33 protein-coding genes (2 of these 33 only partly in view) are annotated in these 57,671 nt (G+C 42.6%); 8 read left to right on the top strand and 25 right to left on the bottom strand.

Translation table 11 applies throughout. From position 1 onward, the window contains the following. Positions 1 to 1,514, top strand: partial view of an ABC transporter permease gene (locus tag BLR84_RS12865; protein ID WP_090468505.1) — the end only. 2,158 nt of this gene lie to the left of the window's left edge; only the last 1,514 of its 3,672 coding nucleotides appear in the window; the start codon falls outside the window, past its left edge; it ends in the stop codon at positions 1,512 to 1,514. Between the two features lie 427 nt (positions 1,515 to 1,941). After that, positions 1,942 to 4,617 carry a DUF7133 domain-containing protein gene (locus BLR84_RS12870; RefSeq protein ID WP_090468507.1) on the top strand — a complete coding sequence of 892 codons (2,676 nt, stop codon included), beginning with the start codon at positions 1,942 to 1,944 and terminating at the stop codon, positions 4,615 to 4,617. Positions 4,618 to 4,920: 303 nt separating this feature from the next. Here the strand turns inward: BLR84_RS12870 and BLR84_RS12875 are convergent, their stop codons facing one another. The 5 genes from BLR84_RS12875 to BLR84_RS12895 form a co-directional block, all read right to left on the bottom strand. Next, positions 4,921 to 5,445, bottom strand: coding sequence for a C40 family peptidase (locus tag BLR84_RS12875; RefSeq protein WP_090468509.1), 525 nt, complete (start codon positions 5,443 to 5,445; stop codon positions 4,921 to 4,923). Positions 5,446 to 5,974: 529 nt separating this feature from the next. Next, on the bottom strand, positions 5,975 to 7,291 hold the full coding sequence (locus BLR84_RS12880; RefSeq protein ID WP_090468511.1) for an amidohydrolase family protein: 1,317 nt from the start codon (positions 7,289 to 7,291) through the stop codon (positions 5,975 to 5,977). A gap of 100 nt (positions 7,292 to 7,391) precedes the next feature. After that, complete coding sequence (locus BLR84_RS12885) at positions 7,392 to 10,481, bottom strand: amidohydrolase family protein (protein WP_090469283.1); 3,090 nt, start codon at positions 10,479 to 10,481, stop codon at positions 7,392 to 7,394. A gap of 259 nt (positions 10,482 to 10,740) precedes the next feature. Further along, positions 10,741 to 12,609: a RagB/SusD family nutrient uptake outer membrane protein gene (locus BLR84_RS12890; RefSeq protein WP_090468512.1), complete on the bottom strand. Its 1,869-nt coding sequence runs from the start codon at positions 12,607 to 12,609 to the stop codon at positions 10,741 to 10,743. Positions 12,610 to 12,620: 11 nt separating this feature from the next. Then, positions 12,621 to 15,890, bottom strand: coding sequence for a SusC/RagA family TonB-linked outer membrane protein (locus BLR84_RS12895; RefSeq protein ID WP_090468514.1), 3,270 nt, complete (start codon positions 15,888 to 15,890; stop codon positions 12,621 to 12,623). 612 nt (positions 15,891 to 16,502) lie between these two features. On the opposite strand from BLR84_RS12895, the gene BLR84_RS12900 reads away from it, so the two are divergent. Further along, on the top strand, positions 16,503 to 17,426 hold the full coding sequence (locus BLR84_RS12900; protein WP_090469285.1) for a S1C family serine protease: 924 nt from the start codon (positions 16,503 to 16,505) through the stop codon (positions 17,424 to 17,426). A gap of 72 nt (positions 17,427 to 17,498) precedes the next feature. Here BLR84_RS12900 and BLR84_RS12905 read toward each other — a convergent pair whose 3' ends face one another. The 13 genes from BLR84_RS12905 to BLR84_RS12965 form a co-directional block, all read right to left on the bottom strand. Next, positions 17,499 to 18,662, bottom strand: a complete 1,164-nt coding sequence (locus BLR84_RS12905; RefSeq protein WP_090468516.1) for an acyltransferase family protein — start codon at positions 18,660 to 18,662, stop codon at positions 17,499 to 17,501. 1 nt (position 18,663) lies between these two features. Then, positions 18,664 to 20,880, bottom strand: coding sequence for an alpha-N-acetylglucosaminidase (locus tag BLR84_RS12910; protein ID WP_255366931.1), 2,217 nt, complete (start codon positions 20,878 to 20,880; stop codon positions 18,664 to 18,666). Between the two features lie 46 nt (positions 20,881 to 20,926). Continuing rightward, positions 20,927 to 22,459, bottom strand: coding sequence for a glycoside hydrolase family 28 protein (locus tag BLR84_RS12915; RefSeq protein ID WP_090468518.1), 1,533 nt, complete (start codon positions 22,457 to 22,459; stop codon positions 20,927 to 20,929). Between the two features lie 138 nt (positions 22,460 to 22,597). Beyond that, entirely contained in the window at positions 22,598 to 24,193 is a 1,596-nt protein-coding gene (locus BLR84_RS12920) for a RagB/SusD family nutrient uptake outer membrane protein (protein ID WP_090468521.1), read from the bottom strand. A gap of 19 nt (positions 24,194 to 24,212) precedes the next feature. Further along, positions 24,213 to 27,548: a TonB-dependent receptor gene (locus BLR84_RS12925; RefSeq protein ID WP_090468523.1), complete on the bottom strand. Its 3,336-nt coding sequence runs from the start codon at positions 27,546 to 27,548 to the stop codon at positions 24,213 to 24,215. Positions 27,549 to 27,744: 196 nt separating this feature from the next. Then, on the bottom strand, positions 27,745 to 28,938 hold the full coding sequence (locus BLR84_RS12930; RefSeq protein WP_090468525.1) for a FecR family protein: 1,194 nt from the start codon (positions 28,936 to 28,938) through the stop codon (positions 27,745 to 27,747). Between the two features lie 68 nt (positions 28,939 to 29,006). After that, the gene (locus BLR84_RS12935; protein ID WP_090468527.1) at positions 29,007 to 29,606 is read right to left on the bottom strand and encodes an RNA polymerase sigma factor; all 600 of its coding nucleotides are present in this window, start codon (positions 29,604 to 29,606) and stop codon (positions 29,007 to 29,009) included. 180 nt (positions 29,607 to 29,786) lie between these two features. Then, positions 29,787 to 31,613 carry a DNA ligase D gene (gene ligD, locus BLR84_RS12940; RefSeq protein ID WP_090468529.1) on the bottom strand — a complete coding sequence of 609 codons (1,827 nt, stop codon included), beginning with the start codon at positions 31,611 to 31,613 and terminating at the stop codon, positions 29,787 to 29,789. Positions 31,614 to 31,633: 20 nt separating this feature from the next. Beyond that, the gene (locus BLR84_RS12945; RefSeq protein ID WP_090468531.1) at positions 31,634 to 32,272 is read right to left on the bottom strand and encodes a DNA polymerase ligase N-terminal domain-containing protein; all 639 of its coding nucleotides are present in this window, start codon (positions 32,270 to 32,272) and stop codon (positions 31,634 to 31,636) included. Between the two features lies 1 nt (position 32,273). Beyond that, a complete protein-coding gene (locus BLR84_RS12950; protein ID WP_090469291.1) occupies positions 32,274 to 33,044 on the bottom strand; it encodes a non-homologous end joining protein Ku in 771 nt (256 codons plus the stop codon). Between the two features lie 404 nt (positions 33,045 to 33,448). Continuing rightward, positions 33,449 to 35,044: a SusD/RagB family nutrient-binding outer membrane lipoprotein gene (locus BLR84_RS12955; RefSeq protein ID WP_090468534.1), complete on the bottom strand. Its 1,596-nt coding sequence runs from the start codon at positions 35,042 to 35,044 to the stop codon at positions 33,449 to 33,451. An 18-nt stretch (positions 35,045 to 35,062) separates the two neighbouring features. Beyond that, positions 35,063 to 38,374, bottom strand: a complete 3,312-nt coding sequence (locus tag BLR84_RS12960; protein ID WP_090468536.1) for a SusC/RagA family TonB-linked outer membrane protein — start codon at positions 38,372 to 38,374, stop codon at positions 35,063 to 35,065. Between the two features lie 46 nt (positions 38,375 to 38,420). Beyond that, positions 38,421 to 39,602, bottom strand: coding sequence for an ROK family protein (locus tag BLR84_RS12965; protein WP_090468537.1), 1,182 nt, complete (start codon positions 39,600 to 39,602; stop codon positions 38,421 to 38,423). 118 nt (positions 39,603 to 39,720) lie between these two features. Here BLR84_RS12965 and BLR84_RS12970 point away from each other — a divergent pair, with 118 nt between their 5' ends. Then, a complete protein-coding gene (locus tag BLR84_RS12970; protein ID WP_090468539.1) occupies positions 39,721 to 41,070 on the top strand; it encodes an alpha-L-fucosidase in 1,350 nt (449 codons plus the stop codon). 103 nt (positions 41,071 to 41,173) lie between these two features. On the opposite strand, the gene BLR84_RS12975 is transcribed toward BLR84_RS12970, so the two are convergent. Next, positions 41,174 to 42,292, bottom strand: coding sequence for a Gfo/Idh/MocA family protein (locus BLR84_RS12975; protein ID WP_090468541.1), 1,119 nt, complete (start codon positions 42,290 to 42,292; stop codon positions 41,174 to 41,176). A 535-nt stretch (positions 42,293 to 42,827) separates the two neighbouring features. Between BLR84_RS12975 and BLR84_RS12980 the strand changes: the two genes are divergently transcribed. Both BLR84_RS12980 and BLR84_RS12985 read left to right on the top strand, forming a co-directional pair. After that, complete coding sequence (locus tag BLR84_RS12980) at positions 42,828 to 43,847, top strand: class I fructose-bisphosphate aldolase (protein WP_090468543.1); 1,020 nt, start codon at positions 42,828 to 42,830, stop codon at positions 43,845 to 43,847. 275 nt (positions 43,848 to 44,122) lie between these two features. Next, positions 44,123 to 44,872, top strand: coding sequence for a hypothetical protein (locus tag BLR84_RS12985; protein WP_090468545.1), 750 nt, complete (start codon positions 44,123 to 44,125; stop codon positions 44,870 to 44,872). Positions 44,873 to 44,955: 83 nt separating this feature from the next. On the opposite strand, the gene BLR84_RS12990 is transcribed toward BLR84_RS12985, so the two are convergent. Both BLR84_RS12990 and BLR84_RS12995 read right to left on the bottom strand, forming a co-directional pair. Then, entirely contained in the window at positions 44,956 to 45,882 is a 927-nt protein-coding gene (locus BLR84_RS12990) for a collagen-like protein (RefSeq protein WP_090468547.1), read from the bottom strand. 240 nt (positions 45,883 to 46,122) lie between these two features. Beyond that, positions 46,123 to 46,506, bottom strand: coding sequence for a winged helix-turn-helix transcriptional regulator (locus BLR84_RS12995; protein WP_090468549.1), 384 nt, complete (start codon positions 46,504 to 46,506; stop codon positions 46,123 to 46,125). Positions 46,507 to 46,619: 113 nt separating this feature from the next. On the opposite strand from BLR84_RS12995, the gene BLR84_RS13000 reads away from it, so the two are divergent. Together BLR84_RS13000 and BLR84_RS13005 are read left to right on the top strand one after the other, a co-directional pair. Further along, positions 46,620 to 48,029 (top strand): MFS transporter, encoded by a 1,410-nt coding sequence (locus BLR84_RS13000; protein WP_090468551.1) that lies wholly within the window; start codon positions 46,620 to 46,622, stop codon positions 48,027 to 48,029. A gap of 647 nt (positions 48,030 to 48,676) precedes the next feature. After that, positions 48,677 to 50,152 carry a hypothetical protein gene (locus BLR84_RS13005; RefSeq protein WP_090468552.1) on the top strand — a complete coding sequence of 492 codons (1,476 nt, stop codon included), beginning with the start codon at positions 48,677 to 48,679 and terminating at the stop codon, positions 50,150 to 50,152. 244 nt (positions 50,153 to 50,396) lie between these two features. Here the strand turns inward: BLR84_RS13005 and BLR84_RS13010 are convergent, their stop codons facing one another. The 4 genes from BLR84_RS13010 to BLR84_RS13025 all read right to left on the bottom strand — a co-directional run. Beyond that, complete coding sequence (locus tag BLR84_RS13010; RefSeq protein WP_090468554.1) at positions 50,397 to 52,589, bottom strand: alpha-galactosidase; 2,193 nt, start codon at positions 52,587 to 52,589, stop codon at positions 50,397 to 50,399. 159 nt (positions 52,590 to 52,748) lie between these two features. Then, positions 52,749 to 54,842: an alpha-galactosidase gene (locus BLR84_RS13015; protein WP_090468556.1), complete on the bottom strand. Its 2,094-nt coding sequence runs from the start codon at positions 54,840 to 54,842 to the stop codon at positions 52,749 to 52,751. A gap of 16 nt (positions 54,843 to 54,858) precedes the next feature. Further along, the gene (locus tag BLR84_RS13020) at positions 54,859 to 57,186 is read right to left on the bottom strand and encodes a glycoside hydrolase family 95 protein (RefSeq protein WP_090468557.1); all 2,328 of its coding nucleotides are present in this window, start codon (positions 57,184 to 57,186) and stop codon (positions 54,859 to 54,861) included. A 13-nt stretch (positions 57,187 to 57,199) separates the two neighbouring features. Next, a protein-coding gene (locus tag BLR84_RS13025; protein WP_090468558.1) for an alpha-L-fucosidase crosses the window boundary here: on the bottom strand, positions 57,200 to 57,671 show its 3' portion. Its footprint extends 836 nt past the window's final position; only the last 472 of its 1,308 coding nucleotides appear in the window; its start codon lies beyond the right edge, outside the window; it ends in the stop codon at positions 57,200 to 57,202.

Consider the following 57,671-nt stretch of genomic DNA (forward strand, 5'->3'; position numbering starts at 1 on the left):
TGTTAATTGCTTGCGTAAACTTTATCAACCTCTCTACGGCACAAGCTGTTAACAGGGCAAAGGAGGTTGGCGTAAGAAAAGTTTTGGGGAGTAGTAAATCTCAATTACAGATCCAATTCATTGTTGAAACATTTTTGATAGTTACAAGTGCCGTAATATTGGCAGCGGGTATTACAATTTTGGCATTGCCTTATATAAACCGGCTTTTAGAGCTTACACTTTCATTCAACATATTCAGCAACCCTGCAATTATCCTGTTTCTGTTGATTGTAACTATTATGGTAACCGCATTCGCCGGTTTTTATCCTGCTATTGTTTTATCACGTTTCAATCCTGTTAATGCTTTGCAACGTAAGCTCACATCAAATAACTCTCAGGGAATTTCATTACGAAGAGGATTGGTAGTGTTTCAATTCATCATTGCACAGGCACTCATTATCGGAACACTCGTTATTGTAAGGCAAATGAATTATTTTATGGATCAACCCTTAGGGTTCGATAAAGAGGCCATCGTCAATGTTCCGTTCCGCGTAGATAGTCTTCGTCTTAGCAGACTGGATTATTTAAAAAAACAGTTATTGACGATTAATGGTGTGCAAACAGTAAGCTACAGTTCCAACACTCCGGTTGAAGATGCTAATGATATGTGGAGCACGCTCAAATTTAACCATGCCGCAAAAGAAACAGATTTTAAAGCTATTACCAAATTCGCCGACAACGAATATGTGCCTGCTTACAAATTGACTTTAATAGCCGGAAGAAATATACAACCCTCTGATACAACAAGGGAGTTTTTGGTGAATGAGTCGCTGATGAAAAGTTTAGGGATTAAAAATCCTAATGAAATATTGAATAAAGAAATAAGTATCTGGAACGGCCAAATAAAATGTTCGGTTGTTGGTGTATTGAAAGACTTTAATGATAGATCTTTTCGTAATGGGCTTGCACCATTGTTGATTACCACAGATAAAGCGATGTACAACCAGGTTGGAATAAAACTGACAACCACAAACCTTCCTTCGACAATAGAAGCTGTTAAAAACGTATTTGAGCAAACACTTCCCGACTTTGTTTATGAATACAAATTTTTGGATGATAAAATTGACGGCTTTTACAAACAGGAAAATCAGCTATCGGCTTTATATAAAATTTTTGCAGCTATCGCTATATTCCTTAGCTGTTTGGGTTTGTATGGTTTAGCCTCGTTTATGGCAGTGCAGCGAATAAAAGAAGTTGGTATCCGTAAAGTGCTTGGAGCTACTGCAGGCAGTATTGTTTATTTGTTTTCAAAAGAATTTATCATACTCATCGCGATCGCCTTCGCCATTGCCACACCTATTGCATGGTATTACATGCACCAATGGCTGCAGGATTATGCCTATCGCATCAACATCAGCTGGTGGTTATTTGCTATAGGCGGACTTGCTGCAACAATTATTGCACTGGCAACCATAAGTTTCCAGGCAGTAAAAGCAGCCAAAGCAAACCCGGTAAAAAGCCTGAGAAGTGAATGACATAAAACTGTTTTGCAGTAAAGAACTTAGGTCCATAAGGTGAGATCTGAGATTTAGTTGACACATTGATGTGGTGCGTTCCGGGGTGAGATACGGAATGCATTTTTCCTTTTCATAAACTAAAATAATTGATTAGTAACTCATTAAATTAATTTCTGAAAGTGCAAAAAGGGTTCTGCTCCTCCTCTCCAAAATCGAACTGCGCCCTTTCAACGTAAAGACATGTTTAGATAAATGAGTTGTAACTACCTTATATTGCGCTTCAATCCCCGCATCACTGTTTTTATGTTTTAGAGGTCTTTTGTCTGGATATGACTAAAAACGAATGGTAATAATAAATTATATAAAAAATGCATCTACCATTAAATGAAACACATAAATTTATCCGTTTAAATAACACTTATTATTTCCTAAAATTTTTAACCTTATGCTAAAACTTTCTTTCACCCTGTTTTTTGTCGTCGTTTTTTTCGGTACGCTTAGATATTTTACAGGTGCTTTTTTTCAAGAAGATCAACCTCAAATTAAGCGTGCTTCGCTAAATCGAAGCCATGTATCAATTATCGGGCAAAGAGATACCTCACGTGGGCCGGATGGGTTAACCATTACCAGGTTTGCAGGTCCCGACCTTACACCAAGTCCCGCCTGTATTGCAACAGCGCCAACAGGTGAGGTATTTGTGGGTGTTGATATGATAGGCTCCCTGGGTAAAACTCCCGGAAAAGGAAAAATCATCAGGCTTGTAGACAGCGACAATGACGGTAAGATAGACAAGCATACAGAATTTGCCGAAGTTGATGATCCCCGCGGAATCCTGGTTATGGGCAACCAGGTTTTTGTGATGCACACTGTATTTTCAAAAGAAACAGGTAAAGCTACCGGAATGAACCTGGAAGTTTTTACAGATAAAGACCAGGACGGCATTGCCGATGGCCCTCCAAAGCCACTTATTGAACATATAAGCAATGCCCATATGCTGGCCGAACGGGGTACAGATCACGCTACCAATGGCATACGCATGGGTATTGATGGCTGGATATATATTGCTGTGGGTGATTTTGGCTTTCATGATGCTATAGACCGCAGCGGTAAAAAACTAACCATGCTGGGCGGTGGCATAGTAAGGGTAAGGCCAGATGGAACCGAGATGGAGATTTACACCCACGGCACCCGGAATATTTATGACGTTGCCATTGATCCATACATGAATGTTTTCACCAGGGACAATACCAATGATGGCGGTGGATGGAACATCCGTTTTTCTCATCACATACAATCGGGCGAATATGGATATCCTGTATTATTCCAGCATTTTACGGACGAGATCTTGCCAGCCCTGGTTGATTTAGGAGGCGGATCGGGTACGGGCTCCTTATTTATGGACGAACCTACCTGGCCCGAAAAATACAACCGCGTACCTATGACAGCCGACTGGGGCAGAAGCGAATTGTATATTAACCGTTTAAAACCAGATGGCGCCAGCTTTCAGCAAAAAGAAGAAGAATTTATTCAATTACCGCAAATTACTGATCTGGATGTAGATGGATCCGGAAGGCTTTATCTCTCGGCATGGGATGGTGCGGGTTATTCCGGCGATGCTGCTAAAGGCTATGTTGTAAGAGCGGTACCTAAAGATTGGACTTATAAACCTTTTCCTGATCTTAAAGCTGCTTCAGCAAGCGATTTGGCAAACCTGCTTAAATCAGCAAGTGCTGTAGCCCGGTTAAGCGCATCCCAGGAACTCCTTACGCATCATGCCGACGAGGCCGGAAAACTGTCGCTTGCAATTGCAAATGATGCAAACCTGCCATTATATACCCGGGTAGCGGGTGTTTATACCTATGCGCAGGCAGCCCGTGAAAATGGGGTACCTGCATTAGTACAGCTTACAAAGGATAAAGACTTAAGAGAATTTGCCTTAAGAGCCCTGGCAGATAGAAAGGCCGGCATTCAAAATGTTCCCACTGAACCGTTTTTAGCCGGATTAAAAGACCCTTCTGAACGTGTTGAGGCAGCAGCAATTGTTGGTTTGAACCGTTTGGGCAGAATAGCTGCAGCACAGTCCTTATTAACAACACCCGTTCCAGCTACTTTTGTGGCACCAAACAAAAATGAAGAGGGCCCGCATGCCAAACCTAATGCAGCCATTATATTACCACACCTCGCGGTAAGAGCATTGGTGAGCATGAATGCTGTTGATGATTGCGTTAATGCTATTGGGACAGCGAATTCAACCCTCGCATTATGGGCTTTAAGGTATATGTATGATACCAAAGCTGTTGAAGGTTTAATTAAATCCTATACAAAAGTGAAGGATGATAAAACTAAAAAACAAATACTGGTAACGCTATCACGCCTTTATAAAAAAGAAGCCGATTATGATGCTTCCTGGTGGTGGGGTACCAGACCAGATTCGCACGGGCCAATTTACAAAGGTGTTACCTGGGCAGGTTCAGCACGGATAGAGCAGTTTTTAAAAGCCGAATGGACCAAATCAAGCCCTGCCGGGAAACAGTTTTTTGCCAATTTAAATGCACGTCATCAAATGGGTATTACAGCATTTGGTGGTGAAGAAAAAGGCCCTGCCACGAAAGAAGTTAAGATCGATCTGGCAAAAATCACGAACAAGAAAGGTCAGATCGGGAAATCCTCTATCGAAGACGTCATGCTGATGATCGCAAAAATAAAGGGAGATCCGCTAAAAGGAAAAGCTCTTTTTGCCCGCCAGGGCTGTATAGCTTGCCATAGCCTTACCAGGGGCGAGAAACTGAAAGGGCCGTTTATGGGTCAAATCGGTTCCATCATGACACGTCAGCAAATTGCCGAGTCGGTGCTTAAACCAAGCGCGTCAATTTCGCAGGGCTTTGCTACCGTTGTAATATCTGCAAAAGGAAACAAAAGCTATATGGGTTTCATCACCGAAGAGTCGGCCCAAAAAATAGTGATGCGGGATATAACAGGCAATGTTTTTACAGTAAAAGCTGCTGACATCATCAGTCGCAAGGAATTGAAAACATCCATGATGCCTGTAGGCCTTGCCAACGCGTTATCATACGAAGAATTCGCCTCGCTTATCACTTTCCTTTCACAGCAAAAAAACTAATTGTGGTTTGAAGGTCTGATCAAATGATTTCTATCAGCATAAAACATAAAAAAAGCTTCTGTAATATTACAGAAGCTTTTTTGTTTTAAGAGCCAGGTGTTTGGAAGAAATAAAAGGGTTGTCATTTCGAACGAGGAACGAGGAGAAATCTTCTTCGACATGCAACTGGGCTTTGTACACTACAGAAGATTTCTCTTTCGCACAACGCTCACCCCCTACCCATGCTCTATCGAAATGACAAATTTTTTAATAGAAATTATAATCTTCCGAACATATGTCATGTCAAGAGGACTTAGTAAAACACTAAATTAACAGGCGAATAATCTGAACAAAACGGCGTTTATACCTTTCGTCCATATTTGATATGGTGACCCCATGTTCTTTACCGGAGGTGGAGTGGATAAATTTAAACTCATCGCTTGAATTGCAGTATACGATGCCTACATGGCCAATTCTGCGGGTATGTTTTTTAGTGCCTGTAAACAGGATAATATCACCTGGGCGGGCATCCTCTAGTCGTACCTTTGTACCTACACCAATAAACTCGCAGGATGAGCGGGGCACATTAAAATTAAATTTCTTGAAAACATAGCTTACAAATCCCGAGCAATCGAAACCCGCTGATGGATCAGAACACCTGGAACGATACCGCGTACCCAAAAGAGATTGGGCGAAATGAAGGATCGTATCCGCCGAAACACTATCTGTTGATAGACTGACATTTGCATGTTTTATTTTATGAGTTAATTTAAATCTGCGTACATGCGTTTTAGAAAACAGCGACGTGGCAAAACCTATAAAAATAAAGAGGATTAAATATTTACTCATATTGCACTGGCAATTTATAAAATTAAGCTAATAAGCAAGTAAAATAATAAACAAGTTTTTTACACAGTTTCTTAACATAATTTTATGTCCTTGCAGGGTCTCCCGGAGAGGATAGTCGTTAAGTGGCTGCTATCCCAAAAGGTTGTCATGCTGCTCCGTCGATGCATGGTGGGCAGGCCTCTGCGCTCTACCCTTCGACGGAGCTCAGGGTGACAGCCATTTTTTTGAACATTTTCATCCTTTTTGTCATATGATGAGCTATTACCCTCCCAAGGGAGGGAATCGCACATATCCCATGCTTTTAAATTTAATCAGCCTAGCTCATGAGCCATTACTCCCTCAGGAAGATAATTTAACATCTTCTACATTTCCCTCAACGTCTCCCGCAGAGGCCCTCAAACATGGTTTACAGTGTAAACCCAAAAAACGGCATGAATAATTATTAATTATCTGATTATCAATTATATAAATTAATAAAAACTTTAAAAGTGTAAACCATGTAAACCCACTTTTTATACCCAAAAAGCAATTATAGCTTTAAACCATATTTATCACTAAACTTTTTATAAAGCTGCTTGTGCAGGTTATCCAGGTTGATATTGCGGCCTTGTATAAAAGCGGTCTCCACGTCAAGGCCTATCATATCCAGGGCATCGCCTTTAGATATAAAAAGGTTGGCGTCTTTCCCGGTTTCTAAGGTGCCTGTGGTTTTATCAATACCTAATATTTTAGCGTTGTTCATGGTGATCATGGATAAAGCCTGTTCTTTGGTTAGGCCATATCCTACTGCCTGCCCGGCTTCAAAAGGCAAATTGCGCTGACGCCAGAAGCCTGTGCCAGTCAAGCCGTAAAGTACGCCCCCATCCTGTAACAACTTGGGTAATTTATAAGGCAGGTAAACATCATCTTCATCCCGGTCGGGCAAAGCCTGGGTTTCACGGATAATTACCGGCACATTATTTTCCCGTAACAGGTCGGTCACCAGGTATGATTCTTTACCGCCAACAATGACCGCCGAAATACCAAAGCGTTTGGAAAATGTTACTGCCTGCCCTATTTCTTTGGCATTATCAGCAATGATAAACAGTTTTTTTGTTCCGTTAAACAAACCCTTCATGGCCTCAAAACGGATATTGGTTACTGACGGCTTAGTTATTTCCGCATATGATTTAGCTTGCTCAAACAAACTGGTGATCTCATCTACCTTTTTCTGGGCACGCTGGGCAGGCGTTTCCTGCACAACTCCGGGTACCGGCACTGCCCCTCTTCTTTCTCGACCACCTACGGCAGCCGTAGGCCAGTTTAAATGGATAGCGATATCTTTTTTATAAGCCGCATCCTCCCAGTTCCAGGCATCCAACTGTACTACTGAGGATTCCCCGGAGATCACGCCTCCATTTGGAGTGGGCTGAGCCAGTAGAATGCCATTGGAACGTACTGTAGGGATAACTTTGGAATCGGTATTGTAAGCCACCAACGAGCGTACATGCGGGTTGAGATCACCGGTTTCCGTATCATCAACAGTGCCACGGGCGCCTTCTTCCACCTCAACTAAGCCTAATGTGGTCATTGGGGCAATAAACCCGGGATAGACTTGTTTACCTGTAGCATCAATCACATCTGCATCGGCAACATTGGGTGCAGCGCCTTCACCAACACCTGTAATTTTACCTTTTACAAAGGTGATGTAACCATTATTAATTACCTGTCCGTTACCGACGTGTATGGTTGCACCCGTAATTACAACTGGCTTTGCTTGTGGTTTGGCAGGTGAAATATTAGCCTGCCCGTAAGAGAAGGAAATGCCAAGCAATAATCCTCCTAAACTTAATATAGTCTTCTTCATGTTGATTTTAAACTAAGAGCCAAGATATTAGAATCAAGAATTAAGACAGAAGGTTAATTTCTCTCTTGATTCCTGACTCTTGATTCTTGATTCATATAAATTATTGCTCGTTACGATCTCTTGCCTGGCGTGCTGCCTCTTTGGCCCGCTCCATTTCTGTATAGTCATCGGCCACTACAAAATTGTCTTCTTCAACGCTTTCACACTCGTAAAGACGACGGCGGGTGGCTGTAGGTCTTTGCGTAGCCGCACCTTTGCTTTTAGCTTCCAGCATCTTTTGTATGATACGACCTTCATCTGCTGCCAGGGCCTTTTGTTTTTCGGCGTCCTTTTCAATATCCCAGTACAACACCCCATCAACAAAGGTTTTTTCGGCAACGGCATAAACAGACAATGGATCGGCCGACCATAAAACAATATCAGCGTCTTTTCCTGGCTTAATACTACCTATCCGGTTATCTACGTGCATCATTTTTGCAGGGTTCAGGGTTACCAGCTTTAAGGCGTCTTCCTCGCTCATGTGCCCGTAGGTTACCGCTTTCCCGGCTTCCTGGTTCAGGCGACGGGCCATTTCGGCATCATCAGAGTTAAAGCCTGTCACCAAACCCACTTCATGCATCAGCTTACCATTATATGGAATAGCCTCGGCCACCTCACTTTTGTATGCCCACCAGTCCGAAAATGTTGAACCGGCAATATTATGCGCTTTCATTTTATCCGCCACTTTATAACCTTCCAGTATATGGGTAAAGGTATTAATGCGGAAACCCATGGAATCGGCTACATGCATCAGCATATTGATCTCCGATTGTACATAGGAGTGGCAAGTGATAAAGCGTTTGTTATCCAATATCTCTACCAGGGCATCCAGCTCCAGATCCCTGCGGGTGGTACTTCCTTTTACGGCCCGGGCCGCTTTGTATTCTTTGGCGCGTGTAAAGGCATCTATATACACCTCTTCAACCCCCATGCGTGTTTGAGGAAAGCGCAGGGCAGCGTTATTAGCAGGTGCGCCATTATTGCTTCCTTTTACGTTTTCGCCCAGGGCAAATTTGATAAAGCCATCGCTGCCCGCAAATTTGATCTCCTCAGGTAACATACCCCAGCGATGTTTAATTAATTGCGTTTGACCGCCAATGGCATTAGCCGAACCATGCAATATATGCGATGTGGTTACCCCGCCTGCCAATTGTCTGTACAGGTTGATATCCTCTGCATCAATAACATCAGCAATGCGAACTTCTGAAGTAACCGACTGCGTACCTTCGTTAATCCCTCCGGTTGCTGCAATGTGCGAGTGCTCATCAACAATACCGGCAGATATGTGCTTGCCTGTGGCATCAATTACTTTTGCTCCTGCCGATGACAGGTTTTTACCAACTGCCTTTATTTTACCGTTTTCAATTAATACGTCAGTGTTTTTTAATATACCATCTTTTTCATTTGTCCAAACGGTACCGTTTTTTAGTAATACAGTCTCCGATTTGGGGATCTCGGTATTACCAAACGCTGTAAAAGGATAAATGACCGGCCCCACGCTTGCATTAGGTTTGGGGCTATCCTGCGGAGATCTGGATGGCGGTGCAGCACCGGTGAATGTTGCTGTCCACTTGCTCAATGATCCATCCGGAAATACAGCATCACCTTTCAATGTTACCGGTGAAACAGAAGCGATATATCCTGATAAACGAATAATACCTTCCGGGTTTTTCTTATAATCAAAATAGATGCTTACTCTGTCGCCAGCCCTGGTGATAGTGCCGCGGGTACGGGTGCTATCTACCCCAGAACGTTTAATACTCACTTCGTATGCACCCGGCGTACCGTTGATAATTAAAGAAGTATTGGCAAAGCCTGTTCCGTTAATTAAGTAATTGCCACGCAGATCGGCAACGTTCATTTTACTTACCACATATTGGCGGCCTTCTGTCCAATTCTCATAAATAATGTTATCTGGTTTGAATAGATCGCCTGAAGTAATAATAAAGCTGGCCAGTTTACCTTTGGTCAAAGTGCCTACCTTGTCAGCTACACCAAGCATTTCTGCCGGAATGGTTGTCAATGAGTTCAGGGCTTGTTTTTCGCTAAGTCCGGAGGTGATGGCACTTCTGATATTTGTCCAAAAATCACGGGCATTAGTTAAGCCAAAGGAGGTTATGGCAAATTTCACACCTGCTTTTTCCAAAGCTCCTGGATTGGTTGGAGCCAGTTCCCAGTTTTTTAATTGCTCATATTTAATGCTCCGGGCATCCATTGGATCTTCCACATCATAAGGTTCCGGGAAATTTATGGGGATGATAAATTCACTGCCTGTAGCCTTTATGGCAGCAATGCGCTGATATTCCTGACCATCTGTTTTATAAATATAATGACGACCAAATTCTTTGGCTATTTTGTCTGCCCGTAAAATGCTTTGCGGATCAGTTACCTCAAAAATCTGGGGCAGGTTTTGTGTCCGGTTAAACTCATCAAGGGAAATATTGTATTCTCCTTTTTGTGTTTTATACCACTGCGCATCATAGTAGGTTTGACGCAGCAGGGCAATACTACCCATTAGTGATGATGGATAATTGGTAGCAGCCGTACCTTTATTGAAAGAATAATGTGCCGCTGCCTGATCATTCAGCATCACTAAATTGTCGCGCTCATCACCTAAGCTCACTACAACCGAAGTTCCGCGGGCAATTCCATCGTGTATGAGCGATTGCACTGTACTGAAGCCATTCTTCTTTAAATCTTCGCTCTTTACAGCATCTCCATGAAATACCGTTTTGGCATTCATTTCGGGTTTTATGGATTCATTCCAGCCATAAGCTCCCGGTTTTGTTGATACGGGCACAATGGTTCTCCCGCCAAAACCTCCGGCTCCAAAGGCTTGTCTCGGTTGTTCAGGCATGCCATAAGTGGAATAAGCATCAATTAGTCCGGGGTAAATAAATTTCCCTTGCAGGTTAACTACGGTATATCCTTTGGGAATAGGGATATCCTTACCAACGGCTTCAATTATCCTGTCTTTAACCAATAAGGTGCCCCCGTTTATTGTTTGATCGGCACTGCTTACTATGGTACCATTTGTAAAAGCGTATTGCCCCGGGCGGATATCCCACGCACCGTTAACCGGGAACGTTTCCTGCGCGTCGCAGATTTTAAGAGCAAAAAAGAGAAAGCAAAAAAGTATTGTTTTTTTCATATGTATCGACTTAATTCTAAATTTATTAATTAAGCTCATAAAAAAAATAAATATTTTAATTATCATAGGTTTGTTACATCCAAGCAGCCATATTAAACCTTATGAATACCATTTTTAATAAGTTTTGGGTGATAGTAACAAGGTATTATAACCGCTGAAGTTTAAGTGTTAGTCCATCAGATTAAAAGACGAAGGCTTTGCTGTTAATAACAGCAAAGCCTTCTGAGCAGATCACTTTTTTGAATAAGCTTACTGCTTTCTAATTATATCCCGGGTTTTGGATCAGCTTAAGGTTTTTATTTACCTCTGTTAAGCTAATAGGTAAAAAATACATTTTATCAAGCCATTGCCTGTTTTCGATCCCGTTATCAATTGCAGGCGTATAGGTATAATTATAAATAGTTTCGTCATGCTTGTAAGGTGACGGAGCTGTTTTACCGGGCTTTAAAGTACCGGTTACTGTTATAAAGATCAACTTTTGGCCCAGGGTAGCAGGCGCTATCATCCAGCGACGTGCATCATGGAATCGCTGTTCTTCATAAACCATTTCAACCCTCCGCTCATTCCGGTAACGTTGCCTCAGCGCATCACCCGATTCTGTAAGGGCTGGCATCCCCGCACGGAAACGAATCTTATTGAGCCAGGTACGGGCTTCGGCATCCTGCCCTAATTCGATACAGGCTTCAGCATAATTAAATACCGCTTCAGTATACCTGAAAAACGGCCATGGAATAAATTGTTTAGTGTTATTATCTACAACGTTCGGGTCGATATCAATAAATTTGCGCACATAGTAACCGGTCCAGCTGCCGTTCCAGTTTTCGATGCTGCTTTGGCGGGTATCCAGACCAGCCAGCGTTCCTGAGCCTACCTGGTAGCTTCCGGTTTGAATTTGATTGGCAGGGTCAACATTACCAGATATCTTATCGCGGGGTTTCCATCCGGCACCATCAAACAAGATAGAAGCATAGAACCGCGGATCCCTGTTTTTATAAGGCGCAGCTTTATTGGCCGGGTTATTCCAGTCGAATTTAGTGCCATCGATGTTTTCATAGTCGCTCACTAAATTTTCAACCGGTGTATTACCTGCCCAGTTATGATAGCCATTGGGGCCATTATTTAAACCTACATTTTCGCCGCCTTCATCTTTACCTGCAACAAAATACCGGGCAAAAATAAGTTCAGATGCCGCGGCGGCATCAACAAATTTAGCTTTACTACCACCGCCCATCGCTATAGAAATATAACTATTCTTAGCTCCATTAACAGAATCTGGAGCCGTTAAATTCAGCTTGTACCCTGTACCGGCAGCATCTAAAACCGCTTTGGCCGCGTCTTTTGCTGCCTGCCAGCGAGCTGTCCTGTCGCCACTTATATAACCTAAAAGTTCGGGATGCGCGTAGGAACTGATCACCGCGGATTTAGCCTTAGCAGTAGGTATATCATGCAAATCACTCGCGGCATATAACAGCACGCGTGATTTTAATGCCAGCGCCGCTGGCACAGTTGCCCTGCCAGCATCCATCGTTTTGCCGGTTAATAGGGTAATAGCACTGTCACAATCGGTGGTAATAAATTTAATACAATCGGCATAACTATTTCTCGCGGCCGAATAATCCGCTTCGTTAAGCTTATATACTTTGGTAATGAGTGGTATCCCCCCATAATACCGTACCAACTGCTGATAATAATAAGCCCGTAAAAAATGCGACTCCCCTTGCAAGCGTTCTTTGAGTGATTGATCAATTGGGGCCTTGACCAGATTCTGCAATGCCACATTACAGGTCCTGATATGGTTATACATGCTTCCCCACTCATAGGTATTGTTTGTCCAGCCGATATTGGTTGGGCCAACAGTACCTTCGTTAATAACATTTATGCTTCTGCCTGGATGGGTAAATACGGCTTCGTCTGATAGGGAAGCCAGCTCCTGCTCATCAAAACCTCCATTGCCTAAGCCGTTATAAATTTCGTTTACAAAAGCGGCAGAAAGGGCACCATTTTTCCAGGTATCTTCAGATTGCACTTCTGTTAGGGGCTTGGTATTTAAAAAATCTTTCTTACACGAGGTAAGTAACGCGCCCGAAACAATTAATACAGTTAAAATATGTTTGATTAAATTTTTCATGGTTTTCGTTATTAAAAGGTTACTCTGATACCGGTGTTTAAAATTCTTGACTGCGGATAATACTGTCCGCTGCCTGAAAGTGATTCCGGATCCCATATTTTCAATTGATCCCAGGTAAGCAGGTTAAGACCGCTTACATACACCCTTAAATTGCTCATTCCTATTTTTTGAGCTATTTGGCCGGGCAGGTTATAACCCAGTTCCACATTTTTTAAGCGGAGATAGTTGGTGCTTCTGTAGAAATAAGTACTGGGATTGTTATTAACCGAATACCAGGTATCGCCCCGGTTGGCTATCCGCGGGTCAACGCTGCTTGGTTTATCCACAGACCAGCGATGGTCATAAGTGTATTGGAGGTAATTCCCAATATCGCCAGATTCTGTATTGATAGGCAGATAACCGCCTGTAGCACCCTGGAATAATATCGACAGGTCAAAGTTTTTATATTGTAGGTTGAGAGAGAAACCACCTGTAAATGTTGGTGTAATACCTCTGTTGAGCCGTTCGCGGTCATCACCGTTAATTTTACCATCGCCGTTAACGTCCTTGAATTTCAGGTCACCAGGTTTAAGCTGCGGAGTTAGCCCGCTGTAATCTAACTTATTGGCATTAATTTCGGCCTGATCTTTAAACACACCGTCTGAAATGTATAAAAGCGGTGCGCCGATAGGATGTCCTGTGGCAAACTGATATGGTGGTGCACCAGGTGCTTCATCCTGGAATATAATTTTGTTTTGGGCATACCCACCGTTGATGCTTACATTATATCTGAGTTCACCTATCTTCCCTTTATACCCTATCTTAAACTCATAACCCTTATTATTAACCTTGCCTATATTTTCGGGAGGTAAAAGATTGCTTATGCCCGTACTTGCCGGTGTAGATCCCTGCCGTTCCCAAAGTATATTGGTTCGCTTGTTATAGAAATAATCAAATTCAAAATTAATACGGCCTTCGAGTAGCTCCCCTTCTAAACCGATATCATAATTATTGGCTACTTCCCAGGTAAAATTAGGATTAGGTACCCTAAGCTCATATAAGGATTTGGTTACCTGATTATTAAATATGTAACTACCGAAACCATAGGTTGACAGGTATTGATTTTCTTGCAACGTGTTATTGAAATATGGCTCAGCCCCCATTTGTCCATATGAGGCGCGGATCTTTAAGTAATTGATGGCCTTAAAGTTGCTTTTCCAGAAATCTTCCTGCGATATGTTATAGCCTAACAATAAGCCGGGGAAAAATCCAAAACGGTGTGCTGCCGGGAAAATATATGACCCGTCATAACGCCATAAAAACTCCGCCAGGTACTTTTGCTTATAGTTGTAGGCTGCTCTGCCAAAATAACTTAACCGCGCCCGCTCATAAGCACCGCCTGAATTATCTTTTTCCGCGTCGCCACCGGCAAATAACTGGTCAACATCTGGCGAAAGAAAATAACGGCGATAGGCGCTAAAATAATCATCACTGATGGTTTCACGTGTTACGGCTGCCATCAGGTTAATGGTATGATCACCAAAAGTACGGTCGTAATTAACAAAACCACCCAATAAAACATTCAGTTTATTTTCATCGCTTTGCGATAACCGCGGATCGGTAAAAGTAGAGCGTACACTAGGTGTAAGTACAGGGGTTTTGCCATCTGCTTCATATGATTTATGATCCCAGTAATACAACGTCCATGGTGTCGACCATACCTTGTTACGCTGTATAAATTTATCGATAGAAGCTGTACCTGTCAGTTTTAAGCCCTCCACTCCCGGGATTTGTAATTCTACCTTTCCGTTGGTTTGAAAATAATCTCTTCTGTCCCTGTTATAACCCGTTTTGTTGGTTGTAATTACGATAGGGTTCTGACCGTTCTCGATATCCGGGCCAGGTAAACCGTTGGGCCAAACCTCCTGTTCTGTTGGTTTACCACGCATCAGCATCCGGAATATAGATCCTGCACTTTGTGTGGGAAAATTTCTGGCCTCCTCACGTGCAGTTACGCCAATACTGGTATTGATATACTTATTTACCTTGGCATCCAGGTTTACGCGAAAGTCATACTGCTTATAGCCGGTCGCCGAATTTTTATAATAACCATCTTGGCTGGTATAACCCAGGGAAGTCAGGAATTTAACATTTTCAGATCCACCATTAAGTTGAAGATTGTGGCGGCTTTGGGGCGACCATGTTTTTAGTGTGGTACCAAACCAATCGGTATTGGGATGACCAAGAGGATCTGAACCATCTCGGTATTTTTGTATATCGGCAGGTTGAAAAGCAGCGTTAATTACTTTACCACTCTGTTGCTTGTAACTACCAGCTGTGTTAAAAGCCGACCATGCAGCACCCCATTCAGATACAGGTGTATCGCTATTGTATAAAGTAATTTCATTATTCAACGTGGCGTACTCGGCAGCACTGGACATTTTGGGTATTACAGTTGCCTGCGCAAAGCCCTGGTTAAAATCATACGACAATTGTGTTTTTCCTGATTTACCGTGCTTGGTGGTGATCAGAATTACACCATTTGCCGCCCTTGAACCATAAATCGCGGCTGATGCGTCCTTTAAAACCGATATGCTTTCTACATCGGCCGGATTTAAACGCTCTAAACCTCCGGCCCTGTCTGGTACACCATCAATAACCACAAGGGCATCACTGTTACCCAGGCTGTTTGTTCCGCGGATGTGGATAGCAGAGCCATCATAGCCAGGTTCGCCGCTGGATTGTACGGCTGTAACTCCGGGTAAACGCCCGGCCAGCGTATTTGATAAATTTACCGTAGGCGACTTTTCCAGATCGGCCCCTTTTACAGATGCCACAGCACCGGTAACAGTTACCTTTTTCTGAACGCCATAGCCCACAACTATAACCTCGGTGAGGCCTTTTGAGGAGGCTTGCAGTTTAATATTAAAGGCATTTTTCCCATTAACAGGAATCTCTAAAGTATTGTAACCAATGTAGGTTATCACCAAAACGCCATCATCAGGAGCAGTGATAGTAAAGTTTCCCTTAACATCGGTTACAGTGCCGTTATTGCTACCCTTAACCATGACCGATACACCGATCAATTTCTCACCTGTAGCCTGATCGCTTACATTACCGGATACTTTTATAGGGGTATTTATGTTATTTTTTCTTCCCGATATGGTTTTTGGCAATATTTTCCGGGTATTAGTAACACCCGCATAGGATAGCGGTGCAAATATCAGAACTATTAATATTTGGTACAGAACAGTTTTACAAACTTTTAGCAGGGGGGTATTCCTATCCAAATTGTGTTTCATAGCTTTTTAAAATTAGTTAATACTTAATTTGTGTAATAAGATGTGTAGATTCTTTCAGGAGGAAATCAACATGTAATGGCCTCCCTGACATTACATAATCGTTTTAGCTCATTTTTCCATAGGCAATTGTTTTAGTTTATTTTTTACTAATTGGTTAATTCAATAAAAAGGCTGATATAAGCGATACCCGGTATACGGGTGTCTGGGCAAGGGCAAATAATATCACGTCCTGATACTCTGGGATTTGAGTAAGAGGGTGCTGTGTACTAATTGCTGTTTCTGATAAAAAGTTGATAAGTGCACTTTATCAACCAGGAATTACCAGGTAAATGTTTAATTATCAATAGGTTCTAAGGGACAATAATTGTCCTAATAACACTTCTTTAATTGGCAGAGCTAATATAATAATATTTAAATAAGTTGTACCCCGGATAAGAATATTAATAAATCATGGAAAATATTTACGCTAAGGAAAGCCGGTAGATATCTTTATTAAAAGTTGATTATGACAAAACAGCATGCTTTTTTAATGGATTTACGCGGAATGCGGAAATTATTACAGCCTTTTTTAATGGGTTCATTTATTGATGGCTAATGTTTGAAAGGATTTATATGGATCAGTATTCTTCGACCATTATTAATGCCGTAGAGAAAGTTAAAACGGCAGTGGTCAAAATCGAACTTTTTAAACAACAAAAAGGCAAAGAACAACCGATTGGCTCAGGCTCTGGTTTCTTGTTTTCTTCAGATGGGTATCTTTTCACCAACAGCCATGTGGTGCAACAGGCAGAGATAATTAAAGTTAAAATGCATGATGGAACTACGCATGTGGCTACCCTGGTAGGTCAGGATCAGGATACAGATCTGGCTATACTAAAAATATCGGCCTCTGATTTTATACCGGTTCACATGGGCGACTCTGAAGTCCTGGCAATAGGTCAATTGGTTATAGCCATTGGAAACCCATTAGGTTTTCAGCATACCGTAACGGCGGGCGTTGTAAGCGCCCTTGGCCGAACACTTCAAGGTCAAAACGGGCGATTGATGGACAGCATGATCCAGACAGACGCGGCTTTAAATCCGGGAAATTCCGGTGGCCCGCTGATCAATACAGACGGAGAAGTAATTGGAGTGAACACTGCCACGATAAGTGGAGCCCAGGGCTTATGTTTTGCTATCAGTATCAATACAGCAAAAGATATAGCCAGCCAGCTGATACGTTTTGGAAAGGTTAAAAGGGCTTATCTGGGTTTGGTGCTGCAACAAATAGATATTGTGCCCAAACTAAGAGCAATAGCCGAAGTATCGAATAAACAGGCTTTGTTTATTTCTGATGTTGCGAAGGGAAGCCCTGCAGACAAAGCCGGCATTCAAAGCGGGGATATCTTATTTTCATTTAATGATGTGGCCATTGAAAGTTCAGATACGCTTTTTAAGTTGTTATCTGAAGAAAAAATAGGGCAATTTCAGTTTATAGGTATCTTAAGGAACAATTATAAAACTGAGTTTCGTGTTACACCTATTCAAAAAAATTAATTGGTGAATATCTTTATCTAAAATCGACTGTTTGGAAAACTTTCCAGACAGTCGATTTAATGTAGTTATACATCAGATCTTCAGGAAGATTTTATTCCGGTATAAAATATAGAGGAGTGTAAGCTGTATAATAACTATCGAAACAGCGCTCCAGAAAGTTTGCCAGTTTTGGGACAGGTGATGAATAAGTCCGCCAAAAAAGAAATTGGCCGTATGCTGAAAATCGACCATCCCTTCAGCTGCTAAATAAATAATAATGGAATTTACCCCTATAAGCACAAAAGGGAAAGCCCACTTGCGGTAACCGGCAACATCGATGATCAGATAAAAAACCGAAAGAAAAACAAGACTCCATCCGCCAACAAATAAAACAAAAGAGCTTGTCCATAAGCGTTTGTTGATCGGGAAAACCATATTCCACAGCATACCCAGGGATATTAATACCAGACCTGCAATAAAAAGCCCAAGCCCTTTTTTCCACATGGGCCATTTTGTTGATTCATGCTTTAAAAATTGCCCGGTAAATATGCCCAACATAGCCGTACCAATTGCCGGAATGGTGGATAATATCCCTTCGGGATCATGCACTTTGTCATGTAACCTGCCGGGAAGCAGTAAACGGTCGATGTACGATTCCAGGCTTCCGTTCATGGTTAAAACACCGGCCCCATAACCCGGAACCGGGATCAGCTCCATTGCCGCCCAATAACCCAGTAATAATATACCGAACCATAGTATTTGCCCCCGTAAACCAAAGTTTAGATAGATGAGACCTGCAAAAAACCAGGCCAGGCCAATGCGTCCGAGCACGCTGGCAAAGCGGGTATTTTCATAACCATTAAACTTAAACAGCCCGTTAACTACCATGCCTAAAAAAAGCAGGATCAAGGTTCGCCTGATCATTGATTTATAGATTTCTTTTTTTGCGGCGGAGGGCAATAAATCAGGATAAGCAACCTCATATTTGCTGATCTTATTACTCATGGAGTATGGCATGGAAACCCCGGCGATAAACAAAAACAGCGGGAAGATCATGTCATAAAAGGTGATCCCATTCCAATCGGTATGGTGCAGCTGGCCCGACATCCATAAAAATAGTGGCCAGCCCGTAGCTTTAGCCAGGGCGTGGATAACGCCCTCCCCACTCATGATCCAGAACATATCAAAACCCCGCAGGGCATCAAGTGATAGCAGGCGTGCTGGTTTTGTGGGAATTTTAACGTCGCTCTTTCCCATCTTATTTAAGGTCTTCTCCCATCACATTTCTGTACTTTTTATATAGTTGCTCAGCAATAACCACACTGTTTCCCGAAGGTGATACGGGATAACTTTTCCTGGTATTAACCCACTGCCATTCCCATGCGCTGATCGATTTATCAAAAGCTTTAAGATCCGGCGTTTTATCAGTTTTCAATGATTCACCCAGCAGATCAAAAAATTGTTGCCAGCGTACTTTATAAAAATCGTTCAACAAGCCGCTCCACTGCCTGCACGAATATTCATGCAGCGGACTATTCTCATCCCCCCAAAGGGTAATCAGGTTACGGGCATTCCGCTCGTATAGATTTTTTTCTTCTTCATTGCTTCCCCAGTTGCGGGCACCAGCTATCCAGAGACCCAGTAAAAAGTCTTTACGGGTAGCCAGCAACTTATCCATATCCGCTATAAGCCCCAGGTATTCGCCGGTGTATTGATCAAATGCCTTGCGGTCTTTATCGTTATAGGCCTTTAGCCATTTTAACTGCAATGGCCTGGCATAATTGGCCAGTGCCTGGCGGGAGACATCAACCAGATCATAATTAAAACCGTCGCTTTTCTGGCAGGCAGGAATAGCCTCTATCATTTTATCCCATGCGGGTAACAGATCCTTGCGTTTATAATTCAGCCTGGTACGTGTCCAAACAGCTGCGGAATCAAGCGTGGGCCTGCCTGTGATGATGGATTCGGCGCCATCACGGATATCTTTCCCGTTAAAAACAGTATTTCGCAGTGTTTGCCAAGCCCCTAATGCGGCAGTACTTTTTGCACCATAGCGGTTCAGGATATATTCGGGCAACCACTTATCCAGATCAATTGGTTCTTTTTGCCAGGTGTTCTGGGTCATCAACTCATACAACACCGGTGTTTGTTCGATGGCTTCCATGGTTAGACCAATACCTACCATGCGGCCCGAGGCCGGATCATGAAGCGCCGCAGCGGGTTCTTTTGCCACTGCATCTATCCTGCCAAATAAACTGATATTGCCGCCGTAATTATGCAGCATGTTCCAGATCCATGGTTTGCCGTAAAAGGCGTTGGTGCGTTTCCAGATAGGTTCAAAATCTGTATTCAGATCCAAAACAATCATGTGTTCATTGGGCACGGCATTCAATAAAGCTTTAATTTGCTGATCGTGCCAAAACTCGCGGTCGCTGAAAAACAACCAGCCTTGCATTACCCAAACCGCTTTAGGATCAGCGCCCTTCATTCCATCGTACACCCGGGCACTCAATTCAGCCAAAAACTTGGGATCATTGGATGGCGGCTCGTTTTCATTAAAGGTATCTGCCGAATACAAATGATCCGTTCCGTATATCCTGGTTTGTTCGTGGATAAATTTCTTGCCGATCTCTGCAAATAAAGGATCTTCAGAATCCAGGATATAAGTATCGGCAAACCCATTTTTCCAGTTGGTTTGCTTCAATTTAGCTTTGGGGAAATGTGTTTTAAACGAAACGGGAACATGCCCTGTAAAGGCCGGCAGCACAGGTTTTAAGCCCAGCTCCCGCTCTCTTTTCAATATTTTTAATTGCAGGTCTTTGTGGTTGTTTATCCAGCTTTCGGGTAAAGGGCCATCCCATTTATCCATATTGCCCATATAAAACCATCCAAAGTAAGCTGGGCCGGTAAAAAAGTCCTGCATATCGGCTTTGCTAAATCCCATGTCGCTGTATACCTTATTCCATACATATTCCTGCCCGGTAATGGCCAGAGGCATATTAATACCATGCAGGGCCATCCAGTCAATCTCCTTTTCCCAGCGTTTCCAATCCCACCAGCTCATGCTGTAACTGTAGGTGCAATAGTTTAAATAATAGCGATAATCATAAGGCGTGTTTTTCCTGACTTTTTTAGATGGGACAGGTAATCTGGCGGGTAAATTCAGATTTGTACCGTTCCAGGTTATTTGACAATGCGTGTACTGCGTTAGATAATAATACAGCGCCGAAGCCACTGCAATACCATTATTGCCCCGCAGAATGATCATCCCATTGGCGCCATCAACCTCAAAAACATCTTTGGAAGTATTACTTTGCAACGGCTGAATTCTAAACTTCTGCGAATAACCTGGTATTACCCTTTTGATGAGTGCATAAGAAGCCGGCAGGTTCAATTGTGCATGAGCATTGGTAAAAACGCCACAAATAAAGCAGATCAATAAATATTTGAAGCGGCCTTTATTACCTATCATCATTTTTTTTCTTTTAATAATTTTTTCACCCCAAATCATCAGCAATAAACTACTGTATTTTAATAAATTTCTTATCGTCTCCCGGCAGTTGGATATCCTGCAATAACGGTTCCTTTACATTGTTCAGGATCATGATAGGCAATATATCAGTACGGACAACGCTTACCTTTTCCAGTGTCAGCTTGTTTACATCATCAAAAATAAAAGGGGTACGAAAATCTTTACCGGCATAAGTTACACGGATATTTTTCATTTTTATACCAGTGGCATGCCTTACATAAAATCCGGAAGCCGGTAATTCCCCAAACATGGAGAACTCGGGGTAGCTGGTTATTTTTTCAGGGATCTTGGTTAAAGAATCCGGGTTAAAATAAGCCACCTGTTTTTTGGCGATACCAGCATAACTGATGTCAATATTTTCGAGGGTAATATTATTGGGTACAAAGCCGGGGATACCGGTAATAGAAGAAGGGAAAACATTATGGGCAAATTGTTCGGGAGGTCCATCCATGTGATAACCCTTGTCCGGCTTACCTGCAGGTATCTCACACTTAACATTCCCGATATAGACGTTATTAATTGACCCTGGCGCGCTTTTTTTATTGCGTTTCCCCAGGCGGATAAAAATGGCATTACCTGTATTTTTCGCAACTATATCCCTGATATCAATGTCGCTTATCGCAGCGCCATCCACCGATTCAATGGCGATAGCTGAGCGGTAAGTATCATATACGTAAATATTCCGAACCGTTATTTTTTTAAATCCCCCCCAGGACGCCGTTCCCATTTTAAAGGCACTGGCACTCGAACGTATCCGGCAGTTAGCGATATATATATTTTCGCAGGCACCTTGCGGATCAGATGATTTCAGACAGATACCATCATCGGCCACATTAAAAAAACTATTGGTCAGCTTCACATTTTTACAGTCGACCAAATCGATCCCATCATTGTTTAAAAATGTATTGCTGATCACTTTGATACTGTCAATAACCATATTGGTACAGCTTCTGTAATCCTGTATCCAGCACAAGCCATTTTTAATGGTGATATTTTTAAGGGTAACCTTATCGCATTTTTCAAAAACAATGAGTTTGGGTCTGTTATCCTCCTCCGGGCGTAGTTGGTGCCAGTCGTTATAGGTTTTCCATTCCGTATCTTTCAGCGTACCATCGTTCAGCATCCGGTAAATATCTTTTAGCAAAGCCTCGCCCTGCCCGTTGATAGTCCCCTTCCCGGTGATGGAAATATTTTGCTGTCCTTCCGCACGGATGAGCGGAGATGCTTTTCCAGTACCGTAGGTAATACGCTTGGTAGATGCACATAATTCAGCACCCGCAGCAAGATGCAATTCGACATTTGAACGTACATGGATAACGCTGGTCACAAATTTACCAGCAGGGAACCAAACAGTACCCCCTCCTGCTTCAAAGGCCTGGTCAATAGCCTTTTGGATAATGAGGGTATTATCGGTTTTGCCATCAGCTATCGCTCCAAGGATTTTGATATTATATACCTTTCGCTGCGCAAATGCCGTATTGAGGAAGACTAATGAAAATATGAATAATAGGGTTGATCTCATACTATTTTAAATGATTTAAAACCATTATTTGGTTTTAATCTATCTGCTTATGATCAAAATTATAACAATCGGTTTTATTGAAGAAAGATAGAAATAAATCCCCGGCCATAAATGGCCGGGGATCTTAAATAAGAACTATCAATAACCCGGATTTTGGGTTAATTTAGGGTTTAACTGCATTTCTGGTCTTGGAATAGGGAAAATGCGTTTATTGGGGTTAGCATCGGTTTTTATGCCCCATGGTTTTTCAAATTGTCCAAACCTGATCATGTCGTTTCTTCTCCAGCATTCCATGGCCAGCTCTCTACCCCGTTCGTCCAATATATCCTGCAAAGCCACAGAAGCAAGCCCGGTAGCTTTGGCACGCGTACGTACCTGGTTAACCAATGTTAATGCAGTTTGGCCGTTGGTAGCAGTTGCTCCCCTTACTATGGCTTCAGCTTTTTCTAATAAAACATCGGCATACCTAAACATCGGCACATCGTTACTTTGGTTACGGGTGGTACTCAGGCTATCTGGATAAAATTTATTATTTCTGTAGCCTTCTTCGTTAGCCAATTCATCATTACCAATATCAAAAGTCGCGTTGTTTTTCCATACAATATCCGGGGTAAACTCCAATTGATGTACAACAACTCCGGTAGGGTTAGGGCCGCTGTAACTGGCATCAAGGCCTATATTAGTTGTGGTAATGTTAATCGGTGTTCCGTCGTTATTATATTGTTTGCCTACAAGGTATTGTTTTTTGCGAACGTCGTTCGCATCGTTAAACAGGGCGTAATATTGTTTATAAGTATATACAGGCCCATCGGGAGTGTAAGGCATTTTATACTTAGCAGCTAAATTGGGATTGATTGTCCACCGCGCATAATACATGCCCTGCGCCAGTAAAGCGTCATAAGGTATGGCAAAAATAAAATCTTTTACCGCCGGTCCGTTACTTGGTTTAAACATGCCTAAATAATCACTATCCAAACTATATTGGCCTCCTTGTATAATGTTATCGCACATGGTAACCGCATCCTGGTATCTTGGTGTTCCTATATAGTATTCTGCATTCAGATACATTTTAGCCAAAATGGCGTAGGCCAGGTATTTTGTTGGTCTACCATAAGTGGAGACACCTACGGTCGCGCTCAAATTAGGAATTTGCGCCAGTAACTCGCTTTCAATAAAAGCAAATACCGTGGCCCTTGGTTGTGTGCCTAAATTGGTGGTATCGCCAAAGGTTTTAGATATGGGCACATTGCCAAACAGGTCCATCATATAAAAATATGATAAGGCGCGCATGGTTTTTATTTCGGCAATAGTTTGTTGTTTAGCTGTACTTTCAGGTGCTGACGCAAATACCGACAATACCTTGTTACAGTTACTGATGGTAGTGTACCCCCATGACCAGCATGATTCTACCATGCCGTTATCTGGTGTTACGGTATGTAAATTTACCGTGGAGTATGTACCGCCATCTAACCAGTTACCGCCACGGGCCACCAGTACGCTTTCGTCTGTACTAAGGTTTTGTAACAGCCAGTACTCACGGCCTGGTGAGGTGCGGAATGAGGTATAAATAGGACCGGTTGCTGCCACAAATTGTGCAGCTGTTGTAGGGAAATTGCTGGGTGTAAGCGCAGACTTTGCGGCAACATCCAATTTTGTACAGCTCGGCAGGTAAACTGCTCCAGCAAGCAAAGCCACGACGATGCTGAGTTTCTTATATATTTTTATGTGGTTCATGTCAATTAAGTTTTAGGTATTATAAATCTACTTGTACGCCAGCCAGGAAACTCCGTGTTTTAGGATAAAAGTTATTACTATCTACTCCTATAAACTGGCCACTGTCCTGGTTATTCAGGCTCAGGTTCAACTCTGGGTCAACACCTTTATACTTTGTAATGATAAAGAGGTTGGTACCGGTAACATATAAACGTAACCCATGTATATAGTTACCCTGGATCTTAGTTTTGTAAGACAAGGTTGCATTACTTAACCGCACAAAAGTGCCGCTTTCAAGGTAACGGGTTGAGTATAAGTTTGCATTTACATCATTACCTGGTTCGCTCAATGTTAACACGGGTACGCCATGTGCCGAGGCTTGCGTAGGCTGATTAAAGCTTGCTAATGAGGCATTCATGATTTTATTACCTCCCTGGCCACGGAAAAAGAAATTCAGGCTGAATTTTTTATAAGTAAAATCGTTACCCCAACCAAATGTATAAGTTGGCTGCGCGTTGCCGGCATAAGTTTGATCGGCACTTGTTGGTGTGGTAGTAGGCTGGCCATTGGCGCCAAGAAAGGTTGATATGCCATTGGTACGCCCGAGGTATTTCAAAGTATAAAACTCACCAAGCGGGTATCCGGCTTCAATAATGGAAACGTTAATACCGCTCTGTCCCGGACCTTCCGGATCACCTTTATAAATTTTTGAAAGGTTAGCCCCCATTGAGGTGATCTTGTTTTTATTAAAAGCAATATTTCCATAACTGCTCCAGGTAAAGTCCTTTGATTTTACAGGGGTCCCGTTTAAAGATACTTCAACTCCTTTATTGCTCATACTGCCTACGTTGGCGGTAGTAGTACCCACAAAATTATTAATCAGAGCAACGGGTACACCGAAGATCATATTAGTTGTTTTTTTGTTGTACACATCAACTGATCCGCTCAATCGTCCTTTAAGTATCGAGAAATCAATACCGCCGTTTAAGGTAGCTGTGCTTTCCCACTTTAAATCGGGATTTGGATTTTGAGTTATACCAATAGCATTAGTAAAAGCTCCATTATAATAAAAGTAGCCGGTTGAACTGTATAATGTTTGCGGTGTATATGGATTGAATCCTACAGAATTACCGGTTTGTCCATAACCTACACGAAGTTTCAGATCATCAAACAAAGTTTGTGATTTCATAAACGATTCGTCGATAACCCGCCATGCAGCTGAAACGGCAGGAAAATATCCCCAGCGGTTATTGGTACCGAACGCGTTTGAGCCATCACGACGTATAGAGGCCTGAAAAATATACTTGCCCAAATAGCTGTAGTTTAAACGCGAGTAAAATGATATTAAGCGTAACGTATTAAATGATGTGCTTGTATTTCCAAGATCAGAGTTAAGACCGGTCTGGCTACCTAAACCCAGGTTATAATAACTGGTCACATCGGATGGAAAGCCCTGAGATGCTGACTGAAAGCCATTGCCTACCGTAGTTTCATCATACGAGTAACCAAACAAAGCCTTAAAATCATGCTTATCGTTCCAGTTATGGGTATAGGATAAATAGTTTTCAAATACCTTTTTGGTATCCTCATAGGTTGAGCGTATAGCTTTTCCACCTAGGCTTGGAGCCAGCTCTGAAGCCGAATCATAATAACTATTATTATTGGTGGTCCTGCTCTGATAGGCCAGGTTCAAATTATACAATAAACCAAATGGTAATTGCAGCTCGGCTTTGGTATTAGCCAATAAAAGATTGATTTTTTGTTGATAGGTATCATTGGTGATCAAGCCTACAGGGTTATAACCCAATTTTAAAGTAGGGTCATTATACAATGTACCATCAGCATTATAAATTGTACGGGTTGGCAAATATTGTACTATTGATTTGAACAAGCCCGGGCTTTGACCATTTGCTGTGTATAACGGAATATCGTTCACCAGTAAACCTGAATTGGTTACTGAATTACTGACAGAAAAGTCAAGTTTCAATTTATCATTCAATGTTTTTTGCGATACGTTAAGCCTGCCGATAACACGCTTTAAATTACTGGTTTTCACAATGCCCTGGTTATCCAGATAATTTATACTTCCGCCGTAAAGTGTTTTATCTGTACCGCCGCCAAATGAAAGGTTATGGTTCTGAGAAAAACCACTGCTGCGTTCCACTGCTTTTTGCCAGTCGGTATTACCTCCGTTATCATTAGCCGGTGTAAAACTTTGTCCGTTGGCTTTAACATAAGCCCTTAACTGATCGGCGCTGGCCACTTTAAATGAGTTAGATATTTTATCCATTGATGCATAAGCATCATAGGTCATCCTTAACTGCCCTGGTTTGGCTTTTTTGGTGGTAACAATAATTACCCCATTAGTGGCCCTGGTACCATAAATAGCGGCAGCAGAGGCATCTTTTAATACATCAATTGATGCGATATCAGATGGTGCAAGTAATTTAAAATCGGCATCAGGTACGCCGTCAATTACATAAAAAGCTGATGAACCGGCAGGACGTACGGTTGAGGGACCGCGGAGTGTAACTGTTGCATTTCCGTTAGGGTTACCATCATTGGTAATATTTAAACCGGCTACCTTACCTTCTAACAGATCGGCAGGTGTTGATACCACACCCGCGTTAAATTGCTCAGCCTTAACAGTCGAAATGGCGCTGGTTAGCTGCCTTTTGGTACTGGTACCATAACCTACCACCACCACTTCATTCAGCCCCTTCTGATCCTCATTAAGTATAACATTAAGTACTGTTTGGTTTTCGATCAGCACCTCTTTCATCTCAAACCCTATGAAGCGGAATTGAATAATACTCCCCTTCTCGGCATTAATGGTAAATGTTCCATCAACTGAAGTTGAGGTAACCGTAGATGTACCTTTAACTTGTACGGTTACTCCAGGAATGGAAACACCTTTTTTATCTACCACCTTGCCGGTAATGCGTATCGGAGCCTGTTTCTCTGTTTGATCTGCAGATGGCTGGCCTGGTTCCTTGATAATGATGGTATTTTCATCCAGTTCATAGGTTAATGGCTGATCTTTAAATATTTTCATCAGCACCTCACTAAGCTCTGTGTTGGTAACGTGTATGGTTATTGGCCGGGCTTTTTTGATAACCTGGTTATTATACATAAACAAATACCCGGTTTGTTTTCGTAATTCTCTCAAAACCGATCTGAGGTCGCCGTTTTCTTTGGAAAGGCTAACTTTTTGCGCCATGGTTGATGCGCTCAGGTGCATGGTCAGTACAAATAAAAGGACGCCCGTTAGTTTCATTATCCGTAATACCTGTTTAAAATAGCTATCGCGTAGGTTTGTGTCATTAAGCCCCCTGCCATAAGGCATAGGGGCTTTAGAATGTAGAAGTTGTTTCATACATTTGAATGTTTGGGTTAAGTTTAAAATCAATGGTTACAATTGTAATTTGGGTTGATCCAATCATTTAGCCTCCCTGGCCGGAATCCGGGGGGGCTTGCTTTTGGATACCCTTTTTGCGGGGCTTATGTCTTATGTTTTCTCATCCTATAGGGGTTTTATTGATTTTTGATTAATTGGTTAATATTCTTCTATATTATTTTTTTTCGACCGTTACAATGTTTCCGTTAATCGTAAACTTTGCCCCACCAGTCGATTCCAGGATCTTAAATACCCTGGATAAATTACTATCTTTTCTGATCTCTCCAGTAAAATTCAGGGTTGGCTTAGGTCCTTTGTAAAACACCTCAATGTTATACCATCTGGCAAGTTGAAGCATTACATTATCGATCTCGGTATTATCAAACAGGAACAAGCCATTTTTCCAGGCCAAAATATCATCGGTATCCACTGTTTTCACGTTGAACTTATGGCTACCAGGCTCATAAACCGCTTGCTGGCCCGGTACTAATAACTGATTTTCCTGCCCCTGTGAAATTTTCACTGAACCTTCTAAAAGCGTTGTTTTAAAAGCAGGCTGATCATTATATGCAGAAATATTAAAATGGGTTCCTAATACCTCCACCGTTTGAGCACCAAAATGCACCCGGAAAGGCATGTTTTTATTCTTGGCAACTTCAAAATAGGCTTCACCAGATATCGTCACCATTCTTTCTTTACCTGTAAATGCTATGGGATAAGTAATGGATGATTCTGCATTGAGCATAACCGTGGTACCATCAGGTAGTTGTAGTTTATATTGCCCTCCACGCGGAGTCGACATGGTATTATAAACAGGCGCTTCACCAGCAGATACACCTTGTTTATAGGCCAGTTCGCCGTTGGCCAGCTTTACAACAGAGGCATTCCCCTGCTGTGCCAGCGTTCCGTCCTTTGCATCATTCAATACAATCTTTGTCCCGTTTGAAAGCGTCAGGATAGCTTTATTGCCACCGGGCTTTACATCATTACGAGATTTAGTTAGGCCAAGCTGTTCCGAAGAGTTCCGGCTTACATAAACATACAAACCGGCAGATAAACATAAGAATATAGCGATGGCCGCTGCATACCTTACCCATAAAAACCTGTTGCTGGTTATGGGCACAACCCTATTCGTAAAACTGTCTGTTGAATTTTCACCCAAAACGGCATTCAATATTTTTTCGCGTTTGCCTTCAGCAAAAGGATCTTGTGCTGCCGACTTACCCGACATATACATTTCCTCCATTAATGAGGTAACCATAGCCTCAGAACCAGGATCATTGATGAGACGCATCAATTCATCCCGTTCATCCACGGTTGCTGTTTTATCAAAATATCGACGGAATAAATAGGTTAATCTTTCAGACATGCTTTTCAGTCTTATATCACTAAAGACCCAAAAGAATTAGAAAAGGGGTAATGCCTGAAAAAATATTTTTAAATAAAAATCAACGGGGTTAATAAAATCAGGAGGATGACATCATTATTTTCCAGACTGATGCTGTTTTTAATGGCCCGCAGGGCCAATTTCATGTGTTTTTTAACGGTTTCGGCAGAGATATTTAAAACTGTGGCGATCTCCTCATATTTTAAACGTTCGTTACGGCTCAGGAGATAAACTTTTTGCTGTTGCGGCGGCAATTTATTGATCGCTTTGTCAATCTGGATGCGATAAGACTCTTCCGTACTTACCTGATCCAGTTCATAGATCTCCTCTTCAAATTGTTTTTCCCAGGCTAACTGCCGTACCCGTTCATTTGCTTTTTTCCGCAGGAAATTGTAGGTCTGATTCCTACTGATGATAAACAGGTAATAACTAAAGTTATCTATTTCGGTGAGGCATTCTCTTTTAGTCCAGATCTTTATAAAAACATCCTGTACAATTTCTTCGGCCAATTCAACAGATTCTGTTAGCCTTACCACATAATCACCCAGCTGCTTATAATAAGCATCAAAAAGTTTTGTAAAAGCACGCTCGTTGCCGCAGGCTACCTGCTTTATCAACTCACTTTCATTGGATAGGGGTTTTATGGCCAACTTTTGCTTCTGTTAATTCCGTTTTAAATTTATGTAAAATTCGCTCCGGTCAAACTAATTTAACATAAAAAAGAAGGTACGATTTTTCAGCCTTTTGCACAATGAATCGTAATAGAATTTTATATGATAGTTATTGCCACGGAAAGGCCACAATTATAGAAACACGAAGGAACTGAATGTTTATTTACCTTTTATTAATTTAAGCGCTTCCTTTAAATTTCCGGGAGTAGCTGTTAAATTTTCCCAGGGATCCTGTATTTTCTTTACCCTTTCGGGCATGTTATAAATTGTATAATCAGATAGTTTAAGCTGATTATTCACTTCATGCCAATGTAAAGGAGCCGAGACCGTCGCTCCCGGCTTTGGTCTGACTGAATAAGGACAGGCCACTGTTTGCCCACGCCTGTTTTGTAAAAAATCAATATAGATCTTATTTTTTCTTTTTGCCGGGCTTCTTTCTACACTGGTTGTGCCTGGCAGCTCCTGATGGATCAGGTTGGCGGTATACTCGGCAAACATTTTAACAAAATCGTAATCATATTTTGCGCCGAGGTAGCAATAAATATGCAAGCCTTTTGAACCTGATGTTTTAATAAAAACATCAAGGTGCATGCGGTCAAAGATCTCTTTTGTTTTTAATGCCGCCTCTACCGCCTCGGTAAACGGTACATCATGAGGGTCAAGATCGATCACTACAAACTCCGGATTATCGGGTTTCTTATAGGAGCTTAGCCATGGATTAATTTCAATACAGCCCAGGTTTACCATATACAGTAAAGTCGCGGCATCTTTCCCGATGATGTAGTTGATATCTTTATCATTACTTTCCGAGTGCAGGGGCTCTGTTTTTATCCAGGCAGGTAAATGTGTGATATCAACATCCTTCTGAAAAAACCCACCGTCTTCGATGCCATTAGGTTGGCGGCGCATGGAGATAGGCTTATCTTTTAAATAAGGTACAATCCAATCCGCCATATGCCGATAATAGCTAATTAATTCGCCTTTGGTTATCCCCTCCTGCTTCCAGAAAACTTTATTCAGGTGAGTTACTTTCAACTTTGTACGACCAAATTCAATAGTTTCTTCATCGGCCATTTGTTTCTCAGGTGTTTCCATAATTACGCTCTCCGTGTCTTTATCTATTCGCAATCCTTTAAAAACGGGCTGTCTTAAATGACCATCCGCCGTCCACTCCGCATACCAGACCTCACAAACCAGTTCGGGCCGCAGCCAGGTTACTTTAGTGGCTTGATGGGGCTTTTCTTTGAAGGGCTTTTTATCTGTTTCTAACAGGTGCAATTTTTCATACAATTCTTTTAAGCTGGTTTCATTAAAGCCTGTTCCGCAATTACCAATGTACCGGATACTTTCGCCTTCATGAATACCTAATACCAGAGCCCCGAAATATTTTCTTGATCCGCCGGGTGCCGTATAACCACAAATAATAGCCTCCTGCGAGTTTCGTAATTTAAATTTCAACCACCTGTCTGATCGCTTTCCGCTGTGGTAAGTACTTTCTTCATCTTTACCGATAATCCCCTCCCATCCTAAGGACTGTGCTTTTTTAAACAGATCAATCCCGTTGCTCTCGATATGCGCATTGTAAATGATAGTCGCGCTATTCAATGGTTCTATCAATGCTTGCAATAATTTTTTGCGTTTCACTAATACCAGGTTGCGCAAATCGTGTCCTTTAAGGTTCAGCAGATCAAAAACATAATATTTAAGGATCAAATTAGCATTGTCATCTTCATAATGCTGAATATCCTGGAAACGGCTTTTACCACTTTTATCCTCAATGACTAACTCCCCATCCAATACGGCATCCTGCTCAATCTGTTTTAGCTCATCTATTATTTTATCATACTTCTTACTAAAATCTATCCCATTACGCGAGATCAGTTTCGCATCTTTACCAGTATATCCAATGGCGCGATAGCCATCCAGTTTGCGCTCATATACCCAGCCTTTGTTGTCAAAAACCTTGGTTTCCAACTTAGCCATCATGGGTGTATAAGCTTTTTCAGCTATACTTTTTTCAGACCCGGGCTTTTTTTTTTGAGCTCTTTTTCTTTTAGATCTGGTAATGAGGTTGCTTCCCCGTTTTTGTTATTCCGCATTTTTTTAATGTCGGCAGGCACCAGATCCTCACTGCTGTATTTTCTTTTTACAGCAAAATCATCCGAATGCTTGATCAGCAGCCATGCATTATTTTCGGCATTATGCAATTTCACCAGGGCAAATTCACCTTTTAGCTTTTCTCCGTTTAATTTAAATTTCAGGTTACCGCTTTTTAAACCGGCTCTTAATGTTTTCACATCATCTACCCGCGATTCAGCAAGTGATTCATAAGTACCATGATCCCAGATCAATACAACCCCGGCCCCATAATTACCATTAGGAATGATACCTTCGAAAAATTGATAATCAATGGGATGATCTTCTACCATCATGGCCAGGCGTTTGTCGCCAGGGTTCATCGAAGGGCCTTTAGGCACTGCCCAGCTTTTTAAAGTGCCATCCAACTCCAATCTGAAATCATAATGCAGATTGGTGGCATGATGCCGCTGCACTACAAAAGATAGCGTTTTACCAGTGCTTTTGCCGGTTTTAGGTTCAGAAGTTTGTTTAAAATCGCGCTTTTTGATATAATCCGTTAAGCCCATTTTATGCTCCTTTCTTGCTCTGTAAACTTTCCATCAATTGTTCATACAGATCATCGCTCGTGGTTTTATGTGGTTTCAGCTTTTTGATGGTTGGTCGTTTTCCTTTTGCTTTGGCTTTAATAATGCTTAGCAGCTCATTACTATACTCATCTTTAAACTTCGAGATATCAAAATGCTCGGTATATTGTTTGATCAGTGCCAAACCAACATCCAATTCCTTTTTGGTGATCCCAACATTGTCGGCAATATTTAATTCATCTGTAGGCCTGATTTCCTGCGCAAAACGAATACGAGTTACTACCAGCACATTGTCTGACGGGTGAACGATACACAAACTTTCGGTATTGCGTAATACAAAACGAGCCAAACCAACTTTTCCGGATTTCACCATAGCCTTTAATAAAAGTACATAAGCTTTGTTAGTAGGAATATCAGGTTCGATGTAATAGGATGTTTCATAATACATGAGATCGATATCAGCGATGTCGACAAAATTCTCGATCTCGATCACTTTGCTTTTTTCGGGGGCCGCATCTGCAAAGTCGCCATCTTCAACTATTACATATTCGTCCTTAAGCTTATAACCTTTAACGATCTTGTCATACGGCACTTCTTTATGCGTTTGTTCGTTAACCCGTTGGTAACGTATCCGGGAATGATCCCTGCCATCCAGCATATCCAAATCAAGAGAACTTGTTTGCACAGCCGAATACAACTTAATTGGGATGCTAACCAGTCCAAACCCAATCGATCCTCTCCATATTGCTCTCATACTAAAATATTTAAGAATACTTATAGTATAACCCAATAGGCCTGGCCTGGTTTGCTTTAAAATAAAATCATTCAACAAAAGAAGCTGTGCTATAAATCAAATTGCCCCCCTTGGTGTTGATTTAGCCGATACTATTTATACAAAACTGGGTTTACATGTTTTTTGAAAAAAAATAAACAATTAACTGATTATCAATTACATAAATCAATATTAACCATAAATTGTGTAAACCATGTAAACCCACTTTTTGTTAATGGAGCCAATCCAAGACTACACATCGCTTAAGTATCTGAATAAATCAAAAAAAGAGGCTGATCATGATTTATGATACAGCCTCTTTACTATAGAAAACAGTAAAAAAGAGGCGCCCACTATGGTGAGCAACCCCTTAATCAACTATTGTATTACTTTACATCCCAGAATATTTTTGCATTACGCTTATCCTTAGCCTGTACATCACTGTAGTGGCTGTTAAAGCCGGTTTCGATACTTGGATATACCAACCTTGTTGGCGGGGTGGTATAATTGGCCAATTTACCTGCGCTTGGGAAATTTAGTACAGGATATTTAGTTCTCCTGTATTCGCTCCAGGCCTGTGTACCTTGCATAAATCCAAAATGAGCCCATTTTTGAATCCATATTTTCGCCAGCTTATCTGTTTGCGAACCTGTATAAGCAACGGTAGCAGAGGCAAGGAAAGTTGGAATATCAGCAGCGTTCAACGTTGGTTTAACACCTGTACCTAAACTATTCAGATAAAAATAAAAGTAAACTGACTGACCAACCGCTGTTTCATAAGCAGCTTTAGCATCGCCACCACCCCAACGCTCAAAAGCCTCGGCTTTCAGGAAATTAACCTCGGGCGCGGTAATTACAATACCCGGAAGTTTATTATTCGTTAAGAAAGTAGTTGAATCAACCACTGAGTATTTAAGAGCCTCTGACGATGCCTGATCACTCGTGAATGTTACTGGCATCGCTCTGTAAACAGGGTTACCTGGATTACCGGTCGCCAGTGCGTTGCTGCCTTTGTCAAATAACACCGGGATCCTTGGGTCATTAGCCGGCAACATTACTGTATTTAACAGATAGTCAGGCGCGTAATTACTACCACCTTCGGTAAGAGCGCTTTGTAACGAGCCGGTATAAGTAGTTAATGGCACCAATAAAGCATCGGTAGTTGCAGGATTATATGCAGCCACATTTCCGCCATCCATCAATGGGTATGATGTTGGATCGGCCAGCATTTTGGTAACTTCGGTTTTTGATCCCGCTTCGTCATAAAAAGACATACGCATCAGCAGGCGCAAACGGATAGAGTTGGCATAACGTCTCCATTTATCTACACTACCACCTAATAAAATATCCTGAGTGGTAAATGCCTTACTTGCCTGACCCGATAAAGTAGCCGTTTTAAAGTAAGTAGAAGCAGCATCTAAACCGGCAATAAAACTTTTGTAAAGTGCTATCTGGTCGTCAAATTTAGGGTTCTTAACCGTAGCGCTGGTTTCCAAACTACCGGCCTCACTAAATGGAATATCGCCCCAGCAATCAACCATTTGCGATGCCTGATCATATAAAGTTACCCGGGCAGCATTCATGATCACATCATTGTTTGCCTTATCCGTAGCCGACATTTGGTTATAAGTAACTTCCATGGTGCGGTATAGGGCCATCACACCATTGGCAGAACCATTCGGGTGATAAAAATCCTCCCAACGGCCACCCATATAGCCGTCATTTGGCTGATATACCGTATTGGTATTAGGCAGGAAAGATGTTTGTGAAAAATCTGCCGTTGCGGTTAATATAAACGTTCTGTAATGCCAGTATTCCGCTCTTACCCTGGTATTGTTCAACATGCCTGTAAACATATATGGAATAGTTACTACAGCTGTTTTTTCAGGGTTATTAAATTTTTCGTCGATGCTTTTTTTGCAGCTTCCTAATGATAAAGCCAGCAAAAACGCGTATCCTATATTTTTAAAATTCTTTTTCATAATTAATGACTTGTGCTATTAAAAATTCGCGTTTAGTGAAAATCCAAAACTCCTGGTAGCCGGTGACGAACCTTCGTCAACACCTTGTCTGTACCATTTGTCGCCAATCGGGGCTTCCGGATCCAGGTTTTTAAGTGTGCGGTAGATGTACAGTAAGTTTCTGCCTACTAAGGAGAACCTTAAGTTATTTACATGCAATGCTTTGCTTACACTGGCAGGCAATTTATACCCGAACACAACTTCGCGCAATTTGATGTAGTTGTTTTTAAATACCGCGTTTTCATTCACTGAGTTCTCGCCCCAGTCGTAAGTATTTAAGTAATAGGTAGCAGCATCAACAATAGTGCTGTTTGCTTGTCCGTTGTCATTTACACCTTGTAGTATTACACCATCATGGTATGTTTTGCTACCGCTTGGTGCAGCTCCTAAGTGTTTGCCGCCACTACCATCAATATAATAAGCTAAACCACCGTGTGATTCATCACGATATTGTAAAGTGCTTTCGTACATACCGGCAGCAGTACCATATTTTAATGGATTTGATACCATTTTACCACCAAAGCGGTAATCAACTAATACATCAAGTGAAAAACCCTTGTAGTTGAAAGTATTGGCAATACCACCTGCAATTTTAGGTTGTATATTACCTACGTTTACATATTTTGATTTATCAATAGTATATAAACCATCGCTGTTCACAATCTTATTGCCATTAGCATCTTTTGCTATTGGGTAAACTAATATGTTACCAATAGGCTGGTTTGGCTGGGCTACTACCAATAACGCAGACTGGTCGCCAGTGTAGAATGTCAGCCTGTCAAAACCAGGGGCCAGGTTATTTACCTTAGAATGGTTAATCGCAAAGTTTAAACGGGCATCCCAGCTGAATTTACCGGTGATCGGTTTACCGCTGAAACCAACTTCTAAACCATCACTGTGCAAAGTAGCAGCATTGGCCAGTAAGCTCGAAGCTCCGGTTGTAGGTGCCACGTTCAATGCCATAATTACGTTTTTAACCTGGTTAGTATAGTAAGTGAAATCCAAACCTAAGCGGTCTTTCAGGAAACGTGCCTCCAAACCATACTCCTGCTCATATTTCATTTCAGGTTTCAGCTGCAGGTTACCATAAGTAGCATCATAGGTAAGCTGTGTAACAGAGCCGTTTTGTGTTTGTAATGACGATTGGTTGTACAACACGTTCGGAATATACCTTGGCGCTTTATTTCCAACCACACCATATGAAGCCCTCAATTTTCCGTAGCTGATAAATTCAGGCATTTTAAACGCGTCTGTAAATACAAAACCTCCATTTACCGATGGATAGAAATAAGTGTTGTTTTGTGTAGGAAGCGTTGAAGCTGATTCATTACGCGCTGTACCTTCTAAGAAAAGGTAATTTTTATAGTTAAAGTTCAATATTCCAAATACAGCCTGGCTTTTCTGATAACCCCTGGTAGCGCTTGTATTTGGCACCCCGTAAGAGTTTGAGATAGAAAAGAAGTTTTCGGTTACTAAACCGCCATTGGTACCTGACGACTGATCACGATAGGTTTCGCTACGTGAAGTATAGCCACCACTAACAGACATATTAAGGTCTTTAGTCAATTTTGGTGAATAGGTTAACAATAAATCGCCGTAAGTGGTAGAATATTGCCCTTTGCTAACACCGTAATAGCCAGTACTTGATGAACCGTTAAAAGCTGCAGGGTACTCATTATATTGTTGTGATTCGGTGTTACGACCGGTATAATCACTACCGATACGACCTCTGAATTTTATGTTTTTAAACACATCCCAATTTAAAGTAGCACTAGTGATCAACCTGTTTTCGGTTTCATCCTCGCTGTTCTTTAATTGTGTCCAGAAAAAGTCCATAATATCAGCACCGCTCATATTGTATTTAAAAGCCTCAGCTGGGTTTCTGGACGCATTAGCCAGCGTTACATATTTGTAACCATCTGATGTCTGGTAGTTATCCAACAATACATCCGCTTTTTCTGAACGGTTTAAGAAGCCACCAAAGTTGGCTAAAACACGACCTAACTGGTATGGACGATTGTGGGTTAATGTATTAACATAACTCGCAACGATGTCTGTGCTTATTTTGTCGCTTAACTTAACTGTAGTGTTTAAGTTAAAGGAATTTTTTTGTTGTTTTTGACCGCGTTGTATACCGGTATAATCCAAACGGGTTGCCGACAAACGGTAGTTAACCTTATCTGTTTGATTGGAGATAGCGATATTGGCGTTTGAGCTATAGCCTGTTTGAAACAGATCTTTGTAGTTATTAGGCTGTGGGGTATAATCCCTGATCTGGCCATCCCACCATCTGATCTTCTGACCTTCCATTTTAGGGCCGAATTGTGCATAAGAGCTAAAACGCGGTCTGTACCCTGATGGTGAATTTGGATCAGCTAACCAGCCATCTTCGGTAAAACCACCGGCGAGGTTGGTTGCACGGTCATACCCAGGGCCATAAACATTTTGAAAGTTTGGTGTAAAAGCAACTTGTTCAGCAGTACCTACATAGTTGAAATCAACACCAAGCCCTCTTGATTTGGAACCTTTTTTGGTAGTGATAACGATAGCGCCACTCATGGCGTCTGAGCCATATAGCGCTGTCGCGCTCGCGCCCTTTAATACGGTAAGGCTTTCAATATCCTGTGGGTTGATGTCCAGGATACCATTACCCCTGATACGCTGATCAGACCAATACCCATCGTTATTTGAACCACCGGCACCAGCTTCGCTATTGTTACGGATAATAACACCATCCACAACGTACAGTGGCTGGGTGTTGTAATTAAGCGAGTTGATACCACGGATCTGCACGTTAACCGCGCTGCTTGAACCACCCGGAGCTGTAGTGATCTTAACACCAGGAGCTTTACCATATAATGCCGAAGCAAAATTGGTATTACCAGCCTCTGTTAGTTGCTTGGCAGTAACCGTGGTTGTAGCATAACCCAGGGAACGTTCCTGGCGTTTAATACCAAATGAAGTAACTACCACCTCATTTAGTTCGCCCTTGCCAACAGCCAACGTAACATTGATCACTGCCTCGTCGCCAACAGTAACCTCTTTTGCTGCATAGCCTATAGACGTAAATTTAAGCACCGCGCCTTTGGCTACTTTAATGCTGTACGCGCCGCTTGAGTTGGTTTGCGTACCCGTTGTTGTGCCCTTTATAACCACACTAACACCGGGTAAGGGGCCGCTATCATCGCGCACCACTCCCGTAACATTTGTTTGGGCAAATACATTTGCCGAGATAAAAAGAGGCAGTAGAAGGACCACCCACTTTTTCAAGTTTAGATAAAATTGTTGCATGAAAATTAATTAATTAAGTTAAAAAAAAAGAAGACCTTGGGTATGTTTATGCAGGTTCAGAAATATTGGCCTGCGGACTAAGTTTATACAGATTTTCAATCACGGTGGTCACACCTCCTAATAGCTGCGCGTTATTGCCCAGGTTCGAGACCGCCAATTGCGTATAAGTAGTTAAATGAGGGATGCAATGTTCATTCATTGCCTGCTGAATGGGACTAAGCCATAATTTGCCGATGACGCTCCCTTTCCCGCTTAAAATAATACCTTCGGGATTCATCAGATGTACCAGGATAGCCAGGCCCTGACCGATGTAATAGGCTGCTTCAGCAATTATTTTTACGGCAAAAGCATCGCCTTTAAGGGCTTCGGCGATGATATTATCTGCCGATACGGTATCGTATTTTACAAGACTGCTTACCTGCCCTTGCTTTAAGCCTTCAATAGCTTTGGCTTCAATAGCCAGTAAAGAGGCCTCTGTTTCCAAACAACCTTGCTTTCCGCATGAGCATAGCTTTCCGTTTTTATGAAGTGGTAAGTGGCTAAACTCTCCTGCAAAGCCACTGTGCCCTTTAAATATTTCTTTATTGATGATCATTCCCAAACCAACTCCCCAACCCAGGTTAATGATCATGGAATTGTTACGCGCGATAGGAAGCCCAAATTTTTGTTCGGCCAAAGCTATGGCCGTTGAATCATTTTCTATAAAAACAGGCAATTTAACCTGCTTGTTTATATAGTTTACCAATGTTTCTTCGGGAGTTTTCAGAAAGCTTAGGTTGTTACCCAAAAAAGCGTCGATAAAACCAGGCATGGTAATACCTATTGCCAGGAATTTATCTTTTGGCAATCCAGAATTAATAACCACAGCTTTAATATGGGTTATTAATGTGTGTACAGCATCATTGTTATCACTAAGCTTTAGCTCAAACTCCTGTGTATCACCCACAAATTCATTACTCATATCGGTAATGGCTATACGGGTCATAAACTGGTTCATCGCAACCGAAATAATAAAACCAGTATCAGCTATCAGCGAGTAAGTTGCCGGTTTACGGCCCCCACTTGATGTTCTTATCCCGATTTCCTTTACGATATTTAGCTTGATTAAGTCGGCTATCCCCTTGGTTACGTAGGGAATACTTCGGCCAGTATCGACGCTGAGGTCGTTTAGCGATGCTGTTTTACTGTAATACAGTCCCTTAATGATATCAATGTGTTTAAAAAACATGCAGCAGGAGGTTTATATCTGCATATATAAAAAAATTAATTTAATAAAAAAAGAAATCTTTTTAACTTATTTAAAAAGTATATATAAACATTTATAATTTGATTAATTACTTTTGAAAATGCTTAAAAAATTATCACCCACTTTTATAGTATTGTTTATCCTGCTATTTACAAGCAATACACAGGCACAACACCATGTAAACCCGGATGAGATCAAAGAAAAAATGCAATGGTTTGCCGATGCCAAACTGGGTATATTCATTCACTACGGCATCTACTCCGTAAAAGGAATAGATGAAAGCTGGAGCTTTCATAACAAAAAGATCAGCTATCCGGATTATATGAGCCAGTTAAAAGGCTTTTCGGCAAGCCAGTATAAACCTGATGAACTGGCCGACCTGATCAAAGAAAGCGGCGCCCGTTACGCGGTAATGACTACTAAACACCATGATGGTGTAGCCTTGTGGAGCAGCAAATATGGTCCGCTAAACGTAGTACAGAAAACCCCTGCTAAAAGAGACCTTTTAAAACCGCTGTATGACGCCTTGCGCCAACGTGGTGTAAAAACCGGCGCTTATTTTTCGCTGATTGACTGGAGCCATGCCAATTATCCTGGTTTTTTAAAGGATAGCAGCAGGTACCAGGTGAAAGATCAGCCAGCTAAATGGGCTAAATATTTAACTTTTATGAACGGGCAACTGGATGAGCTTGCCAAGCAATATAACCCCGACCTTTGGTGGTTTGATGGTGATTGGGAACACAGCGCAGAAGAATGGAACGCTTCTGGGGTTCGACAAAAACTATTAGGTTACAATCCAAATACCATCATCAACGGCCGCTTGCAAGGCTATGGAGATTATGATACGCCCGAACAAAACTTTCCGGTATCAAGACCCGGCTATAAATGGTGGGAACTTTGCATGACCACTAATGACAACTGGGGCTTTCAGCCGCAGGACAAAAATTTCAAAACACCTTACGAGATCATCAGTATTTTTACCGATGCCGTGAGCTATGGCGGCAATTTACTGTTAGATATTGGCCCTAAAGGCGATGGAAGTATCCCGGCAGAAGAAGTAAATCTGCTTAAAGAACTGGGTGCCTGGAACAAGAAAAACGGCGAAGGCGTTTTTAATACTATTGCGGGTATGCCGCAAGGCCATTATTATGGTGCAAGTACTTTATCAAAAGACTCTACTACGGTATACTTGTTTGTACCTGCTAAAACAAGCGCGCCTGTGTTAGTAAAAGGATTAAAAAGCAGCATCAAAAAAGTAAGTGTTCTGGGCAGCGATACTCCACTGACCTATAAAATTGTGGGTAAGATATCCTGGAGCCCAGTACCTGGTTTAACGTACATAAGCATCCCCGAAAACTTGCAGGACAAATACATGTCTGTCATAAAAATTGAACTGAATGGCAAACTCGACCTTTATCGTGGTAAAGGCGGTTTCCTTACTAATGAGTAATTTTGAGTCTTGAGTCTTGAGTCTGAAGTCGTAAGTCTAAAGTTTTTACTTGCAAGAAAAAAACGACACTTACGCCTTCAGACTAAGGACTCCAAGCTAAGGACTAAAGACTTATAGTCACCTTTGACCCGGTTTTTACCGCCTGGTAAATAGCGTCAATAATTTTCAGGTCTTTTACCGCTTCTTCTCCATTTACCGGCACTACAGGCTGTTTATTATCAAAAATAATTGCCGACATTTCTTCCATTTGTACCGTTTGGTGTGTAGTAACCGGCTGGGTCAGTTCGCCTTTGTGGGTACGTCCCTGTATTGGGCCATAACCTGTGGATGGCTGCATCTCTGCAAAACCCTTTTCACCGTCCAGGAAAAAGCGGTCGAGGTTATTCATATTATAGGTTGATAAGCAGGATGCCACGGCTCCGCTGGGAAAGCCAAACTGAAACTGGATGGTTTCGTCTACCCCTTCTTTAAATTTCACAGGGTCGGTTTTAGTTTCCTGGGCGGTAACCCAAACAGGGTCTTCACCGGTCATATAACGCGAGCCGTTGATAGCGTAAATGCCAATATCCATCATAGAGCCACCGCCGGCCAGTTGTTTATTTAGTCGCCATTGTGTAGGGTCGCCAATTTTAAAACCGCACTGGCCCTGAAAAAACAAGATCTTCCCAAACTCGCCTCTATTCCGCATCCGGATCACTTCGAGCGTTTTGGGCTCAAAATGCATGCGGTAACCTACCAGCAATTTCACATTAGCTTTTTTACAGGCGTCTACCATCTCCTGCCCTTCCTTAGCGTTTATGGCCATGGGCTTTTCGCAAATGGCATGTTTGCCTGCTTTAGCCACCCGTATTACCATATCATGATGCAACCCGTTCGGTGTGATCACATATACGGCATCGATGTCGGGGTTATTTTTGATGTTATCGAAATTCTCATAATTGTAGCAATTCTTTGCCGGGATACCGTACTTGCTTTGCCAGTCCTTAACTTTTGAGGGCGTACCGCTGATTACGCCAACCAGTTTAGCTTTTACGCATGATTGCATGGCCTCAGCAACGCGCGTCCCATAGCTTCCGAGTCCCATAATAGCAACACGGAGCACACGACCTTCATAGGCAGCTTCGTTATTATTCTTCATGTCGGCCCATCCCGAAAGCGGGGCCAGATGTAAGGCTAAGGCAGAGATCCCTAACTTCTGTAAAAAGTTGCGGCGTGAATTCATAGGTATTGGTTTTAAGGTTCGTAATCGATTATAATTTAGGCTTTTTTACAAAACCCCTAAGCATTGGAAATGTTTTTTTTATCCACTTTTGCCGGAAACAGAGGTCTGAAATAAGATACGTAGCATTCCCTTTTATTTTAGTATATTTGTATACAACGGCCCGGGTTTTCTCCCAAACAGAGAGATTCGGGCCGTTTGCATAAAGACCCAAACAGGCTAAAAAACGACCGATTTTAAGTTAGTTATTTGAATGTCAAACATTTAATACTTTTTAAACCTTTCAAAACCCATTAAAAATTTGTTAAAAAGTGTTAAAATGGCGTTAAAAAAGTGTTAAACAGAACAAAAGCCCCCCGGTTTTACCCTGTTTTCGACTAAAAAAGTGTTAAAATTCAAGGTTTAAAAAGTTTTTTCCGGCTATCAATTTTCATCATAGTCACATATTCCAAAATCGTCTTTTTATTGCCCCTGATGGTTTAGTATATTTACAACAAAGCAACGCTTCCCAGCGTTTACTTTACATACCTCATACCCCATGAATAAACAAACTTTAAAAAATACCGCTCAGCAACTAATGGCGGGCGACAAGGGCCTTTTGGCCATGGACGAAAGTATTGCCACCTGCAATAAACGCTTTGCAGAAGCAGGCATACCACAAACGGAAGAATACCGCAGAAAATACCGTGAACTGATTGTAACAACCCCTAAACTGGGCGAATGTATAAGCGGCGCCATCCTGTTTGACGAAACCACCAAACAAGCAGCCGATAACGGTACACCATTCATTGATCTGCTGGTTAAAGCCGGAGTTATCCCGGGCATTAAACTGGATGAAGGCGCCAAAGATATGCCCGCTTTCCCTGGTGAAAAAATAACCGAAGGCCTTGACGGACTGCGGGAAAGATTGAAAAACTATGCTGCAGCCGGACTAAGATTTGCCAAATGGCGCGCTGTGATCGTTATTTCAGATGATACCCCCACAGATGGCAGTATTTATGCCAACGCTCATGCCCTGGCTCGATATGCTGCTCTTTGCCAGGAAGCGGGCGTGGTACCCATCGTGGAGCCCGAAGTACTGATGGATGGCAACCACACCATCGAACGTTGTTTTGAAGTAACCCAGCGGGTATTGCATATTGTATTTGAGGTGCTGATACAACAACGTATTTACCTGGAAGGCATAATATTAAAACCCAACATGGTGGTATCCGGTATTGGCGCATCTGTACAAGCCAGCGTTGACCAGGTTGCCGACCTAACCGTTCAGTGTTTACTGCGCTGTGTCCCTGCTGCGGTACCGGGTGTAGCGTTTTTGTCAGGTGGGCAACCGGCCCCTGATGCAAGCGCGCATTTAAGTGCTATGCACGTAAAATATAAAGGCAAATTACCCTGGGCGCTTACCTTCTCGTTTGCCAGAGCGGTTCAGCAACCGGCCATGGAATACTGGCAGGGAAAAGATGAGAACGTGACCATTGCCCAACAACTCTTTTATAAACGCCTGAGCATCAATAATGCGGCACGGCGTGGTGAATATACACCGGCACTTGAAGCTTAATTTACCTAAGCAACCACAGCAAGTGGCTGAAATAGACAACTTGCTGTGGTGCTTATACCGGATCTTTGACAGACATAAACCTATTACCCGGTAACCTTAAAAAATAGGATAGCCCTCCGGCTCCGCATCCCTCTGCCATATACAGTACTATGATTGCTCCACTCACAAGCTAAAGATGGTCATAAATAGAAATTAATAAACTGAATATGAGTATTCTAACCTATTGGTTTATTAATTTTTTATTTATCTTATGCCACATTCCAAAAACCTAAATGATGAATAACAACCTTTACCTTAGCACCGGAAAACTTTTCCTGGTGATCAGTATTATCGCCATAGGCGTAATTCATATCGTATCGGACCATTTCCCGACCGGATTAATGCCTGTAGCTGCCTCATTGCCGGCAAAACAAGTATTGGCCTATTTAACAGGTTCGCTCATGATTGTGGCAGGCATACTTGTCCTGGTCAAAAAATACACGGCGTACGGCGCATTATTAGCTGCTCTGTTGTTTCTATTAGCCTTGCTCCTGATCCACGTACCAAAAGTATTGGCTGAACCCAATAATCCATCTGAATGGACAGGCACTTTTGAAGTTATCTGTATTATGGCTGGCGCCCTGATCTTGTTGGGCAATATCAGCAAAGACGGTGGCTCTAAGCTGATAAAAACCGGCACATACCTTTTTTCCATTGGCCTGCTGGTATTTGGCGTACAGCACTATATGTACGCTCAGTTTGTAGCCAACCTGATACCGGCCTGGATACCCGCTCATTTGTTTTGGGACTACCTGGTCATGGCTGCCTTTTTTGCTTCCGGAATAAGTTTCATCGTCAACAAACTGACCAGATTGGCTGGAGGGCTTTTAGGCCTCATGTTTTTGATTTGGATGCTGATACTGCATTTGCCACGTGTTATAGCCAATGTACACACTGAAGCCGAATGGACAAGCCTGTTTGTAGCCCTGGCATTTAGCGGTATATCTTTTTTAATAGCAGGTTTAGCTACTACAGCAAAGAATTAAAATCACCTGAAAAGCCTGCAGACCGTTCGGTCTGCAGGCTTTTATTTTTTTAGTTATCCCTTTTTACCGGGACATTTTATTTATTAATGCTCCTCAGGGATCCGGAAATAACGCTGTAACGTTGTATAATTCAAAGTACCAGGAATACTAACTCCGCCCGGTATAATTACAAAACGAAACTGGTGAGCATTAGAAATGTTGGTATAAGCGTTCAAACTGCTTACTAATTTAACCCTAACTTTGCCCAACGAAGCAAAATCAGACCAGGTATCTATATTAGGGGTTGTACCTTGCAGGTAAGTAATACCAATAGGCAACTGCCCTACCTGATTTGTAGGCCAAATAACCGGATTATACCCATTTAACTTGGCAAAAGCTATTACTGTACCTTTATCCAATATATTTTGCGTAATAGCCGGAATGCTGATATCGTGGTAAAATCCCCATGATCCAAAAATGGTGTCCTTTACATAGGTTGGCGGAGTAAACCAGCCGGTGTACATCACATTGGCAGTACCCGCAGGGCCCTGCGCACCGGTAGCTCCTTTAAATGATACCGGAGCTCCCCATCCGCCATCAGTTTTTGGACCGTACAACAGGTAATTTACCACATCAAGATAATAATCGCCATTATTACCTAATGAGCTTGCCGGAACCCCTGTTCCGTTAAGGATCTTATTACCAGGTGCACCAGCAGCACCTGCAGGTCCTTTTAGCGCGAAACCCGTGCCCCAGCCTGCAGCAGTTTTTGGGCCGTATAGCAAGCTGGTAGATATATTTAGATAAAAATCACCAACCGCACCTGTAGTGGTGGCAGGAACTGTGGTGCCACTGTAAATAACACTTCCGTTTTGCCCGTTAGCTCCCGGAGGGCCTGCGGGGCCAACTGCGCCTTGTGCACCTTGAGCTCCCTGTGAGCCTGCCGGGCCAACAGCCCCATCTTTTCCACACGATGCTGTTATCAACATTACCAACGCTGACAACACAAATAAGTAATTAAGTTTTTTCATGAAATTTGATTGTTAAAGAGTTATAGAATTTATCGGTACAGATAATACTGCAGCTCAAAGTTGAGCACTGCAATACCAAAAACGCACCGTATAACTACCTTAAAATCAGCGTAATTACACTCAATTCACCAACTTAAAAATGCGTATTTATACCTATAAAAAACAGGTAAATTATGGCGACGATTCTATCTTTGACCTGGCGATCCCCTATAATATATGAAGATGTCTAACTGATTTGAATTATTTAATGCTCTTTTTTATCTGGCAATAGTTATTACCCCAATCACATAAGGCATCCATAATGGGGATGAGCGTTTTACCCAGCTCGGTAAGCTTGTACTCTACCCGGGGAGGTGATTCGGCGTAGGCAGTGCGTAAAAGGATGCCATCGCGTTCCAGTTCTTTAAGCTGGGCTGTCAGCGTGGCCTGGGTGATATACTGCATCTTTTTCCGGAGCACTCCAAAGCGCATAGGGCACTTCTCCCTGATCTTGTTGAGCAGCATCAGCTTCCATTTTCCGCCAATAATGTCCAGGGCATTTGTCATCGGACAGTTATCTTCCAAAAATTCTTCATTTTCGGTTTTTATAACCAGCTGATCGTCATTATTAGTATCATTTTTCATACTTAGTATCCTCCTTCAAACTACTTGTGAGCCTCTCCTGCCTCACCCATCTTTGAACCGTAAAGTTAACAAAATCAGGCTTAAAGCCGGTTAAATTCATTTATCTGCAAATTATGAACAAGCAAATTTCAAGGTGGTTGCTGCTGGTTATCCTGTCGTCGGCAGTGTTTTTATCAGTGATTGATATATTTATCGTCAATGTGGCTATCCCCTCTATAAAAAGGGGTATACATGGTTCCGATAGTGATATCCAGTTGGTTATTGTGCTATACCTGCTGGGCTACGCCGCCTTCCTGATCACCGGCGGCCGGGCCGGCGATCATTATGGCAAAAAGAACGTTTTTATAATTTCTATGCTGCTGTTTATTGTTACCTCCTGCCTGTGTGGTTTTTCGCAAACAGCCTGGCAGATCAATACTTCGCGCTTTTTGCAGGGTATCAGCGCCGCTTTTATGATCCCGCAGAGCATTACTTACATCCAGGTACTTTTTCCGCTACACCACGACCGTATCAGGGCCCTGGGTATTTACGGAAGTATTGCTGGCACTGCCTCTATCATAGGGCAGTTTTTAGGGGGCCTGCTACCGGATATTCACTTTTTGATGGATGGCTGGCGATTGATCTTCCTCATTAATTTACCTATCGGTTTGGTAGCCGCGATCCTGGCAGCCATATTTCTGAAGGATACCAAAACCTCCAAAAAATCCCGATTTGACCATTCGGGTGTCAGCTTACTAACCGTAGCCCTGATATCACTGATATACCCTTTGGTCCGGGGCCCTGAGCTTCACTGGCCCTGGTGGAGCATGACATCTATCGCGCTCTCACTCCTATTGTTATACCTGTTTGTGCTCGACCAACGCCGGAAACTGCATAAGGGGCAGGAGCCTCTGGTTGACGTCCGCCTGTTCGGATTTAAGGACTTTAATATTGGTCTTTGCGCTGTACTGTTCTACTTTATGGTACAGGACACCTATTTTGTAATTAATGTGATCCTGTTTCAAAACGGTTTTGGTATCAGCTCGTCCGAAACCGGGGTATTCTTTGTGTTCCAGGGTGTTGGGTATGTGGTGGCCTCGCTATTGTCCCTTCGCCTGGTACCACGTTATGGCAAACGGGTGCTGCAGGTTGGTGTTTTGATCATGGTTACTTCGCTCCTGTTTCATTTACTGTTTTTCAATTCAGCGACAGTCAGCAGGTATTTACTATTACCTGTGCTTTTTATTTATGGTACCGGCTGCGGATCAGTGTTGCCATCGTTGTTGACTATGGCCCTCAAAAGCATTCCAACCCATTTTGCAGGGGCCGCTTCCGGTACTTTCTCCACCTTTCAGCAAACCGCTATTGCTTTGGGGATAGGTATAGGGGGCGGTGTATTTTTTTACCGGCTGGCCGGCGACACCAGTTTGGCCGGGTACATATCGGCTTACCGGATGGCCACCGGGATCAATATTTTTCTGCTGGGTATGGTGAGCCTGTTTTTGTTTTTGCTGCCCGGCAAACCACAGACAAAAACTTTTTAAACCTTAAATTTTAACAATTTTTTAGTTAAAAACAGGGTAAAAACACATCACTTTCGCCCATTTTAACAAAGTTTTAACGCCATTTTAACACTTTTTAACAAATTTTTGATGGGTTTTGAAAGGTTTAAAAAGTATTAAATAATTGATTATCAAATAACTATGTATTAAATCGTCGTTTTTTGGCCTATTTTGGTCTTTATGCAAACGGCCCGGTTCTCTCTGTTTGGGAGAAAACCGGGCCGTTGTATATACAAATATACGGATTTTTTGGGTAGGATAAAAGCTTTATCAGTAGCTCTCTCAGTATCCTTTCAGAAACCTAAGAGGAGATGGAATATTTTTTAAATAAGCCACAATGGACTTAGTTTTTCAAACAAACGTTGCCAAACCACATTAAATATCAAAATTTCAAACCAACCGCCTATCTAGTTTACACCTATTCAATAAATCGAATTTAAAAAAACCACAGAACCATTAAATAATGAGCATTTTTTTCCAATTCGATATTTTTTTTCATAAAAGTAAATTTATAATAAGAATATATACATAAATAGCATTTTAATAATTACAATAATGATAAAAATTACGAAAATAAAGTAAAATATCAATAAAATATTAAATTTAAGTCAAACTTTAAACTCAATTAAATGAAAAATCTCAAAAACCCCACATTTATTGTATTTATTTTTGCCACAAGTTTAATAGCTTGCAAAAAAGATCTCAAATCGATTACTCCTATTAGTAAAACAAGAGGTAAAACCCAGGACGCGCTTAACTACTCCTTTAACTGGGAAACAGCGACAAGTATGCCGGTTAATCCAAGTTCGCCAACAAGTGTATCCCTTCCATGGCAAAGTCAGTCGGGCACCCCTATTGATGCTTACCTTGTTAGTGATTATAAAAGTTCAGACGGCTGGAAATTGGTTTACAATACATTTAATACCACTGTTTATCCAACTGCCAGTCAGCAGCCGGCAGGTGGTTTGTATTTTGCCTTATATAATGTTTACAGGGGCTTATTAAGGTTCTATTTATATATACCTCCATCGTATATTAATAATAATGTAGATATTGAGCATGGATTAAGCCTTTATACTAACAACAGCACAACCTCTAAAATGCTGAATTTTGAAGGCGGGGATATTGTTGATGTTACTGCCAATACCAGCGTTTTTACTAAAACCAATAATAGCGGTGTTTCTTATGGCGGTGGATGGTATGCCATGCAATATCAAATCGCTTACGACCCCAACTTTGCAGCAACCACCTACCCCAACCTGGGCTTTACATGGAATTCAAGAACAGTAAGTATTAGTCAAATAAATTTGAATGGTACCTCAACAGGGGGGATAACCGGTAACATAACCCAAAAATCAAGTGGTTTTAACTGGGCAGGAGCTTTAATCAATGCCGGATTATCTGCTGTAGAAATATATGGAACTGCAGGTTTTGCCACCGGAACAAATATTGCCGGCGCTGCTTCCGGTGGTTTAGCAGGCAATATAACCGGGTTTTTAGATGCTATATTCGGAGGGAGCAGCGGCAATACCCAGGAGGTGGATTTAAAAATGAATTCAACCATTACCATGAATGGTACATTGACAGCCAGCCAGCCCCTTGTGCCTAACAGTCTTGTGGTACCAGGTCAAACGGTTGGCAATTCGGTAGGCGCCCCTCCTCCATTGTATACTTCGCCCTTAGGTGTATTTAATTTCCCTAATAAACCAACCGTACATATTACCAGTACAAAAACTACAGCGCCTTCCAGCTGGGACGGCCCGGCTAATGCTTATTATGTGAATACTTTTACTTTAGATCCTGCTTTTGTTACTTCTATACAAAAAAACACCGCTGTTACAGGTTCGGCAACCGTAACTGTACAAAATGCCCAGGTATTATTAGAAAACCTTGACGCGTCAAGTTCATTCTATAATTACTCGGCAGCCACAGAAACCATTGGAAATATTGCAGTTATTGATAATACTACCATTGATGGAAGAAAGCTTACCCCAACTACTGAAACTGCTTTAGTAAGGGTAACCGTTTTGGTAACCCCGAGCAATGGAACAACTCCCCCCATAAGAATTGTTAAAACCTTTTTAGGGACTTTGGTTACACCATAACCTGAACGCAGGTGACGACGACTCACCCGTCTACACTGCGCTCGACACCCCTTTCTTCGGCTTCGCCGTAAAGAGGGGTGAAAAATAAAAAAATGTCATTGCGAGGAGGAACAACGAAGCAATCTCCTCGCGTTAATATATACGAGGAGATTGCCGCGCTATCGCTCGCAATGACATAGCTTGCAATGATTTTTAAAGCCCTCTCTTCCAATAGCTATCGGCGTGGAGAGGGTTGGGTGAGGTTTTACTTCACTTCATCCAGTTCCAGCACTACGCTGGTTCTGTTTTTATCTACGCGTGGGTTTACGCCTACGTTCATCAAGAAGTCGCCGGTTAATACCAGGTCGTTTTCTATGGATGATTTAGCTCCCGGGTAAAGGTTGATCTCTTTTACCTGGTATTTTTTCTGCGGATCAAGACCTTTCAAACGGATTGGTACCGGGGTACCCGTACCGTAACGGTTATTCACCAGGTAGTTAAACATCACCGCTTTTGCTTTGGCATTGTCTACATACATGATAGATGCGGCATCGTTATCCCATGGGCTTTGTAAACGGTACTGATCGCCATGCCAGATAGCTTCTTTCAGGTTATCGTAGTTCTTCAGTGCACCATGCACATAGTCCAGGTCCTGCTCGCCCAATTTGCTGATCACGATATCAAAGCCCAGTTTACCCATCATGGCTACATCTGTACGGAATTTGAGTGGTTGTTTACCCCAATCGGTCACGTGGTTGGAACTGGTGATGGCCGGATAGAAGTATGAGTACTCCCACTGGATAAACACGCGCTCCAGCGGATCGGTATTGTCGCTTGGCCAAAACTCGGTAAAATATTTCAACGCGCCATAATCCACACGACCACCGCCGCCTGAACATAGCATCAATGGCACTTTTGGATATTTAGCCCGTACACGCTCCAGCACTTTGTATAAGCCACGCACATAATCGGTATACAAATGCGACTGATCCTTTTTCAGATAAGCCGAATACGCGTTATAGATCACAGCATTACAATCCCATTTGATATAGGCCAGATCGGGATTTTTGGTGAACAGGTTATCTACTACGCCAAACACAAAATCCTGCACTTTAGGATTAGTCAAATCGAGCACCAGCTGGTTACGGAAATATTTTTCGGGACGATTTGGTTGTTTGATCACCCAATCCGGATGTTTTTCATACAGCTCGCTTTTAGGATTAACCATTTCGGGTTCAATCCAGATACCGAATTTTACACCATTGTTTTGTGCTTCTTTCACCAGCCAACTAATGCCGTCGGGCAGTTTTTGTTTGTTCTCCTGCCAGTCGCCCAGGCCTGCATGGTCGCCGTTACGCGGATATTTATTGGCAAACCAGCCATCGTCTAATAAAAACAGGTCGACACCCAGTTTCTTGGTGTCTTTTAATAATTCAGCCAGTTTGGTTTCATTGAAATCAAAATAGGTGGATTCCCAGTTGTTCAGCAGGGTCAATCTTGAACCTTCGCCGTCGACAATTTTGTATTTGCGGGCCCAGCGCTGTAATTTACGGCTGGCATCGCCTTTACCCTGATCTGAGTAAGTATACACCAAAGCTGGCGTAGCAAACTCTTCATTCGGCTTTAAATGATATTCAGCCGCGGCATTGTTAATACCGGCAATCAGCCGCAGGTTATCAGCAACATCCAGCTCAAAGTCGATCTTGAAATTGCCAGACCATTCCAGCGCGCCCAGCAAAACCTTACCCTCATCTTCAGTAGCCGGTTTATCTATAGATACCGCGAACATAGATGGCTCGTACAGGTTGGCACGGGTACCCAGTTTACTGTCGATGGTTTTGATGCCATGCGTTAGTTTAGCTTCTTCGGGACGCATTTCTTCGGCCCAGTTGCCGTGGTATTGTTTCAGCCAAAAGCCGGCACCTTTTAAGTTCAGGTTAGCCGAAGCGAATTTGTTTAATACCACCTCACCTTTTTCATGATGTTTTATCACCGACCATTGTTCGGTAACATCTTCTTTAAAATAGGTTTTGTAAAACAGTTTCACCTCAAAATCATAAACAGGATCTTTCAGCGTAACGGTTAACAGCGAAATATCATCGGCAACCTTAGTAACCTCATGGCTCACATAAGCAAGGCTAAGCGACTTATCGCCATTGGCATGGGTTACGGTAATGGCGGGTTCGGCCAGGTTAGCTGAACCAGATGGTGTATAAGCCGAGTTGAGGATACCGGAATCGTCCTTTTGATTATACATTTTTTGGATGTGCGCGTACTCTGCGGTATTACTCAGCTTAGCGCCGAAGTAAACCATCTTCAAGTTTTTATTGGCATCGGTTTGCAGCACAAGAGCATTGTGCTGTGTTTCGACCGGGATAGTCACTACCTGGGCAAAACTGCTGCCTGCTGTAAACAGACTACCAACCAGGCATAAGGGCAGTAAATGATTTCGGAACATATTTCTCAATTTATAAGGTTATTTTCAGTGTTATGTGTTTAGTAATTTTATTTGTAGAGACGCATATTTGCGTCTCCCGTATAAAAGACAGCTTTGCATGGTCTGAGACGCAAATATCTGAGACGCAAATATGCGTCTCTACGTAAAAGATCTTGTTGTTTATTTCTTCTCTTCAATATCCAATTTATACAAGGCCGCGTCGCCACCATCGAGCTTAAAGCTTAATGTTTCGCCCAGAACGTTGCCCTGCAGCAATTCATTTAACTTGTACTCTGCTTTATCGTTCAAGCCCAGGCGTTTGCCATCCATAGCAAAAGTTTTTGGTTCACTGCCGTAATTGAAAATGGCAATATAGATACTATTTCCAATTTTCTGGGTAAACATTTCGGAGGCGTTTTCGCCGGTGTTACCTTCAACGGGTTTAAACGTTTTGCCGTTTTCGATTAGTTTGATCACTTCCGGGTTCTGATACCAGGTTTTGGCCCTGTCGCTCCATTGTCCGTGTACCGAAAAATCGTCGCCGGTAATTACCGTACCCGTGATAACAGCCGATAAAAAGCGGGCGCGGTTGGCCCCTTCGCTCTCGATGGATAACACCACATGGTCGGCGTCAACGTAGTTGTATAAAAAGGTTTGCCACCAACCATAGCTTACGCTGTTGAGGGTATACTGGGTATCTTTTATAGTTTTAAAAGCATCGCAGGCTATGCGGCGGGTATGCACGTAACGCCCCGTTGCCAAGCTCGGCGAAATGGCCGCGTAAATGAGCATCTGGTCGCCCAGTTTATCAGTCAGGTATTCCATTCCTTTGCGGTAAGCCTGCATGCCTGTGGTTACTGTGGGATCATAAAAATGGGTCGATTCGGCGGTAGCATGACCTAAAAAGTCGATCTTGATCATTTTAAAACCACAGGCTTTCAGTTTACCTATGGTGAGGTCAATACGTTCGCGGGTGCCTGGATGGGTTGGGTCGATAGCGCGGGCGCCGTCAATATCATGATAACTGTTACCTACTTTTGTCCAGATATCGCCGAAGGTATATTTGCTGCCGGGAACTTTACGCTGCGGGCCATCTTTCCATCCCCAATCTGTAAATGGGGCCCAATATACGCCGGGTTCCAGGCCCTTGCTTTTGCAGTAATCGGCAAATTGTTTAAGCTTGCTGTAATCACCTTCGGCGCCGCCTTTCACCATAAAGTCCCAGTAGGAATCCAGATCGATAAAAGCTGTTTTACCCGTGCGGAAACCGGCCAGGCTATCGGCAAAAAAGTCGGCCACTTTGGTAGCTTTCTCGTAGGTGAGTTTATCCTGCATCACACCCCAGCTGTTCCAGCCTACGGGTGTAGGTTTTGTCCAGTTAAATACGTAGGGCGGTTCGGCAATGCGGTTGGCTTTGGCATATTCTTCCATGCCGGTGCGCCAGTCGTCAAAGTACCCTACCAGTATTTTTGGCGATTTAACTATATCGCCGCTGATTGTTCCGTGGGCGATGTTATCGCGGGTGACGCTGTTTTCGGTGTACCCTGCCCAAACCTGAATAGCATTACCGCTATCTTTTTTGGCAGTACTGCGGATACCTGTTTTCCATACCTCGTGCTCTATAGAGCCAGCCACAAAGCCGTTGCGGCTATCGTTGTTGTACACGGCTCCAACTTCGGCGCTCATATTGGTGAATGGCGCGTTAAAAGGTTTGGCATTATAGCGGATAAAAGTATCGTTATCAAAAGGCACAAAAATGCTACGCGCATCGCCGTCAACAGCGGCTATATTGCCCGAGAACGGAATGATGGAATTGGTTTGCAGCCCTTTGCCGGAAGCTTCTATCTGGGTGATAAAATACTCGTGATTCGGATAGGTGTAAAATACTTGTTTGATTGGGTTAAGATTTTTACCACTTAAAGTCACGGTATATTTAACGCCCTTACCAAAACCATCGGTAATAGCTATTTTGGTATAGGTGCGGGATGCATAATCTTTAGTGGAGATAATTTTACCATTAATTGAGATGGTGGCGCCTACCTTATTGTATGCCAGGTATTTATTTTTAGTAACAGAATACAAGCCGCTTTTCAGATTATAGATAATGGCATTACCTGCGCCATAAGGTATTATGACCTGGTCTGAGGCCGCTTGTTTACGCGCCTGCGCCGAGACGTTATTTACAAATGGCAAAGCCAGTAGTAGTGCGAACACTAAAACCGGCCGGGCTATTTTTGGGATGAACTGATTCGTGACTATTGCAACAGGCTTCATGTATAGTTTAAATTGTTTAACTTTTTTGAGCGGTAATATTTTTTATTACCCCGTTTACTTTAACCTTCACGCTGCGCGGATCAGGCGAAGTGATCTTGTAAGTGGTTACTACTCCATCCTTCCAGGCAAAATCAACGGTAAAGTTTCCGCGGGCTTTGAGGCCTTTGACCGAACCAGATGCTTTCCAGCTATCGGGTATGGCAGGCAGCAGGTCGATATAACCGGCGTGGCTTTGGATCAGCATTTCGGCGATACCCGCGGTAGTACCAAAATTACCATCGATCTGGAACGGCGGACCGGCAGACAGCAGGTTGGGATAAATACCACCGCCCGAACCATAATTGATATCGGTACGGGTTGTAGGTTTCATAATCTCCGTAAACAGCTTGTAAGCTCGGTTACCATCATGCAATCTCGCCCAGAATAATAGTTTATAAGCGATTGACCAGCTTGGGCCGTCATCGCCGCGAACGTTAAGCGTTTTTTTAGCTGCTTCGGCCAGTTCGGGTGTACCGTCGGGTGTAATTTCAGAGGCAGGGTAGATACCATACAGATGCGAAATATGACGGTGCTGCGGTTCGGTCTCTTTATAGTCTTCCATCCACTCCTGTATGCGGCCATCTTTGCTGATGATACCTGGAGGCGGGATCTGTTTTAATCTTGTCTGCAGTGTATCACGGAACGCTTTATCAATGCCCAGGGTTTTGGAGGCGGTGATCACATTGGTAAATAACTCGCGCATGATCTGGTTATCAAAAGTAGCACCGATGCAGATGCTGGCGTGGCTGCCATCGGGCAGGTAAAAAGCATTTTCGGGTGACGAGGACGGCGCTGTAACCAGGTAGCCGCTTTTAGGATCTTTGATGAGGATGCTGCTATAAAACTGCGCCGAGCCTTTTAAAATGGGATAAATACTTTTTAAATAAGCTTTATCATTGCTGAAAGCATAGTGATCCCAGATGTTGCTGCACAACCAGCCCGAGCCACCTTTGGTTACACCCCATGAGGCGCTTTCGCCGGGCTCTGTCCATCCCCAAACGTTGGTGATCACGTGGGCCACCCAGCCGTCGGCATTGTAATAGGCTTTGGCTGTACGCTCACCAGGTTTCACCAGGCCGCGTACGAGTTCAACCAGGGGTAGATTCAGCTCCGACAGGTTAGACACCTCTACTGGAAAATGGTTCATCTGTACGTTTACATCCAGGTGGTAATCGCCGTTCCAGGGGGTATGCACCTGGTTAGCCCAAAGCCCTTGCAAGTTCGGTGGCAGCAGACCTACGCGTGTACTGCTGATACTTAAATATCTGCCGAACTGGAAGAACAGCACCGGCATATCTTTATGCTTACCAGGTTCTTTATGAAAACTGATCAATTGCTGATCGGTGGTTTCGGTACTTTCAGTCAAGCCTAAATTGATATCGACGCGGTTAAACAGTTTTTGAAAGTTGGTGATATGCTGTTGCTTTTGTACCGCATAAGGCTTTTTCATACTAGCATCCAAGTCACGCTGGATCCTTTGCTTAAAATTGGGCTTGCGGAAATCCGTAGCTGCCGACACGTAAATGATAACCTCGGTGGCATTTTTTACGACCAGGTTGTTTGCAGTACTGCTCAAGGTACCTCCGGTTAATTCGGCCTTAACGCTGGCCTGGTATTGCATACCCTTACCATCGGTACCGTTATCCAGCCTACCCTGTAGTAGCTGCGTATTACCGCTGGTACTGGTAGCCGACCGCTCGGGACGCGATATATTGATACTAAAATTAAGCTTGCCGGGTTTATCAGCCGTTAGCCTGATCATATTTACATCATCACCAAAACTGGTGAAGTATTCGCGTTTGTAGGTAACGCCATCAACCTGGTAGCTGGTATTGGCTACCGCTGTGTTCAAGGATAGTGATCTTTGGTAATTGGTAACTTGCGCATCGGGTTTACTGTAGTCAAATTTCAGATCCAGATCGCCCAAAACCTGGTAACATCCCCATCGTGTACCGCCCGATCCCGGTCCCTTGCACACAAAGTCTTTATCAATTAAAGCTTGTGCTTCTACATTTCTACCGGCCAGTAGCAACTCCTTTATCCTCGGCAGCTGTTTGTAGGCCTCGTAGTTGTTGGCATCCTGCGGTGAACCAGACCATAGCGTAATATCATTCAATACGATCTTTTCATCGTTCACGCCACCGTCGGGCATCATGCCCAGCCTGCCGTTACCCAGGGGCAAGGTTTCTTCCCATACGGCTGCGGGTTTGTCGTAATGCAATCTTAACGCTTGTTTTTGCGCAAAACTCAGCGTTGAAGTTAATAACAAAATACTTGTTATTGATGTGATACGTTTGGATATCATTGGTTTTAAATAATTAGGCTTTTGCGGGTATTACCGGGATGTCCTGCGCGCTTTTATTAAGATCCAGAACAATCACCGAGCAATTTTCATCGGGCATGGTAGCAGGCAGGGTAATCTGATAATTGTTTTTATCTGCTTTAATAACTACAGCGTCCCCATTCATAAAATAGGATTTGGTGATCTTTACACCCGGAATAGCGGGAATAGTCAGCACTCCATCTTTGCGCTGAAAAACATGCAGGTATATTTTATTGCCCTTACGGGTAGCCGCGTAAACAGCATTAGGAGCATAGGGTCCTCCCTGGGTACTGTAAATACTTTCACCGTATTGTTTTAACCAATCGCCCATTTCCTGCAGGCGTTTTACCTGGCGGGCTTCAATATGGCCATCCATTGCCGGGCCAACATTAAACAACAGGTTGCCATTACCAGCCGCGGTTGTTACCAACGTCTGGATGCATTGTTTTAATGACTTCATCTGGTCG

Origin of the sequence: Mucilaginibacter sp. OK268, assembly GCF_900103125.1 — a bacterium.
In the GTDB taxonomy this organism is placed as follows: domain Bacteria; phylum Bacteroidota; class Bacteroidia; order Sphingobacteriales; family Sphingobacteriaceae; genus Mucilaginibacter.

Bases quoted from the DNA above. Each gene is read 5' to 3' on its own strand.
- BLR84_RS12870 (WP_090468507.1), top strand. From the start codon at position 1,942: ATGCTAAAACTTTCTTTCACCCTGTTTTTTGTCGTCGTTTTTTTCGGT.
- BLR84_RS12875 (WP_090468509.1), bottom strand. From the start codon at position 5,445: ATGAGTAAATATTTAATCCTCTTTATTTTTATAGGTTTTGCCACGTCG.
- BLR84_RS12880 (WP_090468511.1), bottom strand. From the start codon at position 7,291: ATGAAGAAGACTATATTAAGTTTAGGAGGATTATTGCTTGGCATTTCC.
- BLR84_RS12885 (WP_090469283.1), bottom strand. From the start codon at position 10,481: ATGAAAAAAACAATACTTTTTTGCTTTCTCTTTTTTGCTCTTAAAATC.
- BLR84_RS12890 (WP_090468512.1), bottom strand. From the start codon at position 12,609: ATGAAAAATTTAATCAAACATATTTTAACTGTATTAATTGTTTCGGGC.
- BLR84_RS12895 (WP_090468514.1), bottom strand. From the start codon at position 15,890: ATGAAACACAATTTGGATAGGAATACCCCCCTGCTAAAAGTTTGTAAA.
- BLR84_RS12900 (WP_090469285.1), top strand. From the start codon at position 16,503: ATGGATCAGTATTCTTCGACCATTATTAATGCCGTAGAGAAAGTTAAA.
- BLR84_RS12905 (WP_090468516.1), bottom strand. From the start codon at position 18,662: ATGGGAAAGAGCGACGTTAAAATTCCCACAAAACCAGCACGCCTGCTA.
- BLR84_RS12910 (WP_255366931.1), bottom strand. From the start codon at position 20,880: ATGATGATAGGTAATAAAGGCCGCTTCAAATATTTATTGATCTGCTTT.
- BLR84_RS12915 (WP_090468518.1), bottom strand. From the start codon at position 22,459: ATGAGATCAACCCTATTATTCATATTTTCATTAGTCTTCCTCAATACG.
- BLR84_RS12920 (WP_090468521.1), bottom strand. From the start codon at position 24,193: ATGAACCACATAAAAATATATAAGAAACTCAGCATCGTCGTGGCTTTG.
- BLR84_RS12925 (WP_090468523.1), bottom strand. From the start codon at position 27,548: ATGAAACAACTTCTACATTCTAAAGCCCCTATGCCTTATGGCAGGGGG.
- BLR84_RS12930 (WP_090468525.1), bottom strand. From the start codon at position 28,938: ATGTCTGAAAGATTAACCTATTTATTCCGTCGATATTTTGATAAAACA.
- ligD (WP_090468529.1), bottom strand. From the start codon at position 31,613: ATGATGGCTAAGTTGGAAACCAAGGTTTTTGACAACAAAGGCTGGGTA.
- BLR84_RS12945 (WP_090468531.1), bottom strand. From the start codon at position 32,272: ATGGGCTTAACGGATTATATCAAAAAGCGCGATTTTAAACAAACTTCT.
- BLR84_RS12950 (WP_090469291.1), bottom strand. From the start codon at position 33,044: ATGAGAGCAATATGGAGAGGATCGATTGGGTTTGGACTGGTTAGCATC.
- BLR84_RS12955 (WP_090468534.1), bottom strand. From the start codon at position 35,044: ATGAAAAAGAATTTTAAAAATATAGGATACGCGTTTTTGCTGGCTTTA.
- BLR84_RS12960 (WP_090468536.1), bottom strand. From the start codon at position 38,374: ATGCAACAATTTTATCTAAACTTGAAAAAGTGGGTGGTCCTTCTACTG.
- BLR84_RS12965 (WP_090468537.1), bottom strand. From the start codon at position 39,602: ATGTTTTTTAAACACATTGATATCATTAAGGGACTGTATTACAGTAAA.
- BLR84_RS12970 (WP_090468539.1), top strand. From the start codon at position 39,721: ATGCTTAAAAAATTATCACCCACTTTTATAGTATTGTTTATCCTGCTA.
- BLR84_RS12975 (WP_090468541.1), bottom strand. From the start codon at position 42,292: ATGAATTCACGCCGCAACTTTTTACAGAAGTTAGGGATCTCTGCCTTA.
- BLR84_RS12980 (WP_090468543.1), top strand. From the start codon at position 42,828: ATGAATAAACAAACTTTAAAAAATACCGCTCAGCAACTAATGGCGGGC.
- BLR84_RS12985 (WP_090468545.1), top strand. From the start codon at position 44,123: ATGAATAACAACCTTTACCTTAGCACCGGAAAACTTTTCCTGGTGATC.
- BLR84_RS12990 (WP_090468547.1), bottom strand. From the start codon at position 45,882: ATGAAAAAACTTAATTACTTATTTGTGTTGTCAGCGTTGGTAATGTTG.
- BLR84_RS12995 (WP_090468549.1), bottom strand. From the start codon at position 46,506: ATGAAAAATGATACTAATAATGACGATCAGCTGGTTATAAAAACCGAA.
- BLR84_RS13000 (WP_090468551.1), top strand. From the start codon at position 46,620: ATGAACAAGCAAATTTCAAGGTGGTTGCTGCTGGTTATCCTGTCGTCG.
- BLR84_RS13005 (WP_090468552.1), top strand. From the start codon at position 48,677: ATGAAAAATCTCAAAAACCCCACATTTATTGTATTTATTTTTGCCACA.
- BLR84_RS13010 (WP_090468554.1), bottom strand. From the start codon at position 52,589: ATGTTCCGAAATCATTTACTGCCCTTATGCCTGGTTGGTAGTCTGTTT.
- BLR84_RS13015 (WP_090468556.1), bottom strand. From the start codon at position 54,842: ATGAAGCCTGTTGCAATAGTCACGAATCAGTTCATCCCAAAAATAGCC.
- BLR84_RS13020 (WP_090468557.1), bottom strand. From the start codon at position 57,186: ATGATATCCAAACGTATCACATCAATAACAAGTATTTTGTTATTAACT.